Here is a 57,671-nt window from a genome sequence, read left to right on the forward strand (position 1 = left end):
TCGGTGCCGCATGCCGGACAGACGGTTGGGAATACGATCTCCTGACCCGGCTCTTCGTCTATTTTGCCTAGTATTTCAGGGATTACGTCGTTCGAGCGGCGGATGGATACAAGCGTGCCCAAGGCATACTTCAGGTTCTTCCGCTCAATGTCTCCGATATTGTTAAGCGTACAGTTCTGTACCGTTACTCCCGCCAGCTCAACCGCTTCAACCCTTGCTACCGGCGTGATTTTGCCCGTACGGCCGACTTCCCAGGAGACAGACTCCAGCACCGTTGCCGCCTCTTCCGCCTCAAACTTGAAGGCGACCGCCCAGCGAGGGAACTTATCCGTATAGCCAAGCGCCTCCCGAGTACGCATATCCGTGAGCTTCACTACCGCGCCGTCGATCAGGAAATCAAGCTCCAGTCGCTTCTCGGCAATCCGCAGCAATTCTTCCTGCACTTCTTCAATCGTATCGAAATACAAGGCATACGGATTCACCTTGAACAAGTTATCCTTCAAAAACTGCTGCATCTCCCGGTGGTTCGAGAACGAAACGCCTTCCGCAAATCCGACATTATAGAAGAAAGCATTCAGCTTTCGCTCCGCCGTTGTTTTCGGATTCAGGTTGCGCAGAGCGCCTGCAGCTGCATTGCGTGCATTCTTAAGCGGTTCTGCCGCCGTCTGGTTATATCGCTCCAGAACGGACAGGTTCATAATGCCTTCCCCTTGTACTTCGATAATTCCGTCTCTGAAAGGTATAGTCAGCGGCACGGAGCGAATAGTCTTCACCTGTGCCAGAATCCCCTCGCCAACGGTTCCGTTGCCGCGGGTGGATGCCTGAATAAGCTGGCCGTTCTCATAAGTCAGGTTAAGGGTTAACCCGTCGAATTTCAATTCAATGACATAATTGGGCTGCGGAAGAGGCTCCTCCTCCGGATGCTTCGCGTTATAGTCATTGATGGCTTTCAATACCCGCTGATTCCAAGCCAGGAGGTCTTCGGTATCCTGCGCCTTGTCGAGACTCCATAAGCGGGCCCGGTGACGGTGGGGCTCAAAGCCTTTGAGCAGTTCTCCTCCAACGCGCTGCGTAGGGGAATCGGGCAGTACAATGCCGGTAGCGGCTTCCAGCGCTACCAGCTCATCGTATAGCTTGTCGTAATCCGCGTCATTAATAGTGGGCTGGTCAAGCGTGTAATACGAATAATTATGGGCGGAGATTTCCGCCGCCAGCTCTTGCATGCGGGTCAGCTGCTCAGGCGTTGCCGTCTGGTTTTCCATGGGAGGGTCCCATCCTTCCATCCATTTAGACTTTTGTTATTGGTGCAAATCCGGCCAAAAGCCGTTTGACGCCAACCGGCGCAGGGAAAGCGATTTGCAGCTCCATATCGTTGCCCGTCCCTTTGACGGAAACGATGACGCCTTCGCCCCATTTGCCGTGCGCAACCTTGTCGCCGGCAACGAAGTTCCGGTCCGCGGCATTCCCCGCGGCCGATCCGGCGGTAGACGCCGCTTTCGCGGCGGCGTCTAGCGGCGTGCTCACGCGCACTCCCGCCCCCGATGGTCCCGGGGTGCGGGCTCCGGCGCCGGAAGCGCCGAAGGATGGCGCGCGCCCTGCGCCAAAGCTGGCTCCGCCACCGCTGCTGCCGAAGCTTGAGCGGCTTGCGCCGCCGGCAAAGCTGCCGGAGCGGCCGATCGTACCGCCCGGCGAAGCCAGCGTCTTCACGTTGTCCGGCACTTCCTGCAGGAAACGCGAAGGCAGGTTGGCGCTGATGCGGCCGAAGAGAGTCCGGCTGCGCGCGCAAGTCAGGTAAAGCTGCTTCTCCGCGCGGGTAATCCCTACGTAAGCAAGGCGGCGCTCTTCTTCGAGCTCTTCGTTATCGTTTAACGCGCGGCTGTGCGGGAAGATGCTTTCCTCCATCCCGATAATAAAGACAACCGGGAACTCCAGGCCTTTCGCGCTATGCATCGTCATGAGAACAACGGAATTATTGTCCGCCGGTTTCCCGTCATCGTCTTTGTCCATGGAATCAATATCCGCGATAAGGGCCAGATCCGTCAGGAAAGCGACTAACGTTTTGTCTTCGTTACGCTTCTCGAAGTCCATCGTAACGGACAGGAACTCGTCGATGTTTTCGAGCCGGGCAGTCGACTCAAGCGTCTTCTCGCGCTGCAACTCCATGCGGTATTGCGACATTTCCAACACTTTCTCCGTCAGTTCGGTTACGGACAGATAATCGACCATCTGCGTTAGATTATCGATCATATCCCGGAATTCATGCAGCAGGCCTTGTGCCCGGGCGTTCAGATCTATCCCTTGCAGATTGCCAAGCACGTTAAAGATAGACGTGCCTTGACGAACGGCTTCTTCCGCCAGCTTCGCTACCGTCGTATCGCCGATTCCCCGCTTCGGAACATTGATGATCCGCTGCAAGCTGATATCGTCGTCCGGATTGGAGATCAGTCTGAGGTAAGCGAGCAAATCCTTAATCTCTTTGCGGTCATAGAACTTGATGCCGCCGACAATCTGATACGGAATGTCCGACTTGATCAGAATTTCCTCGATTACGCGGGACTGGGCGTTCGTGCGGTACAGAATCGCATGGTCATCGTACCTGCGGCCGCTTTTCACGTTTTTGCTGATCGTGCCGGTTACGAAATACCCTTCATCATGCTCGGAGTCGGCTTGGTACAAGGTGATCATGTCGCCTTCTCCTTGGTCGGTCCACAGCTTCTTCGGCTTGCGGCCCGTGTTCAGCTTGATGACGGCATTGGCCGCTTCCAGAATGTTGGCCGTAGAACGGTAATTCTGCTCGAGCATAATGGTACGGGCTTCCGGATAGTCATCCTCAAAGTTCAGGATGTTCGTAATATCCGCTCCGCGCCAGCGGTAGATCGACTGGTCGCTGTCGCCGACAACGCAAATATTGTGATGCTTGTCAGCCAGCATGCGGCAAAGCATGTATTGCGCGCGGTTCGTATCCTGATACTCGTCCACATGGATATAACGGAATTTGTTTTGGTAGAACTCAAGCACTTCCGGCATTTCCTTGAACAGCTGAATCGTCGTCATGATCAGATCGTCAAAGTCCAGCGAGTTGTTGCTCTTCAGCCGCTTTTGGTACATCTTAAATACTTTCGCCACAATATCGGTAAAATAGTCGCCTATCTTCTGCTCATAACGCTCCGGCGTAATCAGCTCGTTCTTGGCGCCGCTGATTTCAGCCTGAACGGCTTTCGGTTCAAACTTTTTCACGTCGATATTAAGCTCTTTCATGCAATTGCGAATGACCGACAGCTGGTCAGCGGAATCCAGGATCGAGAAATTAGAGGTAAAGCCGATGCGGTCGATATCCCTGCGGAGAATCCGAACGCACATGGAGTGGAAGGTAGAGACCCAAATATCCTGACCGGAAGGGCCAATCAGCGCCGCTACCCTCGCCTGCATCTCTCTGGCCGCTTTATTCGTAAAGGTAATGGCCAGAATGCTCCAAGGGGCAACCCGCTTCTTCTCGATTAAATAGGCAATACGGTGAGTAAGGACGCGGGTCTTGCCGGAGCCCGCTCCCGCCATGATAAGCAATGGTCCATCCGTCGCTTGAACGGCATCCCTCTGAGGAGGGTTCAGCTTCTGTACGGCTTGATCAATATTTATCGGATTAAACATGAATGTACTCCTTATTTATAAGTTCTGTTCGCATTTGTTCGCTTCTTACTGATAGTGTAGACAACGGCCAGTAATGTGTCAATTTGCAAATAAAAAGCTATTCCTAAAGCTTATCATTACGCTCTCGGAATAGCTCTGCGATGCCCTGCATCTCTTGGAAAAGCTTCTGTCACCAGCTTGCTTCGCGCAAGCTTTGTTCATTCATCCCCGTGCTGCGGCGCGTACAGCTTCCACCGTCGACAGCGCCGCTTCCAGATCGGCATAGATGATATTACCTACCACAATCGTATCGGCGACTTGAGCAGCCTGCTCGGCGGTATCGGCATTATGAATGCCTCCGCCGTAGAAGAGCTGCGCCCCTTGAGCCGCATCCTTCGCTGCGCGAACCAAGGACATATCGCCAAAACGCCCGCTATACTCGATATAAATAACCGGAAGATGCATCAGCCTCGCACCCATGCGCACATGGGCCACCAAAGCCGTCTCGTCCAGTTCCGTATCGGCGCCCGTAACAGCAGCGGCCGTCGCTTCGCCGTTGAGGATAATATAGCCCTGCGAAGCGGTCTCTTCCCAAGGTACAAAAGAGCCGTATTCCTTGAGTCCTTCGATCTGCCGGCCAAGGATCCATTCCGACTTGTCCGTATTAAGGACAATCGGGACAAAATAACCGTCAAAGCCGGGAACGGCCCCGTCGAGGGTCGAAACCTCGAGGGCACAGTCCACCTCATAGCGGCGGATGCGCGCCATGAGGTCAACCGTATTTTCAAACGTAACGCCGCTGGAGCCGCCAACTATGATCGCATCGGTCCCGGACATACATACGGCATCTAAAGCCTCATCCGAGATTTCCTTCTCCGGATCTAATTTGAACACATGTCTCCAGCCGCTGTACCATGCTCCACTCATAAAGGCGGTTCTCCTTATTTCACGAGCTGCCCGCGCGTAACGCCGAGCTGATTCGTTGCTTTTAACGTTTTCCATACCTTTGTGCCGCTAATGCGTCCGTCCAGAGCGTCGCGGTACAAGCCAAGCACTTCGCGTACTTTATCCGCAGTCTCTTCCAAGAACTCAACGCGGTAGGAAGGTACGCCTAGCTCCATGAAGTTGCGAATATATTCGGCGCCCGACTGCTCGATTGCGTTGTACACCGTATTGCGGCAGCCTTCGTCTACGCGTACCGGGTGGGACATGCCGATCCGGTCCTGAAGGGATGCGCGGTGATCCTCGCAAGGACGTCCGCAGTTTGTGTAGTCGGTCCCTTCGCTCATGAACGTGCAATAAACGCAATGTTCGGTATGGAACATCGGCAGATGCTGCTGAATCACGACTTCCAGACGCGTTGTATCGGATTGCTCGAGCATATCCACCATCTGCTGAATGTTCAGGTCGTAAGACGGGGTAATCAGATCCAGACCCGCTTCCGCAAAAACTTCAACGGCTTTGTGATTCGCTACGTTAAGCGAAAAATCGCCGATCAGCTTAGGAAACGGCTTGCCCGGGTTCTCCGCGCGCGCACGCAGGTAGTAGTACAAAGCACCCGTATTGCGGATAAGCACGGCATCCGGCTGGAGCTTCAGTATATTCGCATGGTAGCCGTTCTCTCCCGGCATATGAATACGCGGCGTAGCCAGCGCAATCGGCTTGCCTGCGCGTCTTGCCACTTCAATTGCCGCAGGGAACTGCTTAATAAATTCAAAGTCGGCATAAATCATCTCGACATCCATCTGAACAGCCGCTTCCACCTGCTCCAGATTGCGGCATAGAGCCGTCAATTTCGGATCGGATACCTGCTGCTTGGATGGCTTGGCTTTTGCGACCGCGTTCGGCGCATCTTCAAGCGGATCGATCATATGCTTCACGTATACCGGCGGTTTCGGACGTTCGCCCGTCAGCTTCTCAACCGCTTCGCGGCGCATCCGGTTCAGTTCGCGTACGGGTACGATAACATCGCCCTCAAGCGCGACCTCCAGTTGGTCCAGCTGATAGAGCGAGCCGCCAAGGCGGCCAAGCTGGTCTTCAAGCAGCGCAGCGTCCATCGGGCGTTTATTCGCCTGCTCCAGCATCAGCTCGGATTCAACCTCTACCGTGATCCCCTTCTGTACATCCGTCCACCAGGTGCGGAGCGGTTCGCCAACCACACCGGTTACTTTCAGATGCAGAGGGAATACGCGGTATGGCTTCTCGGTCTCGAACGTCGCGCGAAGACGCTTGTCGAGAGCTGGGTCATTCGTCTTCCAGATCTTATCGCCGACATGGACTTTACGCAGGTCAACGTCATTACGTCCGGCAACGAGCTCAAGAAGAGTACCTTCCTGCGCTTCGCCTTCGATCTTCTGGCCATGACGGCGCAGGTCGTAGACGCGTCCGCCCTCTTCCTTCTTCGTTGGATCGCCGGCGTCAAATACGATACCGTCACCGCGCTTCAGCGGAGCTTCCAGGCGGATCGTCACCGCATCACGGAGAATACGCTCCACGCGGCCTAGATAAACGCCGCGGCTTTTCGGGAAGGTTCCGTCTACCAGCTGTTTGTTGTTTGTTCCTTTCAGGAACCCATGGGTGAAGCCGCGGGAGAAGCTTTGCTGCAGCTCGCGGACTTCCTCCTTGGAAGGGCCCGTAAGATCACCGGCAAAATAGCTGTCAATCGCACGGCGATATTTGCTTACTACGTTAGCTACATATTCCGGGCTTTTCAGACGGCCTTCAATTTTAAAAGAAGTTACGCCGGCTTGAATCAGTTCCGGAATCAGGTCGATAGCCGCCAGATCTTTCGGAGATAATAGGTAAGCAACATCGCCCATCGGCTTGTGCTCGCCGTCTACCATCAGATCATAAGGAAGTCGGCAGGCCTGCGCGCATTCCCCGCGGTTCGCGGAGCGGCCGCCCCACATTTCGGAGGTCAAGCATTGGCCCGAGTACGATACGCAAAGCGCGCCATGCACGAATACTTCCATCGGAAGCTTTGCCTGCTCGCCGATTTTTTGAATTTGCTTCAGGTTATTCTCGCGGCCGAGAACGACACGTTCCATGCCAAAAGGCTTTGTGAATTCCACAGCCTCAGGCGATGTAATTGTCATTTGCGTCGAGCCGTGGATCGGGAAGTCCGGAGACAGCTCGCGAATCATTTTCACAAGACCCAAGTCCTGCACGATCACCGCATCTACACCGGCATTAATACACATCTCTATCAATTGCTTCGCATCGCGAAGCTCGTCTTCAAATACGAGAATATTAAAGGTCAGGAAACCTTTTACGCCATAGGTATGAAGAAACGCCATAATCTCCGGCAGCTCTTCGCTCCGGAAATTGTTTGCTCGAGCACGGGCATTAAACTTCTCTACGCCAAAAAAAATGGCATCCGCGCCGTTGGCCACTGCTGCGCGCATGCAATCCCAGTCGCCGGCAGGTGCCAGCAGCTCGATATCCTCTCGTTTTATATCAATCGTCATTCGACATTCATTCCTCCATTTGTAAACCTGCTATTGCTAGTTTATCAAACCGCGGCAGCAGATGCCACCACCCAATACTGGCAGGGAAGAGAAAAGAAGCCGATTCTCTTGGCGAGAACCGGCTTCTTTCAATTAAATGTCTTAATTATTGGAATTTGATCGACTTGACAATGGTGTCAAAACGATCTAAAGCACTGGTTGTTGCATTCGCATTATTAATTCCGAAGAGGAGCATGATTGTATTGCCTTTGTTCTCTACGAAGTAAAATACATCCGTAATCGGAATATTGTCCTCCGTAACGTCTTGAACCGAGAATTTAATGACATTCGCGGTTCCAATCTGGAAGGAAGTGCTGCCGGAGACCGTAACCCCTTCTTTCTGCAAGGATTGCTGAACGGATTGAGCCACGCTTGAAGCACTCATGCCCTCGATATTTTGAAGAATCATGTGCCCAAAACTATCAACATAAGCAACCGCTTCCTTGTTAAAATCGGTGTTCACGCCGAACCAATAAGCAGGAAGAGCAATCGAGTAGCCATATTTGGTACTTGTTTTGACTGTAACTTCAGTACGGTCTAAATCAAACTCGTCTTCCATTTGGCCATAATTTTTTTCAACATAAGCAGTATCGATATCTACCGTTGCCATTGTGGACTTGTATAACGCTTCCCCTTGCGAGCCTGTTTTGGAATCATAGTTGAAGTCAATCGCATAACGGTATTTACCGGCGATCAGCAGAACTTCGTTAGCGGTGTACCACAATTTCTGGTCGTAAGTGAACTCGTAGGTTAAAACAAGCGCATTGCCGTCTTTTAATACAATGGAGGAGGTCTTCTCGTTTTTAATATAGTTCGGCAGAAAATCTTCGTGCAAGAGCTGTTGTCTCCGCGCAAGCCATTGCTGCGGGCTGTCCTGCTCTTTCACGGAAGAAATGCTGAAGGAGAAATAGCCGTCCTCGCTGACGTAAGTCGGATTGCTGCTGTCCTTATCCTTGTACCAGCCTGCCGGAAGCTTGAGAGACAAACCGTATTCTTTATTGTTAATAGCCATTAACCCATTAGAAACCTTAGTGATATCCTTGATTGTTTTATCGTTACTGTCGAAGGACGGAACAAAGCTGTCAAGCAGCGATTGGTAAGGATCCAGAGCGGTTTTGTCCGTGCCGGCTACTCCGCCCATAACATAGTAAAGCGTATCGCCCTTCTGAAGAGCGCGGTATTCGAACAGCAAACCGCGTTCAGTTGTTCTGGTAACCATTTTCTCGAAGTTTAGACCATTGACAGTGATCGTCCGTTTATCAATAACAACCTCATCGTCACCTAACCAGCCGGATACGATCTTGTCTTGGATTTCACTTTTGGTCAGAACATCGGTAACCTTCTCCGTTGAAATAATTACGCTTGTGTCGCTTGTTGCGCTTCCCCAAATTACGAATGAACCATCATCATTTTGATTTAAGAGCTTGAGACCTGGAGGATAGTTCATTGTCCAGCCGTAGTAGCTGTCGCCGAACTTGGTTTTGCCATAGTCAGGGTCAAGGTTAGTCGAACCGCCGCCCGAATTGCTAGTGCCGGATTGAGCAATAGTACCGGTGATTACGATTTCGCCCGTTTTCTTATCTTTACCGATCTTCGCGCCAAAAGTTTCAACGATGACGCGTACCGGCACCATCGTAGTACCTTTGATTACAACTGGAGCAACCGCAACCGTTTGATCTTTACCGTTTACTTTTACGGTTTTGCTGCCAATCGTTACGACTACGGTCTTATTGTTATAAGTCAGCGTAATAATTTTGTTGTCTTGAAGCTTCAGCTTTGCGCCAAAAGCTTTCGTGATGACGCTAAGGGGCACCATGGTTGTTCCCGCTTTTTCAAAAGGAGCCTGTACAGTCGATTGTTTCCCGTTAATCGTAACGGTCGAGCTGTTTGTTTTGAGGCGGATTTCTACGTTACCGCTCGCGGAGTCTGCCGCAAAAGCCGCTGCCGGCACGATCGTTACGACCAGCAGTACCGCTAACAGCATAAACATAAATCGTTTCATCTTCATTCTCTCTACTCTCCCTATTTATAACGGAATAAAAGATTAAGCCGTTGTTAGCGTCAGTTTACGGGTAACCAAATCGCCATCCATCATCATTGTTACTTCAACCTGTTGGCCGGGCAAATACGATTTCAAAAGCTCGTTCACTTCTACAATAGAAGAAATCTGATGGCCAGCAACGGAATACAGCACATCACCGACCTGAATGCCAAGCTTCTTGGCCGAATCCGATTTGACTGAAGTAACGGTTAAACCGTCGTCGGTTGGCAAACCAACGATAGCCGCGTAGCTCTCTTCCAGCCCGATTCCAAGGGAGGAGCGCTTCACGTAGCCGTACTTGAAGAAATGTCCCGTTACGTACGATACGGTATCCACCGGAATCGAGAAGCCCATGTTATCGATGCCCTCATCCACGAATTTCATGGAATTGATGCCGATCACTTCGCCCTTCATATTGACGAGCGGGCCGCCGCTGTTCCCCGGGTTAATCGCGGCATCCGTCTGCAGCAGACGGTAATAGGAAGATACCGAGCGGTTCATGCCGCTTAGTACGCCGGTTGTTGCCGTGTTGCGAAGCGAGAAAGAGACAGGCGTGCCGATTGCAATCACCGTCTCGCCGACTTTTGCTTGCAGCGGCGATGCCGCAAACTTTGCTACCGGCAGCTTGGTCGCGTTGATTTTGACAAGCGCCAGATCGCTTACTTCGTCGACATTGCTTCTTTTCCCGCTGTATTGCTTGCCATCCGCGGTTACAACGGTAATGTTGGTCAAGTCTTTTACAACATGGGCGTTGGTCAAAATCCAGCCGTCGGCTTTCATAATAACGCCTGTCCCATGTGCCAGAACATAACGTTGATCGCCACCGTCCGCCGGCTTGCCGATGATTCCTACAACGGAAGGAGAGACTTTGCTGACGACAGACGGTACATCTGCCGGAGGAGTGTAGGCATAAGTCTTGGTTGATGCATCGTAAGCACCCGTACCTCCCAAAGTACTCGTCAGCGACGATGCCTTGACGTACACCTCTCCGTTAATCTTGGTCGCGCTCATTTTCATTGTTCCGGGACTTGTTGCCGTTCCCGCTGCAAACGCTGATCCGGCTACCAACAGTCCTCCCGTTAGGACGATGGCGCCTGCGCGAAGCATACTACGTTTCACTCTATCACTCTCCCAGATCCAATCAAAAACAAGAATCCATTTATAGGAAACACGTTCTAAATGTATCATGCCAAAGTACTATACAACAAGAAGAATTTGTAAGATAAAAACCTAAATAATAAGTAAATAAATAGGCGAGGCAAACATCTTTTTTCATATTGATTAAATATCCAAAAACACGACAAACGTAAGTCTCTTATTCCATTAAATTTGACGTGATTTTTGACACCTGTCGCAAGCGGAATGCCTTATCTTTCCGGGCGGGAAGATTGCTTTCATTCGAATTGCCTAGTTTGTATGCGATTTTGGTTTTTCTTTCGTAAAAATGAGGTATACGCATCACTAGAATGCTATAATAGGGACAGCCAAACCTTAGGAGGTAATAATAATGAAATTAGGCGTATTTGCCGTACTTTTCTCGCAAAAACCATTTGAAGAAGCACTCGACTACATCGCTGCCAAAGGTCTTGAAGCGGTAGAGCTTGGCACAGGCGGCTACCCTGGCAACGCACATTGCGATCCAGATACATTGCTTGCTGACGCAGGCAAATTGAAAGCGTTTAAACAGGCGGTAGATTCGCGCGGACTGATTATCAGCGCACTTAGCTGCCATGCTAACCCGCTTCACCCGCAAAAAGCGATTTCCAGCGCAGACGACGCTACTATCCGTAAAACAATCGAGCTGGCTAACCGCCTTGAAGTACCGGTTGTAAACACCTTCTCCGGCTGCCCTGGCGACCACGAGGATGCAAAATATCCGAACTGGCCGGTTGCTCCATGGCCGAACGATTTCCAAGAAATCCTTGCTTGGCAATGGGAGAAAAAAGTTATTCCATATTGGTCTGAAATCGGCGGTATCGCTGAGCAAAACGGCGTAAAAATCGGCCTTGAGCTGCATGGTGGCTTCTCCGTTCATACGCCTGCTACGCTGCTTCGCCTTCGTGAAGCTGCAGGCAATGCGATTGGCGCTAACCTTGACCCATCCCATATGTGGTGGCAAGGCATTGACCCTGTTGAAGCGATCAAAATCCTGGGCCGCGAAAACGCGATCCATCACTTCCATGCGAAGGATACTTCCATTGACTTCAACAACGTGAACAAACACGGCGTAACGGACATGCAGTCTTACACACTGATGCTGGACCGCGCTTGGCAGTTCCGCTCCGTTGGCTTTGGCCACGATCTGAAAACGTGGGCAGACATCATCAGCACGCTGCGTCTCGTTGGCTACGACTACGTTGTCAGCATCGAGCATGAAGACGGCCTGATGTCCGTTGAAGAAGGCTTCTCGAAAGCTGTTCAAAACCTGCAGCAAGTTCTGATTAAAGAGCCTGTTGGGGATATGTGGTGGGTATAATTCGATGGGTTGGTTGATGCGGTAAAAGCAATCGCTGCGCAAAAGTATGTTTCTTCCGATCGCTGTTGACCGTGGATTTCTTCGAATTTAACCGCTTAGCGGTTGAAATCCTCGGTCAAAGGCGAACACTCCGTTTCTCCAGAAACATACTTTCGCTCCGCTCATTTACCACAAAGACCAAACAATTGAATTAAAGATAAGAGGAATAAAACAGCCTGCCTGGCTTATGCCGGGCAGGCTGTTTTTTTACATGCGATAAAGATAAAGGCAAAGATAAAGGCTAGGACAACGTCTCCCACTTCGCCCACATCTCCGGTGGATTAAGCTCGTAAATTTCGTTCTCCCGGAACATGAACTGGTGCATGATAAACTCGCGGCGGATCGTCGCGAAATCCGGGTGGAAGCCTTTGATGAATTCGTTGAGTTCCTTCTCCGTGTATTTGCGCCCCTTCTCCAGCTTGGATACCATATACTCGAGTACGATCAGCTTCTTCTTAAGCTGAGCCGGAATAGACTTCAGTTGACCTGTAGCAGCGAAGAAGTTCTTGATCACGGACTGCCTTACGCGCTCAAATTCCTCGTTCATTTGTTCTTCTCCTCCTTTCTGAGTAGTTGTCCGATAAATCAAATTAGCCGCAGCGTTAGAGCCATTCTTAATAAAATAGTCATTGAGCGAGAAGTAAATGGTGTTCTTCTCTCTCCGTTCATTAATCAAGCTTGCTTCACGAAGCTTGGCCGCGTGGTGAGTGACGGTAGCCGGTGTTACGCCAAGCTTCTCCGCCAGCACCTGCCCGTTGAGTTCCCCGTCTGCCAGCAGAATCAAAAGCCGGATACGCGTCGGATCCGCTAATGCTTTATGATAGCTCACTACCTTGTCTAATTGCATGGAAACTTCACTTCCTCCTGCATACTAATTTAACAAACATCTAATTAGATGACTATTAAATAATATAATAAAGGATCACCCAACAAATGTCAATTGGCAAATCAAAAAGCGCCAGCCCATTTTCCTCTCGGATCATGAGCTGGCGCTTATAAATGTACAAGGCCTGCCGGTTCGCCGGCAGGCCTTGTATTTATGCCATCCAAATTTTAAAAATCATAATATAGTCTATGTAAAGAAACAAAAGCAACGCTATCGTAGTGAATCCGATTGCAAATACATTTTTCTTAGGGCGAGCTTTTACTAAACGTACAAAGCCAATCAAGATTAAAATGGTGAACGCAAGCATGAACCAGTCAAATGTATTGATGTTGCTGGTGGATTTAGCTGCTTCCTCTGCTGCCAAAAACATCGAGTGACCCCCTTTTATTCGCACGTAGCCTATATTACCTCTATGTTATCTTCAAGTGGCAAATCATGCAAGTCCGATTCAGATTTCGTAACAAGTTTGTCACGTTTTCCCACATTTGTTCTTTAAAACGTTGTTTTACCAGTATACTCTGCAAGTTAATTTGTCCCATTCTGCCTTTATTTATAACTAAACATACAAAAGAGACTCCCTTTCCATCGGATAAGAAGAGTCTCCTTTGCCTTTAACTTACTCCACGGCCCCTGCCGCTACGCTTTCCTGGACTGCGCGATGCCGGTTCACCGTGCGTTCACGGTCCCGCTCCATAATAGGCTTCAAATACTTGCCTGTATAGGAGCCCGATACTTTAACAACATCCTCGGGTGCACCCGATGCAACAATGGTACCTCCGCCATTGCCGCCTTCCGGTCCAAGATCGATCAGATAATCGGCTGTCTTGATCACATCAAGGTTATGCTCGATAACAAGGACGGATTCTCCGGAATCAACAAGGCGGTGCAGGACCGTAAGCAGACGGTCAATATCATCGACGTGAAGCCCTGTTGTTGGTTCATCCAAAATGTACAGCGTCTTGCCTGTACTGCGACGGTACAGCTCGGAAGCCAGCTTCACGCGCTGCGCTTCGCCGCCCGACAAGGTTGTCGCCGGTTGGCCCAAGGTCATATAGCCGAGACCAACATCAAGCAAAGTTTGCAGCTTCCGGTGGATACGGGGAATGTTCTCGAAGAACTTGGTTGCGTCCTCGATCGTCATCTCCAGCACCTCGGCAATGTTTTTGCCTTTGTATTTCACTTCCAGGGTCTCACGGTTATAACGCTTGCCTTTGCAAATCTCGCAAGGGACATACACATCCGGCAGGAAGTGCATCTCAATCTTGATGATACCGTCGCCTCTGCACGCTTCGCAACGGCCGCCCTTTACGTTAAAGCTGAAACGGCCCTTCTTGTAGCCGCGAACCTTCGCTTCATTCGTTGTGGAGTAGAGATCACGCACATCATCGAATACTCCCGTGTAGGTAGCCGGGTTCGAACGAGGAGTTCGGCCAATCGGAGACTGGTCAATATCGATAACCTTCTCCAAATGCTCAAGACCGCGCAATTCCTTGTATTCGCCTGGACGTACCTTCGCCTTATTCAGGTCGCGAGCCAGCGTCTTGTAGAGGATCTCATTCACGAGTGTAGATTTACCAGAACCGGATACGCCGGTAACGGCCGTGAATATACCCAGCGGAATCTTCACGTTAACGCCGCGCAGGTTATTTTCCTTGGCCCCGCGGATCTCCAGCCACTTCTCTCCGGTTTTACGACGCTCAAGCGGAACCTCGATAAACTTCTTCCCGCTCAAATATTGGCCGGTCAGAGAGTTATCGTCCTTCATAATTTCCTCAGGACTTCCCTCGGCGGTTACCATCCCCCCGTGAATACCTGCGCCAGGGCCAATATCAATAATATAATCGGCGGCAAGCATCGTATCTTCATCATGCTCGACGACAATAAGCGTATTGCCCAGGTTGCGCATATGCTCCAGGGTTTCGATAAGACGGTCATTATCGCGTTGATGCAGACCAATGCTTGGCTCGTCCAGTATATACAGAACGCCCATCAGACTGGAACCAATCTGCGTAGCAAGACGGATCCGCTGTGCCTCTCCGCCGGATAAGGTGCCTGCGGCACGGCTCATCGACAAATATTCCAGGCCAACGTTCACAAGGAAGCCCAGGCGGCTATTGATCTCTTTCAGAATGAGGTGAGCGATCTTCTGCTCTTTCTCGTTTAAGGTAAGGGAATCAAAGAAACGTTGCGCCTCGCCAATCGATAACGAAGTCACAAAGGAAATATTCTGTTCGTTAATCGTAACGGCAAGGCTTTCTTTCTTCAGACGATGGCCTTTGCAAGTACCGCATGGCTTGGCACTCATGTAAGCTTCAATATATTCGCGGATGCCATCGGAAGCCGTCTCCCGGTAGCGGCGCTCCAGATTATGAACAATACCTTCGAAAGGAACGTAAGCTTCCTTCCGGTGGCCAAAGTCATTCTCATACACGAAGCGTACTCGCTCTCCGCCTGTACCGAACATGAGCTTTTTCATCTGATCGGCTGACAAATCCGATACCGGTACATCCTGCGGAATATGATAATGCTGGCACACTGCGCTCAGGAATTGCGGGTAATAATTCGACGTGCTTCCCGCCCATGCTTCGAATGCCCCTTCATTTATGGGTTTGCTCAGATCCGGAACAAGCAGATCCGGGTCAACAATCATCTTCACGCCAAGACCGTCACAATCCGGGCAGGCACCATACGGACTATTGAAAGAGAACATGCGAGGGGCCAGTTCTTCAATGCTAAATCCGCATACCGGACAAGCCAGGTTGGAGCTGAACAGCAGCTCCTCTTGGTCAATAATATCAACAATAACACGGCCGTCAGCCAGCTTCAGCGCGGTTTCCAGGGAATCCGCCAGCCGGCCTTGAATATCCGCTTTCACCACGATCCGGTCGATAACCACTTCAATATTATGCTTCTTGTTCTTCTCGAGCTCGATTTTCTCGCTAAGCTCCCGAAGCTCACCGTTTACCCGGACACGGACATAGCCTTGCTTCTGGATATCGGCAAACAGCTTGGAATGCTCACCCTTGCGGCCGGAAACAAGCGGCGCCAGAATTTGCAGCTTCGTCCTCTCCGGATATTCCATAATACGGTCAACCATCTGCTCAACGGTCTGCGAAGTAATCTCGATGCCATGATCCGGACAATGCGGTCTTCCGACCCGGGCAAAGAGCAAACGCAAATAATCGTAAATTTCTGTTACCGTACCCACCGTCGAACGCGGGTTGCGGCTTGTTGTCTTCTGGTCAATGGAGATAGCCGGAGACAAGCCGTCAATGGAATCAACATCCGGCTTCTCCATCTGCCCGAGAAACTGCCGGGCATAAGCGGACAACGACTCTACGTATCTGCGCTGGCCTTCGGCATAAATCGTATCGAAAGCAAGCGAGGATTTACCGGAGCCGCTCAGTCCCGTCAGGACGACAAATTTGTCGCGGGGTATGGTAACATCGATATTTTTCAAATTGTGGGCTCTAGCCCCTTTGATTACAATCTTGTCACTAGCCACTTCTTACGTTCCTCCCATTCCTTGTCTCTAGCCCATCTCCGCTTTCAATTCCAGCAACGCGTCACGCAGCTCCGCAGCTCTCTCGAACTGCAAATTCTTCGCCGCATCCTTCATCTCGGCTTCCAGCCTTTGCAGCAAAGCTTGGCGTTCCTTCTTCGTCATCTTCTCGGAGCCTACGCCAGTCAAATATTCCGACTTCTCCTCGGCCACTTTCGTTGCCTTTATATCATCATGCACTTTCTTGCGGATCGTCTGAGGCGTAATGCCATGCTCTTCGTTATAAGCAATCTGAATGGTACGGCGGCGCTCCGTCTCCTTAAGCGCCTTATCCATGGAATCGGTAATCTTATCCCCGTACATGATAACCCGGCCATCGCTATTCCGTGCTGCCCGCCCAATCGTCTGAATCAGCGACCGTTCGGAACGAAGGAAGCCTTCTTTGTCCGCATCCAAAATCGCTACCAGGGATACTTCCGGCAAATCGAGCCCCTCCCTCAAGAGGTTAATACCCACAAGCACATGGAATGTACCGAGACGCAGATCGCGAAGGATGGCAATCCTCTCCAGCGTCTTGATATCGGAATGCAGATAACGCACTTTAATGCCAATCTCTTTGAAATAGTCCGTCAGATCCTCGGCCATCTTCTTCGTCAGAGTAGTGACAAGGACGCGTTCATCCTTGGCTATCCGGTCGCGGATCTCGACTAACAGATCATCGATTTGACCTTTTGTCGGACGCACCTCAATAATCGGATCCAGCAGGCCGGTCGGTCGGATAATTTGCTCAACCATCGTTGGGCAATGCTCCAGCTCGTAAGGTCCCGGTGTCGCCGACACGTAAATCTGCTGTTTCGCTTTCTCCTCGAATTCCTCGAAGCGCAGCGGCCGGTTATCCAGTGCGGATGGCAGACGGAAGCCGTGATTAACGAGCATTTCCTTCCGCGCGCGGTCACCGTTGTACATAGCCCTAATCTGCGGCAGGGTAACATGCGATTCGTCAATGACGATCAGCATATCGTCCGGAAAATAATCCATCAGCGTATACGGCGTTGCCCCGCGCTCCCGGAAGGTCAATGGTCCCGAATAGTTCTCGATGCCGGAACAGAAGCCCATCTCCGCCATCATTTCGAGGTCATAGCGCGTACGCTGCTCCAGACGCTGCGCTTCCAGCAGCTTGCCTTCTTCCCGCAGCTCCGCAAGTCGTTCCTCCAGCTCACGCTCGATATTGCCAAGCGCAATCTTCATCGTTTCTTCATGGGTAACGAAGTGAGACGCAGGGAATATGGCAACATGGTCGCGTTCGCTTACGATCTCGCCGGTAAGCACATCGATTTCCGTAATCCGTTCGATCTCATCGCCGAACAGTTCGACCCGAATCGCCCGTTCATTATTGGCTACCGGGAAAATCTCTATAATATCGCCGCGGACGCGGAATGTACCGCGGATAAAGTTAATGTCATTGCGTTGGTACTGAATATCCACAAGCTTATGAAGAATCGTATCCCTGGACTTCTCCATGCCTACCCGCAGCGACAGCACCAGACTGCCGTACTCGGAAGGCGAACCGAGACCGTAGATACAGGAAACGCTCGCTACGATAATAACATCCCTGCGTTCGAACAATGAACTGGTCGCGGAGTGGCGCAGCTTGTCGATCTCATCGTTAATACTGGAATCCTTCTCAATGTAAGTGTCCGTAGACGGGATATAAGCCTCAGGCTGAAAATAATCATAATAGCTGACGAAATAACTTACCGCATTGTCCGGGAAGAACTCCTTAAACTCGCTGCACAGCTGTGCCGCGAGCGTCTTGTTATGGGCAATAACCAGCGTCGGCCGGTTAAGCTGCGCTATCGTATTGGCAATCGTATACGTCTTGCCCGTACCCGTAGCGCCAAGCAAGGTTTGCTTGGCTTCGCCGTTCTTCACGCCATCAACAAGTTTTCTGATGGCTCCCGGCTGATCGCCCTGCGGCGTGTAGTCCGACTTTAATTGAAATAATTGCTCTGAAATCTCATTCACTTGCGTCATCCACCCCGTTTCCCTTACTCATCAATCATTATAGTCAATATATATAAGCGTAAACGGCAGCAGCGTCCTTGAAACTTAGAAGAAGCAGCACCGTCCCGCGGTCGTATCCATACGCGCATAGCCTATCCGAATGTGTGTTCCCCTCTATTATAGACGTCTATAGAGGCTGATGCAAACATAAAATCAAAGGGCTTTCCCTAAGCGGCTGCCCAGGAAAAGCCCCATTTCTATTTAAACATTCAAAGTACCCGAACGGTCTTCCTCTTCCGCGTAAACGCCGCCGCTGCGCTTTGCCGTCCTCGCGCGGCGCAAAAGATCGATCAGCGTGGCCGGCTCTGCCGAAGCGTAATAGGTCGCCCGCTCATCGGGTGATAGAATAACCCCAAGCTGATGATGCTCCCCTTCATACCGGGCCCGCTGTACAAACTTGATCTCGCCCTCTCTGTTCAGCACCTCCAGCTTATACATCGCCGAATTGTTCTGCAGCGCCTCGTGAAGATCCTCTTTCGTGAACACCTTGGCGCCATTGACCTTTGAAATAATCTCGCCGGCCTGCAGCTTCATTCCCTCAGCCGGCGTACCCGGCACGATACCCAGAATACGCAAGCCGCGCTGATCATTCACGTACAGCGGACTTTGCGCGGACTCCACCGCACGGCTGCGCCAGATGATAGCTTCATGCAGCAGCAGCGAACATAAAGCGGCAAGCGGCAGCAGCGCGGGCAGCCACCAGGCGAGAAGCGCCGCAGCGGTCAGCAGCAGGCTGTACCACATAAGCCCTTTTGCCGCATGACGGGCTTTGGCCTCGGGCAGCATCGCGCGCGTCATTTCGCTGAAGCCGATAATCATCGGCAGAGCGACAACCGTCCAGCCTTGCGTCCAATCACCGCCGAATAATGGCGTCCAAGGCAGATCAACAACCGATGTCCCCCCGGCTGCCGGCACAAGCAGCAGCAGCGGAACCGGCCAAAAGCCCTGCAGCATATAGCCGCCTACAAGCTTCCCCCGCTTCCCTTCCAGGAAAAGCGGAGTAGCCAGCTTGTTTCCTTGTCTCCGGACAAGGAAAGCTTCTACCAGATGAAGCAGCGCCACCAATACGAAAATCCCCGGCATATCAAGTCCGGCTAGCGAATTCGCCGCATCTCCGAGCCATCCCTCACTATTTTCGAGCGAAGTAAAACCAACGATCCACTGCACAAGCGCCAGCGCTCCCGCGCCGTAGGCAAAGCATAGATAGCGAATTCGGAACAAGAGCAGCACAACCGCCGAACCCCATAGCCATAAAACGGCGTCGCCGGTTAAGGTTATGCCGATAAAAGCGCCGGCAACGGATGCGAGCACCCCGGCTGCAAGCCCGGCCAGCATCGCTTTGGCCACGAGCCGCGGCCAGATGTGCAGCCTTACGGCGAACATCCGTCTTTCCAAACTGATCTGTCTCGTATATTGAAGGATAATAAATAATACCGCAATATAATAAAAAGGCTGCGCAAGCAAATGTACAATTGCCCGGCCGAACTGGTCTAGTAAAGCATTGGCTGCATCCAATCGCTACACTCCCATCCTCATCCAAAATAAAAGGCTGACTCCGCTTTAGAGCCAACCTTTTATAAATTCGCCGTTTCCTCTTTATTTCCTGCTGACCGCTTGGATTGCCTCCAGCAGTTGTTTATCGTTCTTCTGATCTTTGATCCATTTCACTACGGCCTGCTCCAAGGACGACGCCGTCTTCGTATCGATCTCGCCTGTAACCGGAAGTCCGGAAGCATTCTGGAAATCCTTCACGGCTTGTTCGGTCGAAGCGTTATAGTAGCCATCCTCCCGCTGCGTCGCGTAGCCAAGGCCGGACAGCATAACCTGCGCATTCCGAATCTGCTCGCCCAGCATATCCTTGCGCAAGGTTTCCGTTAAGGTAAGCCTTGCTACCGTATACAGCTTCGGCGGCTGTACCTCCACGGTTGGCTTGATGCCCTTCTGGTGAATCCAATTGCCGTCCGGCGTCAGCCACTTCGCAATCGTCATTTTCACCAGGCTGCCATCCCCAAGTGTCTTGTTATAGCTAACTTGTACCGTTCCTTTGCCGTAAGAGGTTTCCCCGACAAGAGCTGCCCCCGCCCGCTCCTGCAAAGCCCCGGCGAGAATCTCGGAAGCACTCGCGCTGCCTTTGTTCATCAGAACGGCAATCGGATACTTCTTGCCGCCGCCTTGCGAGGTTGTTTTCTCGCGGTGACCGTCGCGGTCTTCGACCTGCACGATCGTTTCACCCTTCGGTATGAACTGTTGAGCAATCTCAACCACAACCGGCAGGATGCCGCCCGGATCGTTGCGCACGTCAATAACAAGACCTTTCATGCCTTGCTTCTCCAGCTTGGCGAGCTCTTCCTTGAAACGGTCCGCCGTGTTAAGGGAGAACTGGCGGATCTCAATCACGCCTACTCCGTCGCTACGCAGATTCGCGTACACCGTCTCCACATCAATGTCGTCGCGGACAAGGATGAGATCAATCGGCTGGGTATTGCCTGCACGCTCGATCCGAAGCTTCGCTTTTGTCCCCCGGGGACCACGGATCTTCGCAACTGCATCATTCAAGGTTAAGCCGTCCAGCTTCTCGCCGTTGACCGATAAGACGATATCCTTGGCGAGCAGCCCGGCGCGTTCCGCCGGCGAGCCTTTGATAGGCGCGACAACCACGACTTTGCCTTTTTCGAGCGTAACCTCGGCACCTATGCCCGAGAACGACCCTTCAATAGACTCGGAAAATTGCTTGGCGACATCCTTTTCCATATAGACGGAGTAAGGGTCGTCAAGCGATTCCATCATCCCTCTGACCGCCCCGTCCACCAGCTCATCCCGGTCGATATCCTTGAAATATTTGGTTTCGATTAACCCCAGAACCGCATTAATCTTCGATTCTTCCTTCTTGCTGAGCCCGCTTCCTTCGCTAGCCGCGGCAGCCGACACGGAAGCCTGCTTCCCGTTAGACGCCCAGAAAACCTGATCGCCTATCGTTAATGTTACGAGCACTGATGCCACCATCGTCATCAGCAGAAGGACAAATACGGTTCTTCCTTTAAAGTACACGTTCGACACCATCCTATCCTTAACGCTAACCTGTTTTGAAGTGAACCTCATTAGTATATGATAAGTTGTCCGTATTTATTTACAACTCTTCCTAATGCAGGAGAAGGCATACTCGTGAATAAACGGAACAATTCCGTTCTCCCGGTATGCCTTCCAAGCAAAAGTTATTTCAAATAGCCCGCCGGATCAACCGCTACTTGGTTTTTCCGGACTTCGAAGTGAAGATGCGGTCCAGTGGAATCTCCGGTATTGCCGGACTCCGCGATTTTCTCGCCCTTCTTCACGCTTTGGCCTTTCTCTACCATAATACCGCCGTTGCGGAGATGGCCGTACAACGTCCATAGACCGTTGCCATGGTCGATAATAATGGTATTGCCGTAACCGCTCCATACTTGGGCAACGATAACGACACCCGATTCAGCGGCGTAAACATCTGTGCCTTGCGGAACCGCAAAGTCAATGCCGGCATGAAGCTTCTTCACATGGGTGATCGGATGGATCCGGTAACCGAAGTTCGAGCTGATCCGGTAGTTGCTGCGAAGCGGCATTCCCAGTTTTCCGCCGGAATACGGCTTTTTGATCGCGTTTTTCTTCTTGTTCAGATCGGATACTTTCTTCGCAAGGGCAAGCAGCTGCTGCTCCTGCTCCTCGCTGATATCCTCGAGCTCTTCCATTTCCTTGTTGTAGCTCGCGATCAGCACTTCTTTTTCTCCCTCTTTTTCATCCAGCTCCCCTTTATACTTCTGGAGCTTAGTATACATCGTCTTGACTTCTCCAAGAGCCGTCTCGACGTTAGCTTTCTTTTCCTCTACCATCGCTTGATCCTTCTTGTGCTGCTCGAGAATCGTGCGGTCCTGGCTCAGAATGGAGTGCAGCGAATCAAACCGGTCAAGAAAATCCGAGAAGCTGGTGGCGCTGAACAATACCTCAAGGTATGAAACCGCGCCGTTCTCATACATCAGCTTCAGGCGGGATTGAAGCAGCTCGTCCCGTTCCTTCACCTGTTCAATGGCCGTGTCCAGCTCTTTGGCAGCGTTCTGAAGCTCTGCTTCCTTCGTATCCACTTGGTCCTGCACGTAGTTGAGGTTGTCCGCAACCTGATCCAACTGCGCATTTAGTTTAAGGATAGCCTGCTGGGCATCTTCCTTCTTCCCGGCAATATCCGCTTTCTTGGCATCGGCATTTTTGGCGATTTTCTGCGCCTCTTCAATCTGTTTCTTTGCCGCGGCAAGATCCTTGTTGATTTTATCTATGGAGGATGCGGCATTTCCGCCAACAGGCTGCAACAAAAATACAGTCAACATCGTTAGGACGATAAACCCTTTTTTCACACTCACCTGCGCGGTCACCTACACTTTCAAATATTTTCGAACGGATAACGTACTTCCCCAGACGCCAATCAAGGTACCGAGGCCCATCAGCAGAACGGTGATTTTCCATCCCAATTCCTCTACCGGTATAAGCTTGATCATCATTAGTCCCAATTCCATCTCATTCATGCTCACCAGCTTCGTGTAAGCCAGCAACACAACGATCGTTGTAATGCCCGAAGCCACAAGCCCGATCAAGGCGCCTTCCACGAAGAACGGCCAGCGGATGAACGAATTCGTCGCCCCTACCAGCTTCATGATGCCAATCTCTCGCCGTCTTGCCAGAATCGTCATTTTGATCGTTGTGGAGATCAGGAACATCGCGGTTACGCCTAGACCGATAACAATGACAAGACCGATGTTACGGATCGCGTTCGTAATCTTGAACAGCTTCTCTACCGTGCCTTGGCCATATTTGACGCTTGTAATCGGCTTCGCTTCATCGCCGTTGTTCAGCGCCGAAATCTCGCTTGCCGCGACAGCTATGTTCTGAGGATCAAACACCTCGACGGTAAAAGAATCCGGCAACGGGTTGCTTTCCTTGTCGTAGCCGTCCAAGAGAGCGTCGCCGTCTTTGCCGAGATTTTTCCGGAGCAGCTCAAGTCCCTCTTCCTTGGACACGAACTCGACTTTGCTGACGTCGGAGAGCTTGCGGATTTTGTTCTCCAGCTCGTTAGTCTTCTGCTGATCGATATCGGTCTGCAGGTAGACGCGGATTTGCACCTGGCTCTCGATATTCGAGGCCATGCTGTTGATGTTCAGCGCGAGCAAGACGAATACGCCAAGCAGAAAGAGCGAGAAAAAGATCGAACTGATCGAAGCGAAGGACATCCACCCGTTGCGGATGATGTTCTTGAAGCCTTCCCGAAAGTGGCGGAGGAGCGTGCTAATTCTCATACCCGTACTCCCCTCTAGCTTCGTCACGGGCAATGTTGCCGTTCTCGATGGCGATAACGCGTTTGCGCATCGTGTTCACGATTTCTTTGTTGTGCGTAGCCATTACGATTGTCGCGCCGCGGAAATTGATCTCCTCGAGCAGGTTCATAATGCCCCATGAGGTCTCCGGATCAAGGTTGCCCGTCGGCTCGTCCGCTACGATCACGGTTGGGTTATTAACGATCGCGCGCGCGATAGCGACGCGCTGCTGTTCGCCGCCGGACAGCTGGGCCGGAAGGCTGGCATGCTTATGTTTAAGTCCGACAAGGTCGAGCACTTCCATCGTCCGCTTCTTGATGAGACGGCGCGGCGCTTCGATAACTTCCATGGCGAAGGCTACGTTTTCGTAGACCGTCAGCTTCGGAAGCAGCCGGAAATCTTGGAATATAACGCCGATATTGCGTCTAACGTACGGGATTTTGCGGGGTTTGAGCTTGCCAATATTGAAACCGTTGACGGAGATTTGGCCTTTCGTAGGCACTTCTTCACGGTAGATCAGCTTCATGAAGGTAGATTTGCCGGCGCCTGACGGGCCGACGAGGTAAACGAATTCATTGCGATCTATTCGAACGGATACGCCGCGCAGGGCGTGAGTACCGTCGGTGTAAGTCTTCCATATGTCTTGCATCTCTATCAACATTATCACATCCTGTTTTTTATCAGTCTTAGTTATTCGACAGGGATATACGAAATCCTTCATTTTGGGTCTTATTTCCTCATTTTTCACAATTCTCATAAACGTTCTCACCGTTGATTTCCCTGGAAATATGCCTGTTTTTCGACAAACAGGGCTTGTCGTCTATTGGCGAATTTGAACAATAACGGGTAAATGACAAGTACCCTTCAACTCCTGCATATACATGAAACATTGCCATTTTTGAACGGAAAGGGTGGTCTTATCATGTGGAAAAAGCTGCACTTGTGGGTCATTATCGTGTTTGCGCTGCTCTTGGTCGCATCCGTCGGCTACGGCGCCCTATCCTATTATTCCGGGCAGGATACCGTACCCGAGAAGGTTACGGCCGGAGGGGTAGATATCGGGGGGCTGTCCATTGACGATGCTCTGAAAAAGCTGGACCAATACGAACAGCAGCTGGATAGCCGTACGGTTACCGTCGAGGGAAATGCCGAAGCCAAAGCGGAAGGCAGTCAAACGTGGAAGGCGGCAGAGATTGGCTATAACGCCGAATTTGTCGGGGTGAAGGAGGAGCTTAAAAAGCTTCGCGCCGGAAATGTATGGACCCGCTCGAAATTCCGCTATCATTTCCCTACTTCCTTTGAGCTGAAGCAAAGCTATGATCCGGCCGTCTTCGACAAGCTTGTCCGCTCGGAATTCGACTGGATTGACTCCAATAAGCCCGTCAATGCCACGCGTAAAATAACGGACAACGATGAGGTCGTCTATACCGCCCATACCGACGCTTACCGGATCGACGTTACTCCACTCGAGGAAAAGGTCGCTTCATGGATCACCGTGCCCGACAGTCAGCTCGGCGGACAGCCGGAGCAGGCGTTGACCGTTCAGCTTGGCGTAAAGACGGTTCATCCGGAGATCACGCTTGAGAAGCTGAAGGATGAGGGCATCGACCGTAAAATCATGGAGTTCACGACGGACTTTGCGACAAGCGCCGAAGGCCGGGCCTATAACGTAACCTCTACAGCCAAGGCGTTAAACGACTGGGTGCTTGAACCCGGCGAAGTATTCTCCTACGGAGATGTTGTAGCCAAGACCGAAAAAGAATTCGGCTATAAGGAAGCGCCCGTTATTTCTAACGGCAAGCTTGTACCGGGTATCGGAGGCGGGATCTGCCAAGTATCCAGCACGCTGTACAATGCAATTATCCGCACGGCGGGGATTGATATCGTTGAACGGCGCAATCACTCCCTTCCGGTCGCTTATTTGCCGAAAGGCCAGGATGCGACCTTCGCGTCCGGCTCCATCGACTTCCGCTTCCGCAACTCGACCGGCAAGCAATTGATCATCCGTACGGTTGTGGAGAACCGCAAGCTGACGGTGAAGCTGTTCGGCACGATGCCGGAGGATATCCGCTACGACATTGACTCTAGCATCGTCAAGACGGTGCAGCCAGCCGTACAAAAGGTAACGGATAAATCGCTTGGCGCCGGTCAAAGCGTGACCGTTCAGAAAGGCTCCATCGGCTATGTCGTGGATACGTACCGCACGATGTACAAGGACGGCAAACAGGTCTCCCGCGAGAGGATCTCGCATGACACGTACAGAGCGCAGCCAATCGTTGTTCACGTCGCCGCAGGCGCCGGCGGTTCGTCCGGCTCGCAAAGCTCCGGCGGCGTGGTTGAGGATGGGATTTGATAAGGTTGGGCAGGGCCAGATGGCCGTGCTTTACTTGCGGTCTTTAGCAGGCCTTCGCCTGACGTTAACCTCTGTCTTTCTTGGCACTAGTCTGGCACTGGCTCTTGTCCTGATGTTGGTCTTCCCTAGCGTTTGCATCTGCACTTTCTTTATCATAGGCTAGTCTTGGCTTTGATCTTGGCATCACACCTTTTACGGGCTACGTTGGAATTCGTACAGTATATAGAGGCGATTTCGTTCGGGATTTACGCTACGCTGGATTGGATACAGTAGAATTTGACTTTTTGAGGCGAAATGGGCTCATTTTGGCTACTTTTACTGTAGAAAATCCAACGTAGCAGTGTCCCACCATCGTTTTCTGCTAATTTTACTGTAGTGAATCCAACGTAAGAGCTCTCATAGAGAGGTGTCTGTTCACATTGGTAATAATATGGTAATCTATTGGCAGACGAAGAACGTCCTTAGCCTTTTGGCTGAGGGCGTTTTTTATGTTTTAAGGAGGGAATAGGATGATTGAATTTGAAGAAGCGCACCAACAGTTTCTCGCAAGGCATTTGGAATTGAGAGGTGGCGAAAGAAAGGGACGCTTGGCGCGTGGACATAACTTTGCGGAGAAGCTGGTTCTGCAAAACATATGGTGGCCGTTGTTCGGCAGCTTTGAGCACTTGCATCCCGAATATGAGGTGTACGATGGAATCGCAAGTCGCAATTCTTGGACTTTGCCTTTCTGCCGCCTTACGGCAAATTTGGCATTGAATGCGACGGTTTTCAAAGCCATGTCAAAGATATGGACCGGGAGAAGTTCAGTTATTCGTTGAATCGGGATACGTTCTTAAAGGGAATGGGCTGGACCATGATCCATTTTTCCTTTGATGATGTTCAGAATCGGCCTGAGATATGCAGAATGCTGCTCCAAGGTATTATTTATTAATCCACGTCTCATACATAGAGCTCCTTCTCCAGATCCGGTTCTATTACTCGAAAAAGAAATATTACGATATGCCTTTCAGCTAAGCAGGCCAATTCGCCCTAAAGATATTACCGACTATCTACAGGTTGATTTTCGGACGGCTCGAAATAAGCTGCAGGCGCTCTCTAGCAAAGGGTTGCTTAAGCCAATCACACGCGGTACGCAAATCAGGCGTTATGAACTAACCGAGAGAGCACTATTGTCTTTGTTGTAGAAGGAGTAATGTTTAAAAGTTACTACGTTGGATTTTGTACAGCGAAATACGGTATTTTAGCTTAAAATTTGAGCTACGTTGGATTCTATACAGTAAAATCTGTTGAATTGGACGATTCGAGTCCATTCAGACAAAATTTACTGTAGCCAATCCAACGTAGCGTGTCCCTCTATTCCTTATCGGTCATTTTTACTGGAGTAAATCCAATGTAGCCACCTCATGAGGGTGCGGGCACTTGGCGGGAACTAAAAAAGCCCCTTACCCTGCCAGGATGGCGGGGCCAGGAGCTTTTTGCTAACTTTATTGCGAATTAACGGCTCTTCTCAGCGAATTCGGTTACCCAAGCCGCGGTTTGCTCCAGTACTTGCTCGGCGCGGGCGATTGCCGCCTCGACTTGTACTTTTGCCGTGCCGCCGTAGACGTTACGAGCATTAACGACTTGCTCCGGCTGAAGAACGTTGTAGATGCGCTCGTCGAACAGCTGCGAGAATTGCTTGAACTCTTCCAAAGTCAGGTCAAGCAGGTATTTGTTCTGCTCGATGCAGTACAATACCGTCTTGCCGATAACCTCATGCGCTTGACGGAACGGAAGGCCTTTGCCAACGAGGAAGTCGGCGATGTCCGTTGCGTTCGAGAAGTCCTGGTTAACGGCTTGGCGCATCTGCTCTTTGTTCACTTTCATGGTAGCGATCATCGGAGCGAACAGTTGAAGCGCGCCCTGCATCGTTTTCACTGTATCAAACATGCCTTCCTTGTCTTCCTGCATATCCTTGTTGTAAGCAAGCGGCAGCGATTTGAGCACCGTCAGGAGACCAACAAGGTTGCCGTAGACGCGGCCCGTTTTGCCGCGGACAAGCTCCGGCACGTCCGGATTCTTCTTCTGCGGCATAATGCTGCTGCCCGTGCAGAATGCGTCATCCAGCTCAACAAAGCGGAACTCCGTGCTCGACCACAGGATCAGCTCTTCGCTCAGACGCGACAGGTGCATCATAATGATGGAAGCGTGGGACAGGAACTCAAGGATGAAGTCGCGGTCGCTTACCGCATCCAGGCTGTTCTCGTATACGCGGTCGAACTTCAGCTGGTTAGCGACGAAATGGCGATCGATCGGGAACGTTGTTCCCGCAAGAGCGCCGGCGCCCAGCGGCAGCATGTTGATGCGCTTGTAGCTGTCCTGCAGACGCTCCAGGTCGCGGCCAAACATCGAAACGTAAGCCATCAGATGATGAGCGAACAGAATCGGCTGCGCACGCTGCAAATGCGTGTAGCCCGGCACGATGGTGTCAATGTTGGCTTTCGCTTGCTCGATCAGCGCCGATTGCAGCTTCTGCAGCATGTCCACGAACTCAACGACGCGTTTGCGCAGGTACAAGTGCATGTCCGTTGCTACTTGGTCGTTACGGCTGCGGCCGGTGTGAAGCTTGCCGCCTACCGGGCCAACATCGTCGATCAGCGTTTTTTCGATATTCATATGAATGTCTTCATCGGAAATGGAGAATTCGATATCATTGCGTTTGATGCGCTGCAGCACGCGGTGCAGGCCGTCCTTGATCGCCTCAACGTCGTCCGCAGGCAAAATGCCTTGCTTGCCAAGCATCGTTACATGCGCCAGGCTGCCTTGGATATCCTCTTCGGCAAGCTCTTTATCGAACATAATGGATGCCGTATATTCCTCTACCAATTGGTCGGTCTTTTTCGTAAACCGTCCGCCCCACAATTTGCTCACTTGGTACACTCCCTCCCGAAATTGCCATAAAGGCCGCTAGATGCATCGCACATAACGGCCTAGATGAATATTCGGTTTATATTATTTCTTGCTTTGTTCTACGCCGGACGATACTTTCAGACGAAGAGCGTTCAGGCGGATAAAGCCTGTAGCATCGCCTTGATCGTACGCTTGGGATGGATCGGCTTCCATTGTCGCGATATCCGGATTGTACAAGCTCACCGGGCTCTTCACGCCGGCGCCGATTACATTGCCTTTGTACAGCTTCAGGCGGACAACGCCCGTTACGTTCTTTTGCGACTCGGTTACAAGCGTTTGAAGCGCAAGACGCTCAGGCGCAAACCAGAAGCCGTTGTACACGAGCTGCGCGTATTTCGAGATCAGGGAGTCGCGAAGGTTCATCACCTCGCGGTCCATGGTCAGGGATTCCATTTTGCGGTGTGCCGTGAACAGGATTGTACCGCCCGGTGTCTCATACACGCCGCGGCTCTTCATGCCAACGAAGCGGTTCTCCACCATGTCCACGCGGCCTACGCCATGCTTGCCGCCCAGTTCGTTCAATTTATCCATCACTTGCAGCGGGCTCAGCTGTTCGCCGTTGATCGCGATACAGTTGCCTGCTTCAAAAGTAAGCTCTACGTATTCCGCTTGATCCGGAGCTCTCTCCGGGGAAACGCTCAGCACGTACATCTCTTCGTTGGACTCTGCGCTTGGATCGAACCAAGGATCCTCGAGCATGCCGGACTCAAAGCTGATGTGCAGCAGGTTGCGGTCCGTCGAGTAAGGCTTGGAAGCCGATGCCGTTACCGGAATGCCATGCTTCTCGGCAAAAGCGATCATTTCCGCGCGGCCAGGGAACTCTTCCCGGAAGCGCTCTTCACGCCAAGGCGCGACTACTTTGATGTCCGGTGCAAGAGCGGCTACGCCAAGCTCGAAACGCACTTGGTCATTGCCTTTGCCTGTTGCGCCATGCGCGATCATTGTAGCGCCTTCCGCGCGTGCGATCTCAACCATACGCTTCGCGATCAGAGGACGGGCAATGGATGTGCCAAGCAGGTATTGGCCTTCGTACAGCGCTGCTGCTTGGAACATCGGGAAAATAAAGTCGCTTGCAAACTCAGCGCGCAGGTCATCGATGTATACCTTCGAGGCGCCGGTTGCCAGAGCTTTTGCCTCAAGGCCGTCGAGCTCTTCTTTTTGACCGATGTCAGCCGTAAAAGCAATGATCTCAGCATCATAAGTTTCTTTCAACCATTTCAAGATGATGGACGTATCCAGACCGCCGGAATAGGCCAGTACAATTTTTTCCTTCGCCATAATTTCTCCTAGCACCCCTTTGAGTTATTAAAAGCTATTTCAATGCTACATGATTGCTGCCATAATCGCTTTTTGCGCGTGCAGACGGTTTTCCGCCTGGTCGAAAATAATCGAGTTCGGTCCGTCGATAACGCCTTCGCTGACTTCTTCGCCGCGGTGTGCAGGCAGGCAGTGCATGAACAGGTAATCCTTTTTCGCGTATTTCGCCAACGCTTCGTTCACTTGGAAGTTGGCAAAAGCAAGCTCGCGCTCCTTCTGCTCCGACTCTTGACCCATGCTAGCCCAAACGTCCGAGTAAACCACGTCCGCATCGGCAATCGCTTCCTTCGGATCGCGGCACAAGTGAATGCGAGCGCCGGTTTCCTTCGCGTTGTCGATCGATTGCTTCAGAAGATCCGCATCAGGCTCGTAGCCTTCCGGCGTCGCGATGGAAATATCAACGCCCAGCTTCGCAGCACCCATCATCAAGGAGTGAACAACATTGTTGCCATCGCCGATGTAAGCCAGCTTCAGCCCTTCAAGACGTCCTTTGTGTTCGAGGATCGTCTGGTAATCTGCCAGCGCCTGACATGGATGGGACAGATCCGTAAGTCCGTTAATAACCGGAATTGTTGCTCCGCGCGCCAGCTCCACCACGTTGCGGTGAGCGAACGTACGGATCATGATGCCGTCCAGGTAACGGGACAACACTTGCGCCGTATCCAGAATCGGCTCGCCGCGGCCGATCTGCAGGTCGTTGCCGCTCAGGAACAGCCCTTGGCCGCCCAGCTGGTAAATGCCAACCTCGAACGATACGCGGGTACGGGTGGACGATTTTTCGAAAATCATGCCAAGCGTCTTGCCCTTCAGCGGTTGATAAATCTCGCCGGCCTTTTGCTTCTTCTTCAAATCAATCGCAAGATCGATCAGGTACCGGATTTCTTCCGGCGTGTAATCCAGAAGCATAAGGAAATCCCGGCCTTTTAGGCTTGCCGCCAAATCTTCCTTTACTGTATCTACCATTGTGTAACCCTCCTAAATCCTCTATTTATATTTCAAGCCTTAGGCTTTAACCGCGTTAGCCAGCAATTGCTTTAGTGTTGCCACAGCCTGATCGATCTCTTCCTTCGTCACCAGAAGGTTAGGCAGAAGGCGCACAACGTTTGGTCCCGCGGAGATGACGAGCAGCCCTTGCTCTTGCGCCGCCGTCAAAACGGAGCCAACCGGCTCCACGCATTCGATTCCCACGATCAGACCTTGGCCGCGAACTTCCTTCACGAACGAATTGCCCGCGAGCGCCTTCTTCAGCTCATCCATCAGATAAGCGCCCATCTCAGCCGCACGTTGCGGCAGGTTCTCGCCTACAATCGTCTCAACCGTTGCTTTCACCGCTGCCGTCGCGATTGGCGTGCCGCCAAAGGTAGAGCCGTGGCTGCCCGGGCCAAAAGCTTCGCGAAGCTTTTCCTTCGCAACCGCCGCGCCTACCGGGAACCCGCTTCCGAGACCTTTTGCCAGCGTGAAAATATCCGGCTCGATGCCGTAATGCTCATAGGCGAACAATTTGCCCGTACGGCCCATACCGGTCTGGATCTCGTCGATGATGACCAGAATTCCGTTCTCTTCGCACAGCTTCACCAGATCATCAACAAATGCCTGATCCGCCGGGAAGATACCGCCTTCCGCTTGGATCAATTCGAGCATAACTGCCGCTGTTTTATCGGAGATCGCCGCTTTTAAAGCTTCGATATCGTTATAAGGGATATATTTGAATCCTTCCGGCAAAGGCGCAAAGCCTTCCTTCACCTTCTCTTGTCCGGTTGCCGTCAGAGTTGCCAGCGTACGGCCGTGGAAGGAGGATTCAAACGTAATAATTTCGTATCTTCCGTTGTTCAGCACTTTCTGCTGGTAACGGCGAGCCAGCTTGATCGCTGCTTCATTCGCTTCCGCACCGGAGTTACAGAAGAAGACGGCATCGCCGCTGCTGTTCGAAGTGATCAGATGCGCTGCCTCTTCCTGATTCGGAATGCGGAACAGGTTGGACACATGCCACAGCTCATCCAGCTGCTTGATCAACGCTTCTTTTACTTTTTGAGGCGCATGGCCAAGGTTGGTTACGGCAATACCGCTCATGAAATCGAGGTATTTGTTGCCTTGATCATCCCACAGCCAGCTTCCTTCGCCCTTCACAAGCGCGATTGGATATCTCGCATACGTTGGCAGCAAGGATTGCTCGGGCGCTGCCGCTACTTTCGTCTCGCTCATCGACTTTAACCGCCTTTCTCTACTCCTGTACGATTCTTGTACCTACGCCGCCTTCGCGCACGGCCCGGCTAAGAACACCCGGCTCTTCGCCGCTGACAATAACAACCTCGCGAACGCGTCCTTGAATGCACTGCACCGCCGCGCGTACCTTCGGAATCATGCCGCCGTAAATCTCTCCGCTTGCAATCATCTCTTCGATCTCGGCTACGGTGACGGAAGGCAATACCTTCTTCTCACCGTCTACCGTACGCATGATGCCCGGAACGTCCGTTACTACGATCATTTGCTCTACGCCAAGATGGGAAGCAACAGCCCCTGCTGCCGTATCCGCATTGATGTTGTAGCGCTGACCGCCTGCATCAATCCCAATCGGAGCGATAACCGGCATATAGCCCATAGCCATAACGCCTTCAATCACTTCCGCATTCACATCCGTTACATCCCCCACAAAACCGATTTCCGCGCTGTTAGCCACCGGCTTTGCCTGGATCAGCAAACCGTCTACACCGGAGAGGCCAAGCGCCTTCGCGCCGTTTGTCTGGATTTTACGGACGATTTCTTTATTGATTCGGCCCGCAAGCACCATCTCGACCACGTCGAGCACAGCATCATTGGTTTTGCGCAGGCCGTTTACGAATTCCGTCTCAATGCCAAGCTTCGTCAGCGTCTCGGAGATCGCCGGACCGCCGCCATGGACGATAACCGGATGAACGCCGGACTCTTGCAGCTCGCGCAGCTCGCCGAAAAAGGAATCGGGAAGCGCAGCCAGCGTGCTGCCACCGCATTTCATTACAAAACGTTGTGCCATAAGTTAATCCGTTCTCCTCTGCCCTAGCGTTACGTACGGTATGCCGCGTTAATGCGGACATAATCGTACGTCAGGTCACAGCCCCAAGCCGTTGCCGTGCCGTTATCCATATGCAGGTCGACGCGGATTACAACCGTATCGCCCTTCAAATATTCCAGTGCCGCATCTTCGTCGAAAGCAACCGGACGGGAGCCTTCCAGCGTCACGATATCGCCGATTCGAACGTCTACCGTATCCGGATTTACCGGCTGGCCTGCGCGGCCTACCGCCGCGATAATCCGGCCCCAGTTCGCGTCAGCACCAAATACCGCGGACTTCACCAGGGAAGAGCCGATAACCGTCTTCGCAATCGCCGTAGCCGCTTCGTCATTCACTGCTCCATGCACTTGCACTTCAACCAGCTTTGTCGCGCCTTCGCCGTCGCGGGCGATTGCTTTTGCCAGCACTTCGCATACATAACGAAGGCCAGCCGAGAAAGCTGTCCAGCCTTCATGCTCCGGCGTCAGCTCGCTGTTGCCGGCAAGGCCGCTTGCCATAGCCACCAGCATATCGTTGGTGCTTGTATCGCCGTCAACCGTAATCATATTAAACGTATAGTTTGTCGCCTCGCGAAGGAGCGTTTGAAGCGCTTCGCTGCCGATTGCCGCATCCGTAGTCACAAAGCCTAGCATAGTGGCCATGTTCGGATGAATCATGCCAGAGCCTTTGGCCGCGCCGGCAATATGTACCGTCTGGCCGTCGATCTCAACCGAGACGCATACCATTTTTTGCACAAGGTCGGTGGTCAGGATTGCTTGACAGAAGCCGTCCGCCGCATCGCGGTCCGCCTCCAGCTTGGCCGGAAGCGCGTCGATCCCCGCACGCACCTTATCCATCTTCAGGTTCTCGCCGATCACGCCCGTCGAAGCGACCGCAACCTGATCCGCGGACACGCCAATAGACTCGGCAAAACGCGAACGCATCTCGTAAGCATCGTCATCGCCCTGCTTGCCCGTTACCGCGTTGGCATTGCCGCTGTTCACGATAACGGCGCGCAGGAAGCCATCCGATTCAATGCTCTCCCGCGTCACCTTGATTGGCGCTGCCTGGAACACGTTTGTGGTGTAGACGCCGGCGGATGCCGCCGGCACTTCGCATACGATTGCGCCAAGATCATGGCGGGTTGTCTTCTTCAGGCCGCAGTGGAGACCACCGGCTCTGAATCCTTTAGGAGTCGTAATCGATCCGTCCGAGACGACCGAATACAGCGCTTTAGCTTGTTGCACCTGTCCCATTTCTCCTCGTTTCTCCTTCACCTTGTACGAATAATTGCTCAATTTAAAACTTTATAAGTATAAAGAAAATTCTTAACGCCATATGTTCAGGATCACGGATATACCGGCAGGAACTGCAGGCCAAGGCCTTCATCCCAGCCCATCATCAGGTTGAGGTTCTGAATCGCTTGTCCCGAAGCGCCTTTAACAAGGTTATCAATGACCGAAATAATCGTAATGCGGCCCGTTCTCTCATCGTAGTTAAAAGCGATATCGCAATAGTTGGAGCCCCATACTTCCTTCGTCTGCGGCAGAACGCCTTCCTTGCGGATGCGGACGAATTGGCGGCCTTCATAGAATTGCTTATAGAGATCAATAAAATCAGCGGCATTATGCTCGCCCTTCACCGTAGCGTACATGGTCGACAGGATTCCTCTTGTCATCGGCACCAAATGCGGCGTGAACGTAGTCACAACCTCCCGGCCCGCTGCTTCAGACAGCACCATCTCGATTTCAGGAACATGCTGATGCTGATTTACTTTGTAAGCTTTGAAGTTCTCGTTCAGCTCGGAGTAATGCGTACCGAGGCTTGCACCGCGGCCTGCGCCGGATACGCCCGATTTCGAGTCGATAATAATCGTCGACGGATCAATCCAGCCTGCCTTCACGGCAGGGACAAGACCAAGCAGCGCGGACGTGACGAAACAGCCCGGGTTCGAAATAAACGAAGCGCCTTCCGCTTTGTCACCGTTAATCTCAGGGAGAGCATAGAGAGCTTGCTTCAGGTATTGCTCATCCGCCGGTGTTTTTTTATACCATTTCTCGTATAAAGCCGTATCCTGCAGACGGAAGTCGCCGGACAGGTCAATGACCTTCAGGCCGGCATCCAGCAGCTGCGGAGCAAGCTTAGCCGCAACTCCGGCCGGCGTTGCCGTAAAGACGACGTCAGCCTTCGCTTTAATCCCTTGCGGATCCACGTCATCAAGTAAAGCCGTCTGAATGTCCGTCAAATGAGGGAACCATTCCGCAATCGGCATTCCCGCGCTGGACGAGGAAATAACCGACGTAATCTCCACCAACGGGTGGCTAGCCAACAAACGAATAAGCTCAATACCGCCATAACCGGTAGAGCCGACGATCGCAACCTTCAATTTCTCGCTCATACACGTTCTCTCCCTTAAAAGAAGTTGAACCCGAAGCATGGATTCAACTTACGTAGATCATCTAAATCTATATTGTACATGAATCAGGTTCACATGGAAATATTACGTTGTTTCGTATTATTATACAGTCGTATTCATATTAATACAATGTAAAAAAGATGTCATTTTCCGTACAATTTATTCCGATTTGAACCCCTGTCCCACAACCTCCGCCGTGTTGCTTATAATGACGAAAGCGCCCGGATCCACCGCTCTTACCAGCTGCTTCAGCTTGGCTACTTCCATCTGCCCGACAACGACCATCAGCACCTGACGCTTCTCGTTCGTGTAGCCGCCATGCGCGTCCAGCCTCGTCACTCCGCGGTCCAGGTCATGCAGGATCGCATTGACAAGAAGATCCGCATGATCGCTGATAATAAAAGCAACCTTCGACAGCGGAATGCCGCTTTGAATAATATCAATCGTCTTGCTGGTAACGAACAGTCCGATCAAGGCATACAAAGCCGCCTCCGGAGAAATAAATATGCCCGACGCCGCGATCACGCATCCGTCAAAGCAAGCTACCGCAAGCCCAAGCGGAATACCGGTATACCGGTGCAAGATCTGAGCAGCCAGATCAAGCCCTCCGGTCGAAGCCCGCCCGCGAAATACGATACCAAGCCCGATCCCTACGCCAATGCCGCCATAGATTGCCGCAAGCAGCATATTATCGGTAGGAGGCGACCAGTCTGCCGTAAGTAGGACAAATAAAGGAAGCACGATTGTGCCAAGCAAGGTTTTTAGCGCAAAACGTTTGCCGAGCAGAAGCAGCCCCGCAAAGAAGAGCGGAATATTAAGCGCCCATTGGGTATAGGCCGGCGTGATGCCAAGCGTTTTATGCACAAGGATCGATATGCCCGATACGCCGCCGGAAGCGATTCCATTCGGTGCAAGGAAAAGATTAAAGCTGAGCGCTACTATAAACGAACCGATAATGACCTGCAAAAAACTCCAGACGACATCAAGCGGCGTCGCCTTCCTGCCTGCCGGACGCCGGTTGCGTTTTGAAATTTTTACTTCGTTATTCTTGCTGTCCATGGATCACCATGCCGCCTCTCTGTTGTTCAACCTCTGTTATGTTATTCATGCCGCGCATGACTTTCCAACGTACATCATTCTCATTACGCACAAAAAAGAAGAGTTCCAACCTTTATAAGTGTTGGAGCTCTTCCCCAAAGCTATGCATATAAACTTGCCGTTTCCTTTAGTCGTGACGAATCTGACTGCGCAAATAGCCGTCGATAAAAGCATCAAGGTCGCCGTCCATTACGGCGCCAACGTTGCCTGTCTCCACCGAAGTCCGGTGATCCTTCACCATGCTGTACGGATGGAAGACGTACGAACGAATCTGGCTGCCCCATGCGATATCCGACTGCTCGCCGCGAATTTCGGCAAGATGCTTTTGCTGCTCTTCGATCTTGCGCTCATAGAGCTTCGAACGAAGCATGTTCATCGCACGCTCGCGGTTCTGAATCTGCGAACGCTCCTGCTGGCAGGCTACGACAATCCCTGTCGGGATATGCGTAATCCGGATCGCCGATTCCGTCTTATTGACGTGCTGGCCGCCGGCGCCGCTCGCGCGGTACGTATCAACCTTCAGATCCTCGGTACGGATCTCGACTTCAATATCCTCCGTAATCTCCGGTACCACGTCGCAGGATACGAAGGACGTATGTCTGCGGCCTGACGAGTCGAACGGCGAGATGCGGACAAGACGGTGAACGCCTTTTTCCGCTTTCAGATAGCCGTAGGCATTGTAGCCTTTGACCGCAATCGTTACGCTTTTAATGCCCGCTTCGTCGCCATCCTGGTAATCGAGCACTTCAACCTTGAAGCCCCGTTTCTCCGCCCAGCGCGTGTACATCCGGTACAGCATCTGACCCCAGTCCTGCGACTCGGTACCGCCCGCACCCGGATGCAGCTCGAGAATGGCATTCAGCTTGTCGTACGGCTGATTCAGCAGCAGCTGCAATTCGAAGCCGTTCACCTTTTCGTTCAGGGAAGCAATGCCTCCAATGACTTCGGCCTCCAGCGAATCATCGCTTTCTTCGTCAGCCAGCTCAATCAATGTCTGTAGATCTTCGCATTCCGTATTCAGCCGTTCGTAATGCTCAACGACCGACTTAATCGCATTCAGCTCCGAGATAATGCCCTGCGCTTTCGTATTGTCGTCCCAGAAATCCGGGGCAGTCATTTTCTCTTCAAAGTTTGCGATATGCTCCAGCTTCAGATCTAAGTCAAAGAGACCCCCTGAGTTCTTGGAGCCGCTTCGCCACTTCACGCAAATCCTGTTTTACGTTTGTTTCTATCATCGCGTAGCTTCACCTCAAAATTAAGTATGCGCGGACTGGCCACGGTAAATCCGTGCAGACCGCATAAAACGCGCCGTTCGCCCGCTTAAGGGCTGACCGGCGCGTTAACCGTGTATGTTACCTTATGCGAATAGCTTAGGTCAGGTGTTACTTACCCATGCCATGGCACATTTTGTATTTCTTGCCGCTGCCGCATGGGCAAAGGTCGTTGCGTCCCGTGCGCTCTTCGCGCTTCGCAGGGCGTTTCTCCGCTTCCGCAGGGCTGTTGGTCGTCGTCTGGCCTTGCGCAACCTCTTGACGCTCCAGGTTGCTCTCCACGCGTGCCTTCATGATGTACTTCGCGACTTCTTCCTGGATGCTGTAGATCATTTCCTTAAACATCTCGAAGCCTTCGAACTGATACTCGCGAAGCGGATCCGTACCGCCGTATGCACGGAGGTGGATACCTTGGCGGAGCTGATCCATCGCATCGATGTGATCCATCCATTTGCTGTCTACCGCACGCAGTACAACAACCTTCTCGAATTCGCGCATCGTTTCGGCGCCAAGCTCAGCCTCGCGCTCATCGTAATAAGCAACAACCTTATCCTTGATAAGCTCGATGATGTCTTCCTTCTCTTTGCCCCACAGATCGTCCTTCGAGAAGGTATCTTCAGGGAGAAGGTTCGAGTTCGCGTAATCCGCGATTTCCTGCAGATCCCACTCTTCCGGAATATCGCCTTCCGTATGGGCTTCAACCACATGCTCGATAACCGGTACGATCATTTCCATAACGATCTCGCGGATGTTCTCCGAGTACAATACGTCACGGCGCTGCTTGTAAATCACTTCACGCTGCTGGTTCATAACATCGTCATATTGCAGGACGACTTTACGGGTATCGAAGTTGCTGCCCTCTACGCGCTTCTGAGCGGACTCAACGGCACGCGTAATGAGGCGGCTCTCGATCGGCTGGTCTTCTTCAAGACCCAGACGGTCCATCATGCCCATAATGTTCTCCGCGCCAAAGCGGCGCATCAGTTCATCCTCAAGGGAGAGATAGAACTGCGAGGAGCCCGGGTCGCCTTGACGGCCGGCACGACCGCGCAGCTGGTTGTCGATACGGCGGCTCTCGTGGCGCTCCGTACCGATAATGTGCAAACCGCCTACGTCATGAACGCCTTCGCCGAGCAAAATGTCCGTACCGCGTCCCGCCATGTTTGTCGCGATCGTAACCGCTCCCGCTTGACCGGCGCGGGAGATGATTTCCGCTTCCTCCGCATGGAACTTCGCGTTCAGTACTTTATGCTGCACGCCGCGCTTTTTCAGCATGTCGGAGAGACGCTCCGAGTTCTCGATGGAGATTGTACCCACGAGTACCGGCTGGTTCTTCTTGTGACGTTCTACGATTTCCTCAACAACGGCTTTAAACTTGCCATTCTCGGATTTGTAGACCACGTCCTGCATATCTTTACGGATCAGAGCGCGGTTTGTCGGAATTTGAATAACCTCGAGACCGTAGATCCGTTTGAACTCTTCTTCCTCCGTCTTCGCCGTACCGGTCATGCCCGACAGCTTGCGGTACATACGGAAGTAGTTCTGGAACGTAATCGTCGCGAGCGTCATGCTCTCGTTCTGAACCTTCAGCTGCTCCTTCGCTTCGATCGCTTGGTGCAGACCGTCGCTGTAACGGCGGCCCGCCATCAGTCGGCCCGTGAATTCGTCAACGATGACGACTTCGTCTTCGTTAACCACGTAATCCACGTCGCGCTTCATGATGACATGCGCTTTAAGCGCTTGTTGCACGTGATGGTTCAGCGTTACGTTCGCATGATCGAATAAGTTCTCGATGCCGAATGCTTTCTCCGCTTTCTCAACGCCGGCTTCCGTCAGCGTTACGTTGCGAAGCTTAATATCAACCGTGTAATCCTCTTCCTCTTTCAAACGGCTGACGAAACGGTCAGCGGCATAATACAGCTCCGTCGATTTTTGTGCTTGTCCGGAGATGATCAGCGGCGTACGCGCCTCGTCGACCAGGATGGAGTCCACTTCGTCTATGATTGCATAATAAAGCGGGCGTTGAACCATTTGCTCTTTGTACAGCACCATGTTATCGCGCAAATAGTCAAAGCCGAACTCATTATTGGTTCCGTAAGTAATATCGCAGGCATAAGCCTCTTGCTTCTCTTCATGCGTCAAGCCGTGCAGGTTACAGCCGACAGTCAGTCCGAGGAAATTATAAAGTTCAGCCATGATCTGGCTGTCGCGAGATGCAAGGTAATCATTGACCGTAATAACGTGTACGCCTTTACCTTGCAATGCATTCAGATAAGTAGGAAGCGTCGCAACGAGCGTTTTACCTTCACCGGTTCTCATCTCTGCGATCTTGCCTTCGTGCAGCACCATACCACCCATCAGCTGTACGTCGAAATGGCGCATGCCAAGCGTACGCTTCGATGCTTCGCGCACAACCGCGAAAGCTTCCGGCAGAATCGAGTCAATATCCTCGCCTTTCTCAAGACGCCCCTTGAACTCTTCCGTTTTATTACGCAGCTCATCGTCTGACAGCGGCGATATCTTGGACTCAAGTCCGTTAATTTCTTCTACCGTACGCGTGAGACGCTTGACCTCGCGCTCGTTCGCATCACCGAATATTTTTTTCACTAGTCCGAGCATGGTCTTCCCCTTTCATAAATACGCCTGTTTGCCTTAAATTGTAACAGTTTGTCGTGACGCCCGCAACGCATCGCGTTCATTTCCAGCAATAAGCAGGTATACATCCATATAAAAGGCCTCTTCCCCGTCGGAGAAAAGGCCGTGATTGGCAATTTAATAAGTAAGAATGGTGAAATAATGGCTGGGTTCAGATTTATACTTGCTCGATTAGGCCGTATTTCCCGTCGCTTCGTTTATAAACAACGTTCACTTCCTTATTATCGATATTGGAGAATACAAAGAAGTTATGTCCAACCATGTTCATTTGCAAAATGGCTTCTTCTACGTCCATCGGCTTCAGCATAAAGCGCTTCGTCCGGACGAGCTCAAGTTCGTCTTCCTCATCCATAACGGATACGGCTGTCTGGCTGATGCCTTCCTTGAACAGAGCCTTGACGCCACTTTCTTGCCTGAACTTACGGTTCATCTTAGTCTTATGTTTGCGAATTTGACGTTCCAGTTTGTCCACCACAACATCAATGGAGGAGTACATATCCTCACTCTTGTCTTCCGCCCTCAGCATGACGCCGACCAGCGGGATGGTTACTTCCACCGCATGTTTGCCTTTGGTAACAGACAACGTGACGGTTGTTTCGGAGGCAGGAGCTTCAAAATACTTTTCCAATCGACTGATCTTCTTCACAGCATACTCTCGTAAAGCTTCTGTCACTTGAATACGATGACCTCGAATGATGTATTTCATGGGGCATTCCTCCTTTACGTATTCTTATTATAACATAGGCTGGAGCCTATTTCAAAATAGTTTTTTATTTATTATGAATTTTCAGATAATATATTCGAAGGATCGGCCTGAATCTGTTTCTTCATTAATATGTGGATAAGCTATGGATCATGACAGTTAAAAAAGGGGCTACAAAAAATGAAAAGCCCCGGTTTCCCGGAGCTTAGAATAGGCACTTGTCAATCGAACCATATAATGTGGCTGAATGAGTCAGCCTAGATGATTACAGTTTGACTACGTTTGCAGCTTGTGGACCGCGAGCGCCTTCTACGATGTCGAATTCAACCGCTTGGCCTTCTTCGAGCGTTTTGAAGCCTTCAGCTTGGATTGCGGAGAAATGAACGAAAACGTCGCCGCCTTGTTCAGTCTCGATAAATCCATAACCTTTCTCTGCGTTAAACCATTTAACTTTACCTTGCATACATAAACAGTCCCTTCATCTTCAAATACTGTGAGGCGTCTTAGTTATGTTATGGCCCACAAGTCGAATATACCACCATTGACACACTATTGTCAATATTTCCTTGTAAGCGAATACATTATTTTTAGACAGCCCCATTTTCTACCTTCTGGCGTCAAAAAAGAGGCTGTCTCCGCCGCCGTAAGCAGAGTCGTATCTAGCCTGGGAACGGCGTCCCTGCTGGATTTTGTCCCATTGCTGCCTCGCTTCGTCACGAAGCGTAACCATCCTCGCCACGATAACGGACTCGATGGAAATTAACCGGTCGGCTTCCAGCCGGAGCACGGCCATTTGCTCCGCCGGGACAACCAGCTGCTCCAGCTCCAGGAACAGTTCTTCTCGCTGCCGCATGTACTCGTCGAACTGTTCCAGATCGGCGCTGTCCAACCGCTCAACCAAATTAGACGACAGTAGAATGAGTCGCTGTAAAAGAGCTTCCATTAGCTTGTCCCGCCATTTGATTGACTTGCTTGGCCGCTTCCACCCACGTTGCCTTCAGGTCGATCAGGTGCCCAAGCACCTCTTCGGCCGGTTCTATGTTCTTTTGAGTGTTCGCTTCTACCAAGCGTTCTTTGAAGTATTCGTAAAGCAGCAGCAAGCTCTCCGATACCGGGTTCGAGCGGTCCAGCGTAATGATGAACTCACTAATAATGTCCTGTGTCTTCATTAGACTCGTATGTGCGTCAGCGTTCCGGTGCTCCTTGATAGCCTCAATGCCCTGACGGCAGAAACGAATCGCCCCGTCATAAAGCATGATAAGCAAAGCAGAGGGATTAGCCGTCTGAACCGAAGTCTGCATGTATGGATTGCGCGGTTGGTATTGCATGGGTTTTAACCTCCTGAGTTGAGCAGTGATGCTATGCTGCTGCTGCGAGCGTTCATTTGACTAATATATTTCTCCATTGCTGTGAATTGGTTGTAGTAGCGGGTCTCCATATCGCTTAGACGGGTCTGGAGAGCAGAGATTTGCTTGTCATATTCCAATGACTCTTTGCCTAATACAAATGTGTTACGGACAGAAGTGCTTGTTCCTGCCCTGTCTACAATCTGACTAAAGATCGCACTTGCCTGATCATACAATCGGGTTGCGATTCCATCGCCTGCAGTAGTTTTATCATTGTTATCATTAGCCATAAATAAGCTAAGAACTTCATCCGGCTTCTCGGCGATCATCTGCTTGAGCTTGTTTTCATCAATATACAGCTTTCCTTTGTCCATATAACTACCGCTTATGGTAGACCCGCTTATTAGTGAGCTAGAGATCCCGATATCCGACAAGCTTTTTAATTGACCAGTCGGCAACCCACTTACGGAAGCGGATAATGCCTGTCTCATTTTGATGAGACTATTTGTAAGAATTGAGTCATTAGCCAGCATCCCACTTTTAGCCTTGGCTTCCCATTGTTCAATCTGGGTTTCGCTCATATCCTTGCGTTGCGCATCTGTCAATGGGGTGAAATCCCGATAGCGTTCTTCAGACAATTCCGAATTAATAGAGCTGATAAGATCGTTATATTTATCTACAAATGATTTGATCTTATTAAACACAGTATCAACGTCTTGCGCAATTGTAATCTTGATAGCATCGGTACTTTTCTCTTTTGCAGTAATATTGATGCCAGCGATAGTAAAGGAATTCGAATCATATTCTCCTTCAACATCGTTAAACAATACCTTGGCATTTAGTCCAACATCAAAAATAGAAGCAACTGTGTTGGTAGTGCTTGAAGCAACATTCAGGCCTAAAGTGCTTAAGACATTCGTCTCATTAGTAGCATCAATTTCAATTGTTTGACTATTGTTCGGATTATCAAAAATTAAATTCCCATCTTTATCTAAAGATGCATTAACACCCGTACTTATCAATGCTTTATTCATAGAATCAACAAAGTCTTTAACAGTTGTATTACCAGTAAAATTAAAGTTAAAGGTCACAGGATCACCCGAACCATTTACTTTTAACGAAAAGGATTTTCCATTCAGTGTTGTTAATTTTTTATCAAGACTCAGTTCCGCAGATCCTGCGTACGTTATCTTCTCCGATGTTGTTGTTGGCAGATTCAATATGCTTCCAACATCCGTTCCTCTAAGATCAATATGCGCGTCTGCCCCAGTCTTCGTTGTCGAGAAAAACATCGTCTTAAGCGTCTTATCATAAGCTACCTTAACACCAGTCATCACAGATTGAGCATTAATTTTATTCGTTAGATCTTGATACGTATCCGTGCTTTTAAGTTCAATACTAACACCATTAAGAGTAAATGTTGTATCCTTACCAATTGTGGATCCAGGCAATATACCCGTTTTAAATGATGCTATTTCCGCTAATTGCTTGACTTGAAGAGTATATTGACCATCAAATGCATTAGCTGAACCGGAGGCTGTAGCTACGTTCGTATTAGCAGAAGTTGCTGTTTTAGCGAGATATCCGGACTCAAGCTTCATATCAAAAGCTGCGTTCTTAAAGTCAAGAATCTTGTTATTCAACGTTCGATAATCATCCTGTATCCATTGGTTAATCTGCTTTTTCTGATTTAATTTATCCAGAGGCTGCCGCTGAGCATCCATCAGCTTTGTAATCATGGATTCATAATCAATGCCGGAAGCTAGGCCCGTTATACGTAACGTGCTCATTTTGTATTATCCCTCCTGATTATTACCTTTTTTCGTCTACCACCAAACCTGCCATTTCCCATAGCTTAGCAATAAAATCTAGTGATTTTTCTGGAGGAATTTCTCTTAAAACTTCCCCCGTTTCTTTATCTTTAACTTTCACTGCTACAAGATGAGTCTGCTTATGAACGTTAAATTCGAGCTCGGTTTGCTTTCCTTGCAGCGCCTTGATAGCTTGCTCGATATTTTTCACAAGCTGCTGCTCTCCAACGCTTAATCTTTCGCCACGTTGTTCAGCAGTCTTTACATCTTCATATCGTGTGAATGAAGGAGTTGTTTGTCCTGGCATAGCCATCACTAACGAACTATCTGTATTAGCCCCATTCCCCATGTCATTTCTTGTTGATTCTGATGAGACGGTTCGTTCTGATGGAAAATTCGATCCCGAAATTGAAATATTGGAATTCATCCGAATTTCCCCCTCAAGGAATATAGTTATCTATTATATCGGCAGTTTTTAAGCTTTTTATTATACAGCAGGGGTACAACTAATAAAAAAAGGACCCTAGATAATCTAAGGTCCTTTCTTGATTGAGATTGATTAAAATTAACGAAGAAGTTGAAGCACGCCTTGTGGCTGTTGGTTCGCTTGAGCAAGCATAGCTTGAGCAGCTTGAGCCAGGATCGAGTTTTTCGTTTGCTCCATCATTTCTTTCGCCATATCAACGTCACGGATACGGGATTCAGCAGCTGTCAGGTTCTCGGAAGAAGTACCCAAGTTGTTGATTGTGTGCTCCAGACGGTTTTGTACGGCACCCAGTTTGGAACGTTCGCCGGACACTTTCTCAATTGCATTGTCGATTACTGTGATTGCGTTAGCTGCACCGGCAGCAGTTGTTACATCCAGCGCTTTTTCAACGTTGTTGTTGTCAGTGCCATCAGTAACGTTAGCAGCAGCAGAGAAGCCAGTACCCGTACCAGTAATACCCAGAGCAGACGCTCTCATATCAGAAACGCCCAGCGACATGGATTGGTTTTGGTTAGCGCCGATTTGGAAAGTAGCGGAATGATCTTCTTTTGTGTCAACAGTTGTCGAAGTCGTGGACAGTTTAATTTGATTCAGATCAAAAGTGTCTGTTGGATCAAAATCAGCATTAAACTCGAAGCTAACTCCAAAAGCGTCAAACTTGCTGCCAGAAGCAATTGCGGATGTTTTTACAGTATTCAATGCGTTACCGCTTGCATCTTTAACTGTAACCGTCAGGTCTGTGCCATCATAGCCAATATCCAATGTTGCTGCTCTTGGATCAAGTTTAGAACCATCAACCGCAAGATTATCAATTACGCTAGCACCGTTAGCAAATGTTGCACCGGACTGGTAATCAGAACTCAATCCAATTGCGCCAGCATTAGATCCTGCCGAAGCGGTTTCTCTTGTGCCCAAATCCATATCAAAACCATCGCCAGTAGCCATAGCTGCTACGTCTTTAGCAGATACCGAGAACGTAATACCATGATTATCGTAAGTATATACTCCATCTTTCAAAGTAGCATACTCATCAGAGAAATCGAGTGTATCGCCATCAGCGTCAGTACCACCAGTGAGGCTAACTTTGATATTACCGTCAGCTGTTTTTTCTACTTTTAAAGTGCCATTGTCAGCGGTATTCCAGTCAAACACTGTACCATCATTGTTAGCAATATCAATTTGGTTGTCTCCCCCAGCACCTTTAAATGTAGGGTTCGAAGTACCGTTAATCGTAACGCCAACTGCATAACTTGGGTTAAAGGTAGTAATATCATTAACTACTTTGGTTGTTACTGAACCAGTAATTTTCTCAGAAGAAAGATCGCCGTTCAGCAATTTCTTTGTATTGAATTCCGTAGTGTTACCGATACGGTTAATCTCGGAAGTGAGCTGGTTCATTTCTTTTTGCAGCTCGCCACGGTCTTTCTCAGTGTTCGTGTCGCTCGCAGATTGAACAGCCAGCTCACGCATACGTTGCAGAATGCTGTGAGTTTCGTTCAAAGCGCCCTCGGCAGTTTGAATCAAAGAGATACCGTCTTGCGCGTTTTTAGCAGCCATGTCCAGACCGCGGATTTGGCCACGCATTTTTTCGGAAATTGCCAAGCCAGCAGCGTCGTCACCAGCACGGTTGATACGAAGACCGGAAGACAGTTTTTCCATCGATTTGCTTTGAGCGCTGGAAGCGTTGTTCAGCTGGCTCAGAGTGTTAAGAGCTGCAATGTTGTGATTAATACGCATTGTTATTTCCTCCCTGAATGTCTGTTAGTTCCGCATCCTTGCGGAAGCTTACGGTGAAAAGGTCGGCCGCCCCTCCCCCGCGCTTATTATTTATATCGACAGCATTCGGGATTTTTTATAGAGGAAAAACAAAATTTTCTATTTTTATTTGTTCTTTTTATTTGTCTGAGCAATTTTGTTTGAGCAGCTGAATAATGTCGTTAATAGCAAGCAGACTGCTTGCCGCTTCCCGGTTAGATGACTGTATATTAACATATAGTTCCTTCCGCAATATTTCAATATCCTTAGGGGCGCGAATACCCAGCTTTACCGTCTCGCCCTCGACTCCAAGCACGACAATCTCAATATTGCCGCCAATCATAATAGACTCATCCGTCTTACGAGATAATACGAGCATAACGCTCCTCCTTAGGCTTGATATAAAGGCGCTCTTGAGCTATAAGCATGGTCGTGGATGATATGCTGCTTGCCGCGTTTCGTCGTCTTGTTCAATACAATCGGCGCCAGCAAATTTATCGTGGATTTATTCGGATCTTTATTGAGAGTCACAACGGACCAGACCTCGACATCCTTCTCGTCATCCAGCTTCAGCTCTTGCACGACTGAATCCGGCAAATCCCATTCGTAATCGTTATAAAAGAAAAAGGGGCTGGCAATAAGTAACGTAATATTCTCATCCTCCACGGATTGCATCAGCCTGACCGGCATTTCCCCTTCAACTTCGGACAACACAAATTGCTGCAGATGTTCAAAGCCCGGTATTCCGTTATCGAACTGGTATGTAGTCAATCGAATCCCCTCTTCGTCTTCAGTATATAAAAAGAAAACTACAGGCCTCGTATAAAGATACGCATAAGGCCTATAGTTATTAAACCTAATTCTATGAACAATGTAAAATCCTATAAAACCGTGTCGATGCTTGGCGGTGTAATCTGCACGGAGGCGTACTGCCTCATGAAGATTTCCGCTTTACCCGGCGTATATTCATGAATGGGGCGGTTAGGCGTGACGTTTAATTCGACACCGCCCTGCTCAACAGAAATCTGCACTTTGCCCGGCGTAAAGGATAGATCCACGTTATCAATGGATGCTGCTCCTGTAATAGGCATTGGTGGCCCTTCGATTCTCCAGTCCTTAGATATGCTTGCTATAGGATTTCTTTTCACATGCGCTATATCGGCGAGTTGTCGCCCTTCTTCCATGCGACGCGCAATACCTTGCAGCGCAATATCCTTGGCTTGCGAATATATTCTGCTCGATACTTCCAAGTTATTCGCCAGCCCAAGTGCATCCCAAGCCCTGTCCTGATTAACCTCCAATACCCCCATAGGCTGCTCGATCGATAGCTGCGCGGGAATCTGACGCATGTCAATCGTAGCCTGAGGCTGTTCGATATGCTGTTCCGCCGGCCTTACCTGAATCCCAATTAAGGCAGGCTGCTGTTGAATTTGAATCTGTCCTATAGCCATTTAACCCACCTTATCTCAGGAAGTCTACAAGACTCGGTTGGATGATCTTAGCTCCTGCAGACAAGGAGGCTTGATATACGTTCTCCAATGTCGTCATATTCGTTATAGCTGCAGCCATATCGACGTCCTCCACCTTTTGCTGCATCTGCTGGAGGTTAATATCCACATCGGAAAGTCTTCCTTGCACGATTTCCACACGGTTTACCCGCGCTCCGATCTGAGCTCTTGCCGTCAGCATTGTGTTCATTCGCGTATCAATCTGACCAAGAAGGCTAGATAGTCCTGCCTGATCACCAGAGCCCAACATATCATAGGCACGATGCATAAGCTGGAACAAGTTATCGCTTGTCGTATCGGAATCATCCGTAACCGGAGCACCAAACACGTCGTTGCCGGTTATATTCACATCCATGGTCATTCCAGGGGACAGCTCGTATTTGATACTGCCCGTATTGGTCTGATTGCTAAAAGCTTTTAATTGAGGAGGATCAGCCAAAGGATCCGTAACCTGATCTAACCCCATTGTAGAATATGGTTTAATACCCGTCTGCTCACCATTAAACATTTGTTTCCCGTTGAATTGTCCATTACCAATCTCCACCATTTGGTTATACAGTTGAGATACCTCTGTTTGAATGGCTGTCATGCTCGTCTGTTCCAACGTACCGTTCGCGCCTTTAACAATTAGCTCACGAAACCGTTGAACGATGTCTGTTGCCTGTCCAATCGTTGTATCCATATATTCCAGAGAAGACAATGCAGAATCTGCATTGCTTGTATATTGGTCATTCGATGAAATCTCACCACGATAGCGAAGAGCGAATGTGATGCCAATGGGGTCATCGGACGGTTTATTAATTGCTTTACCGGTCGAAATCTGATCCTGAAGCTTATTCATATTATTAAGATTATAAGTGATATTGCTAAGCATCTGCGAAGACATCATCGTCTGCGTTACGCGTAATGCCATGTGGCTGCACCTCCGGCTTTATCTAGTCGATTACAGGCCGACGCGGCCCATGCTGTTAATAATGCGATCCAGCGTCTCGTCAATAACGGTCATCACGCGTGCGGATGCGTTATAGGCATGCTGGAACTTCACAAGATCGGACATTTCTTCGTCAAGGGAAACCCCGCTCACCGACATACGGCGGGAATCTACCTGATCTACGATCGTTTGCTGATTCGTTTGCAGCCGCTGCATTTCCTTGGACTGTACGCCTAATTGGCCAACAACGGCGCGGAAGAATCCGTTAATCGTATTTTTGTCCGTAGCATCAAACGCAAACTTCGTGTCCCGGGCCTGCGACATCAGAACGGCCATCGAGTTGTTACCCGATACAACCGTCTCCGTGCCATCGGCGTTGAAGGTCACTTTCATAGAGGTTGCAAGTAGAGTAGGGTCTGCCGCAATCTTTGGATTGAGCTGAATATTTTCCGCGGTTAAATTATCGGTATTGCCATCCGCGTCGGTGAACAGCGGCTCGCCTTGTTCCCCGTTCATCGTATAGCCGAGCTGATGCAAGCCGTTAAGACCTTGAACCGTTACTTTCAGGTCTTCCGTAAGCGTACGGTTTGCTCCTACATACGTAACTCCGTTAAGTACGGTACCTTCCGGAAGAACAGAGCCTTTAGGAATCGTAACTTCAATATCTCCATTGGCAATGGTATTGGCCATTTGGTTCAGCTGGTCAACATAGCCTTGAACATATTTATCGCGCGACTGCATCGTGCCGTAGATGGCTCCGTTATTCAAATCGCCGTTCGCGATGGCAGCCGTCATATCGTCGAGCGTTAATCCTTGCGACCCTTCGGCGGATTTACCCGCAACCAGAGTAACGTTGCCCATTGTAATGGTGTAACCGTCAGATAAATCAGACACCTTCACATTCGCCAAACCGGACAACTCGTCCACAAGCTTGTCACGCTGGTCCCTCAAATCGTTAGCGTCATCGCCAATGCCTTCAATACGCTGAATTTGTCCGTTCAGGTTGGCAATGGTGCTAGAAACCGACTTAAGGTTGTCGAGGTTGATTTGAGCGTTTTCCGTCAAGTCGGATTTCAAATCGTTAAGCTGTTTGTATGTATAGTTAAAAGCGTCCATCATCGCTTTTGTCTGTTCAACCAGTACGGCGCGGCCATCCGCGCTCTCAGGCGTCTTGCTGAGATCCGACCAGCTGTTCCAGAAGTTCGAGATCACGGTCTGTAGGCCCGTGTCGCTTGGCTCATTCACAATGGTCTCCAGCTTCTCGAGTGTGTCTGCCTGAACCGTGTAATTCCCGAGCCACTTATACTCACTGTAAAACTGACTGTCGAGAAACTTGTCTCTTACCCGCGTAATGGAAGCCGCTTCTACGCCGGTTCCCAGTTGGCCAGCTGCTGTAGAATGCGTAAGACCGTAAGCTTCAATTGGACGAGTAGCCGAGAAATTAACCCGCTGACGGGAATAGCCGGCCGTATTCGCATTGGATATATTGTGACCCGTCGTGTTCAGCGCCGTCTGCGTCGTGAAAATACTCCGCTTCGCGGTCTCCAGACCATGAAATGTTGATGTCATCGTATCTTGTCCTCTCTCTTAAGTCTTGAGATTATAGCGACTAGCACGCTGCACATTCATTCCTTGTACGGCGCGGTGATAGGTAACCTCGTCCTCCGGGGCACCAAGCAGCAGGTCCTGCGTAAATTGCAGATAGTCCAGGTTCATCCGGATCAACTGCTGATTAAACGTATTGACGTCCTGAAGCTCCTTGATCGCGGCGGACAGCTCCCGCCAAATCTGCTGAAGCTCCAGCTTCTGCTCCGCATGGTAAACCATTTGAATCAGCTTCTCCATCTTCAGGGAGCGCATATTGCGTAGGCCTTGTTCAACCGTAAACCGTCCAACCTGAAGCAGACGCGTCTGTTCCAGGTCAACGATACGCTGCACGCTTTTTTTCTCGCGGCTCGTAATAAGGGATACCGCTTCCACGTTTTCCGAGCGGATGGCTTCCGTCTTCTCGTTGGCATGCCGGATAAGCTCACGATGCACATCCAGCAGCTCCTGCAGGGTGACTAAAATCTGCCTGATATGTTCGTTCATCTACGGATCATCCCTTCAGGTATGGAAGCAGCTTGTCTGCGATTTTGCCGGCATCTACCTTGTAAGTTCCTGAAGAAATGGATTGTTTCAATTCTTCCAGGCGTTTCTGCCGTTCAGGATTGTTCGTTTGACTGGTAGAGAGCATTTCCTTTGCCTCCGCGGAGATCTCTACGATATCCTTCTGTTTCTTCTTATTTGCACCATCTATCCGCTGTTCCATTTGCTTCTGGTAGGGGTTATATGCGCCGATCCGATTCGTTTCATTTATCTTCATGAATAATCACCTCTTTGGTTCCACAATAGAAAAAACCGATAACCTTTAACAGTATTATCGGTTCAGCTAGTTGGAAAATGAATAGGCCAAGTTATGGGACTAACATTAATTTTGCCTGTTTTTATATTTATCGATACCTTTGTACGATACTCTTTCATCTGCCCGCAACGCCGCATTCCTCGCTTCGTCTTCATACATGTGTTGAGTATCCTTAATGAGACGCGCGCGGCAATTGCCGCAAATGTTGTTCTCGCGGATTAGCGTACCACATACTTCGCAAGGATACATAAGATTAGGGGCGTTCAGAAGCGAAATCCGGCCCTCTTTGATAAACTTCGTTATTTGTTTAATCGAAACGCCGGTCGCTTCGTGCAGTTCCGTTATGACCGCACCTTTTTGTTCACGCAAGTACGTGGAGCACAATTCGTATTCTTTATCAATTTCACGGATACATGCAGGGCAGACATCACGGAAGTTTTTCGCGAAAATCTTACCGCACCGAGGGCAGTTTTCTACATTCATCATCGATTCCCCATTCCAGCAATCAAAAGGTTGTTACGGTTATTTTAACGGATATTGGGATTTTTTTCACTAGTAATCTTGCAAAAGGTCTTTCTGCTGCTAGGATCTGGCCCACGTAAGCGAATAAATGTCGAGCGGGACCTCCGAATGCTGATGCAGCGCTGCAGCGCAGGCACCAATCGTACTGCCGGTTGTGTAGATGTCGTCAACGAGAAGAATTCGTATAGACCGCGATTGAGCGTTCATAGGGGAACTTAGGACATTGTTCTGCAAAAGCGCCATTGCATGCGGGTTGGCATGGAACAAACGCTGCGTATCCTTCATTCGCTCCAGGCGGGTCTTGAAGCTTTGTTTCCCGGTATGCCGTTCCCGGACGAGCAGATCATACAATGGGAGCTGATGCTGATTGGCCAAAATAGAAGCGAATCGCTCGGCTTGGTTAAACCCCCGCTCCTCTGCCCGCTCCGAGCTGACCGGCACGAAAGTAACGGCATCCCAGATCGGGATTGGGGAGAGTTGAGTTAAAAAGCTTTGTTTTTCCGCTTCCTTCGTGACGGCTATAAATGCCGGGAACATCATTTGGGCGAGCAGCGGCTCCAGCCTCTCATTGCCGCGGTATTTATATTGAGCCAGCCACTCTCTCATCTCGCTGCTGTACTGGACGGCGCTTCGGTTCGCGATAAACATGGCGTCCGTTCGGCGGTTGCAGTCGGGGCAAGTGATCCCCCTGCCGCAAACGCGGCATTTGATTGGAGTAAGCCAGGGGATGGCCGCAAGGCAAGAGGAGCAGACGGAACGGGCAAAAGCAGGCGGGAGATACGAGAGATACGTTTTCCTGCTATCGGAATGAGGTGATGACAAGCTTGGCGGAGTCTGCTTTAACCCTTTTCCGCAAAAAGGACATTCTCCCGAACTGGGATTCAGAAAATGAAAAGAGTGACGCAGCTCGGAGGTAGAGCGTTGAAATAGTTGCTTGATGAATTGGCGCATGCATGAGTGGTCTCCTTTGCCGGTGTTGTTTTAGCAATTTGATCAAAGTGCAGCTAGTGGATAGGCGTAAGGCAACGAGCTATGCAGGAGAAAATAAGTGCTTCTGCTTGACGGTCAAAAGAAGGTTAGTTGGAACGCTTGAATAATTTGCTCCACCGCCATGAATTAGCCTGCTCCTCCGGGAGCAGGTATCCGCATTTTCGAGCAATCCGGTTCATTCCGCGAATCTGGCTGACGGCCGCAGCTTGAGCGCCCGTTCGCTCCCTGCCGCAAAAATAGACAAATCCATTCGGATCATCTCCCGAACGGCCGGCCCTCCCCGCCATCTGAACCAGCGAGGCCTCGTCAAACAACCGCCCGTCCGCGTCCAGAATATATACATCGCTTCGCGGAATAGTTACCCCCCGCTCCAGGATGGTTGTGGTGACCAATACTCGAATTCCGCTTTTGCGGAATCGGCTTACTTTGTCAGCCCGGTCCGGATCCTGGGACGAAGTCCCTTCGACGGCGGATTGCTTAAGCAGAACGCTTAGCAGCTTGGCCATCGGCTCAACCTGCGAGATCCGCTGGACGAATATAAAGAGCTGAGCGCCACGGTTTAGGGAATGATTAAGGGCTGTGAGCAGCGCTTTCGGTATTTTTCTCGTCTGAAGGAGCTTTGCGACGGACGGCGTGCGAAGCAGAACCGGAACGGGCAGCGGATGTCGATGGTAGCGAACAGGCACTCTGGCATGGGGCAACTGGCCGGATTTCACCCGCCGCTGCAGCTCGGTTGGAGGTGTGGCCGATAGCAGCAGCTTTGGGGCATGCGGCGCGCGGCTTTTATCCGCCGCGTAATGCAAAATCGGATCGCCGTGGTAGGGATACGCATCAAGCTCATCGATAATGACGAGATCAAAAGCTTGATGGAACCGCATCAACTGATGCGTAGTTGCCAGCGTAATGTCTCCCTCTTCCCAGCGCTGCTCGCTGCCGCCATATAAAGTAACGACCCGTGCCTGCGGAAACGCCCTGCGGATGCGGGGATCCAGCTCAATGACAACATCGCGGCGCGGAGTGGCGATCAGCGCCCGCCCGCCGCGCGAGAGGACCGACTCGACCAGCGGGAATATCATCTCCGTCTTGCCGGCCCCCGTGACGGCCCAGAGGAGGAACTCCTTATCTTGTTGGTGCTGGTATGGCTTAGTTGGCGCTTCGATGAACTGAAGCGCCGATTCCGTGGCGGCAGCTTGTGCGGGGCTTAGCTGCCACTTGTGCAGGTCGGCCGGGATGGAGCCGTCGGCCTCTAATAGAAGCGCCGGCATGCCAAGCACCAGCAGCTCGCATTCGCGGCTGCGCCCCATGGTGAGGCATGCCGAGCAATAGGCGCACATGCGCCCGCACGCTGCGCAAGGCGTGCGGTGCATGTGCGCTTCGCCGCTGCCGCATCGCCTGCAGCGGCACTCGCGCCGCCGCCGGCCGTGCTCGGCGGCGACAGCGCCCGCGAGGCGCAGCCAGCCTAGCATCTGCGCCAATTGCAGTGCGCCGCCCATATCGGCGGCGGCGCCCTCGAGCAGGGCGTGCGCTTCGCTGCGAAGCAGCGCACGGCCCTGCATGGCCGCGGCGGCCTGCTGCGCAGCGGCCGCCAGGGCCTCCCGCGCGCGAGCAGCAGCGCGCGCGGTGCCGGGGCTGGAGCCGCCCGCGTCAGCGGCGGCTCGCGCCCACCGCCGGGACCGCAGGCTGGCATCGCCAGCAGCCTGCGGGCCCGGCCCTTGCATTGGCGCGCCGGCTTCGCGGCGCGCCTGCTCCACGCAGGCCGCGAGCGAAGCCAGCGGCCCGCCGCCACTACCCGCACCGCTGCTGCCCCGCGAAACACCGCTCCCAGCACCGCACTCCCAAAGCTCCACGCATCGAATCGCATCCCCTAATGGCAATGCCTCCTCCCATAGCCAGCCTTCTTCCGCCCGCTCCCCTCTTAATCTCATTTCGACCGCTTCATTCCGCGCTTTATCCTTATTTCTCATCCCGCCATAGCGACTATCTACTAACCTAACAGCTTCCGCTAGCCCCTCCTCCATCCAAAACAACCGGTCCACTTCCGGCGCGATCGTCATCTGAGCAGACCACCCCCCGCCAACATGCACGACATACACAAAAGCTTTCAATCGTTTCCCTCCCCGCGCACGCAAAAAAGCACACCTCAATGATGCCATTGCATCATCGGGGTGTGCTTCACTCCGTGCTTCCAATTAACTTCCATTATAGCTCAAAACGGCATTTTCGACAAATCCGATGGATTTTGCAAATCAACAAGAATAGCCTGGTCCGGCTTGCTTACAATCCCTTCGTTTCTAAGCATCCATATAAGACCTGCCGAATCGTCATCCGATTGTGAGCGCTTTCGATCCTTCAAACCTTCATCCGCAAAAACCGTAATATTCCCGTTCTCCCGCCGAAGACGGTCAACAATCTGAGCGGTCTGGTCAGCCGAATCATTATCCACAACCGTAAGCTGAACATCGGTTCCCATTCTGCGCGAATAGGAAGAAAACTGGCGTAAAAACATTTCCATCTTCATATGCTGATCATGAGCGACAAGAACATAATGCTTGCTTTCGCGGACTTTGCCCCGCCTGAGCCTATAAGCCACATGCACCGATGCGGCGGCCAAAGCATAACAGCCTATCACAAGAAGAAAAATCGCAATCAGGTCGGCCACCTCCTCTTTGTGACAATATATGCCGTTATGAGCCCAGTGGTTACGGACATAAGGACAAGGGGGACAAAATGTGTGATCGACATGCCTCTGCGTCTATTGTAAAATAAATACAAATGAAATCATGCGTGTGAAGCACACCGCTCTTATTCCGTTACCAACGGGAGGGCCGTGTGCTTTTTTTATTTTCCAAAGGAGTGATTATTCTGGTTAAGGTACTTGAAGCCCCATATGAACACTGGTTGCAAGCTCAGCTTCAATCCGGTGGCAGCGAACGTAGACGCAGATTATCCGAAGAGCGTCTTGCGGAGGGTTTATTTCTTAGGCAGGTTTGGTGGCCAGCTATTGGCCAGCTTGATCATTTGCATGCAGAATACGAGGTGGATGACTACAAGGACGGTCAGCGATTTCTCGATTATGCCTTTCTTCGCGAGCCCTACAAAGTTTGCATCGAAATTGACGGATACGGTCCACACTTCCGTGATGCTGACCGCAGACAGTTCGCCGACAACCTGATGCGACAGAACCATCTTATCCTGGACGGCTGGTTAGTGATCCGCTTCTCCTATGACGACATCAAGAGCAAGCCGCGCCAATGCCAGCAATTTCTTCAGCAGCTGTTCGGCAAGCTATACAGTCTTACGCCTGATACGAAACTATCCCTGCAGCAAAAAGAGATCCTTCGCTACATACAACTTGTCGTAAACCAGTGACGCCAAAAGATATAAGCCTATTACTATCAATTAGTTCAAAATATGCCCGCAAACTGTGGTTAGTTTAAATTATTTACAACCTGCAAACGCCACTGTCCATCGAGTCCATACCTACAAGTTGCACACCGCTACTCCTAGAGTCTAACTAGCTCAAGTTCAATCTTCTCTTTGGATAAGACCCTACCAGGGTCTTATCCATCCGCGACTCCACCTTTTCCCTGCTCCCAACCGCCACTTCCCATACGATAAAGCCCTGCCAGGGTCTTATCCCACCTACACTAGCTACTCACTTACCCAATAAGACCCTCACAGGGTCTTATCTGACCGTCACCCAGCCATATTCTCTCTCCCAACCGCCAACTTTCCATTCGATAAAACCCTGCCAGGGTCTTATTCCAACCAAACTAGCTAGTTTCTTACCCAATAAGACCCTCGCAGGGTCTTATCTGCCCACCACCCCGCCATATTCACTCTCCCAACCGCACTTCTCATTCGATAGGACCCTGCCAGGGTCTTATCCCACCCAAACTAGCTACTCTTTTCCCCAATAAGACCCTCGCAGGGTCTTATCGAGTCCTTCGGGCCGATGTCCTGCCACCCATCCCCCAGAAAACACAAAAAATCCCGCGTCTACGACACGGGACTCTATTATGCACCTGTAACCAGACCTGATCTGACTTCGGCCGCCTGATGGCGGGCCGCTTTTCACCGGGTTCCTGCCTCTCGCATGCAGCTTTGGTCTGCCCTCGATCGAGCCCCTCGCCTCCTGCGCGCCGATTAGGCCCAGCGCACTTCGCGTGTGAAAAAAGCTAGCCCGGCTACAGCGTTACCCAGCCATATTTGATGGATTGAATAACCGCTTGCGTGCGGTCGTCAACCTCCATCTTTTGCAAGATGCTGCTTACATGGTTTTTAACGGTTTTCTCGCTAATGAACAAATACTCGCCAATCATCTTATTGCTCTTGCCTTCCGCCATAAGACGCAGCACTTCCGCCTCGCGGCGAGTCAGCGGATTGTCTTCGCCCGCTATAAACTTCACGCCTGGCTCCATGCCAGCCGCAGCGCCCGAAATCACGCCCATCTCATCGAGGTAAGTCATGCGGCGGAGCTGATTGATCAGCTTGCCAGTCACCTTCGGATGAATATAAGCATGTCCGTTCACGACGGAACGGATCGCGTTAATGAGCGACTCCGCTTCCATGTCCTTCAGCAAGTAGCCTGTAGCTCCTTTGCGGAGCGTCTCGAATACATAGCTTTCGTCGTCATGGATAGACAGAATAATG

The 57,671-nt window shown here is 50.9% G+C and carries 47 protein-coding genes and 1 pseudogene (2 of these 48 only partly in view); 4 read left to right on the forward strand and 44 right to left on the reverse strand.

Translation table 11 applies throughout. The annotated features are described in order from the left end of the window. From ligA to ACR9FF_RS27905, 6 genes are all read right to left on the reverse strand, one after another. Window positions 1-1,262: the 5' portion of an NAD-dependent DNA ligase LigA gene (ligA, locus tag ACR9FF_RS27880; RefSeq protein WP_435167046.1), read on the reverse strand. Its footprint begins 772 nt before the window's first position; 1,262 of the gene's 2,034 nt are visible here — the first part of the coding sequence; its start codon is at window positions 1,260-1,262; its stop codon lies beyond the left edge, outside the window. Window positions 1,263-1,287: 25 nt separating this feature from the next. Then, window positions 1,288-3,648 (reverse strand): DNA helicase PcrA, encoded by a 2,361-nt coding sequence (gene pcrA, locus ACR9FF_RS27885; protein ID WP_201002339.1) that lies wholly within the window; start codon window positions 3,646-3,648, stop codon window positions 1,288-1,290. Window positions 3,649-3,849: 201 nt separating this feature from the next. After that, window positions 3,850-4,554 (reverse strand): heptaprenylglyceryl phosphate synthase, encoded by a 705-nt coding sequence (locus tag ACR9FF_RS27890; protein WP_435167049.1) that lies wholly within the window; start codon window positions 4,552-4,554, stop codon window positions 3,850-3,852. Window positions 4,555-4,568: 14 nt separating this feature from the next. Beyond that, a complete protein-coding gene (locus tag ACR9FF_RS27895) occupies window positions 4,569-7,094 on the reverse strand; it encodes a U32 family peptidase (protein ID WP_127498041.1) in 2,526 nt (841 codons plus the stop codon). A gap of 145 nt (window positions 7,095-7,239) precedes the next feature. Beyond that, window positions 7,240-9,141: a copper amine oxidase N-terminal domain-containing protein gene (locus tag ACR9FF_RS27900; RefSeq protein WP_435167053.1), complete on the reverse strand. Its 1,902-nt coding sequence runs from the start codon at window positions 9,139-9,141 to the stop codon at window positions 7,240-7,242. A gap of 36 nt (window positions 9,142-9,177) precedes the next feature. Further along, window positions 9,178-10,293: a trypsin-like peptidase domain-containing protein gene (locus ACR9FF_RS27905; RefSeq protein ID WP_116393573.1), complete on the reverse strand. Its 1,116-nt coding sequence runs from the start codon at window positions 10,291-10,293 to the stop codon at window positions 9,178-9,180. 388 nt (window positions 10,294-10,681) lie between these two features. On the opposite strand from ACR9FF_RS27905, the gene ACR9FF_RS27910 reads away from it, so the two are divergent. Beyond that, on the forward strand, window positions 10,682-11,650 hold the full coding sequence (locus ACR9FF_RS27910; protein WP_317982172.1) for a sugar phosphate isomerase/epimerase family protein: 969 nt from the start codon (window positions 10,682-10,684) through the stop codon (window positions 11,648-11,650). A 280-nt stretch (window positions 11,651-11,930) separates the two neighbouring features. Here ACR9FF_RS27910 and ACR9FF_RS27915 read toward each other — a convergent pair whose 3' ends face one another. The 9 genes from ACR9FF_RS27915 to ftsE all read right to left on the reverse strand — a co-directional run bounded on the left by ACR9FF_RS27915 (window position 11,931) and on the right by ftsE (window position 24,132). Then, window positions 11,931-12,536 (reverse strand): metalloregulator ArsR/SmtB family transcription factor, encoded by a 606-nt coding sequence (locus ACR9FF_RS27915; RefSeq protein WP_435167057.1) that lies wholly within the window; start codon window positions 12,534-12,536, stop codon window positions 11,931-11,933. Between the two features lie 190 nt (window positions 12,537-12,726). Continuing rightward, the gene (locus tag ACR9FF_RS27920) at window positions 12,727-12,945 is read right to left on the reverse strand and encodes a hypothetical protein (protein ID WP_201002353.1); all 219 of its coding nucleotides are present in this window, start codon (window positions 12,943-12,945) and stop codon (window positions 12,727-12,729) included. A 246-nt stretch (window positions 12,946-13,191) separates the two neighbouring features. Further along, a complete protein-coding gene (gene uvrA, locus ACR9FF_RS27925; RefSeq protein ID WP_435167060.1) occupies window positions 13,192-16,080 on the reverse strand; it encodes an excinuclease ABC subunit UvrA in 2,889 nt (962 codons plus the stop codon). Between the two features lie 27 nt (window positions 16,081-16,107). Then, window positions 16,108-18,111 carry an excinuclease ABC subunit UvrB gene (gene uvrB, locus ACR9FF_RS27930; RefSeq protein WP_435167063.1) on the reverse strand — a complete coding sequence of 668 codons (2,004 nt, stop codon included), beginning with the start codon at window positions 18,109-18,111 and terminating at the stop codon, window positions 16,108-16,110. A 231-nt stretch (window positions 18,112-18,342) separates the two neighbouring features. After that, window positions 18,343-19,656 (reverse strand): PDZ domain-containing protein, encoded by a 1,314-nt coding sequence (locus ACR9FF_RS27935; RefSeq protein ID WP_435167066.1) that lies wholly within the window; start codon window positions 19,654-19,656, stop codon window positions 18,343-18,345. 81 nt (window positions 19,657-19,737) lie between these two features. Then, window positions 19,738-21,189 carry a S41 family peptidase gene (locus tag ACR9FF_RS27940; RefSeq protein WP_317982177.1) on the reverse strand — a complete coding sequence of 484 codons (1,452 nt, stop codon included), beginning with the start codon at window positions 21,187-21,189 and terminating at the stop codon, window positions 19,738-19,740. A gap of 164 nt (window positions 21,190-21,353) precedes the next feature. Next, entirely contained in the window at window positions 21,354-22,526 is a 1,173-nt protein-coding gene (locus tag ACR9FF_RS27945; RefSeq protein WP_201002361.1) for a murein hydrolase activator EnvC family protein, read from the reverse strand. A 12-nt stretch (window positions 22,527-22,538) separates the two neighbouring features. Continuing rightward, on the reverse strand, window positions 22,539-23,456 hold the full coding sequence (gene ftsX, locus ACR9FF_RS27950) for a permease-like cell division protein FtsX (RefSeq protein WP_317982179.1): 918 nt from the start codon (window positions 23,454-23,456) through the stop codon (window positions 22,539-22,541). Further along, window positions 23,446-24,132, reverse strand: a complete 687-nt coding sequence (gene ftsE, locus ACR9FF_RS27955; RefSeq protein WP_116393610.1) for a cell division ATP-binding protein FtsE — start codon at window positions 24,130-24,132, stop codon at window positions 23,446-23,448. The genes ftsX and ftsE overlap by 11 nt, the downstream gene beginning before the upstream one ends. 264 nt (window positions 24,133-24,396) lie before the next feature. On the opposite strand from ftsE, the gene ACR9FF_RS27960 reads away from it, so the two are divergent. Together ACR9FF_RS27960 and ACR9FF_RS27965 are read left to right on the forward strand one after the other, a co-directional pair. Next, the gene (locus ACR9FF_RS27960) at window positions 24,397-25,827 is read left to right on the forward strand and encodes a VanW family protein (protein WP_435167071.1); all 1,431 of its coding nucleotides are present in this window, start codon (window positions 24,397-24,399) and stop codon (window positions 25,825-25,827) included. 509 nt (window positions 25,828-26,336) lie between these two features. Then, window positions 26,337-27,011 (forward strand): annotated as a pseudogene (locus ACR9FF_RS27965) (hypothetical protein). A 310-nt stretch (window positions 27,012-27,321) separates the two neighbouring features. Here the strand turns inward: ACR9FF_RS27965 and argH are convergent. The 28 genes from argH to ACR9FF_RS28105 all read right to left on the reverse strand — a co-directional run bounded on the left by argH (window position 27,322) and on the right by ACR9FF_RS28105 (window position 55,677). Continuing rightward, the gene (gene argH / locus ACR9FF_RS27970) at window positions 27,322-28,737 is read right to left on the reverse strand and encodes an argininosuccinate lyase (RefSeq protein WP_435167074.1); all 1,416 of its coding nucleotides are present in this window, start codon (window positions 28,735-28,737) and stop codon (window positions 27,322-27,324) included. An 81-nt stretch (window positions 28,738-28,818) separates the two neighbouring features. Then, on the reverse strand, window positions 28,819-30,054 hold the full coding sequence (locus ACR9FF_RS27975) for an argininosuccinate synthase (protein ID WP_116393584.1): 1,236 nt from the start codon (window positions 30,052-30,054) through the stop codon (window positions 28,819-28,821). Between the two features lie 45 nt (window positions 30,055-30,099). After that, window positions 30,100-31,056, reverse strand: a complete 957-nt coding sequence (argF, locus tag ACR9FF_RS27980; protein WP_435167077.1) for an ornithine carbamoyltransferase — start codon at window positions 31,054-31,056, stop codon at window positions 30,100-30,102. Between the two features lie 39 nt (window positions 31,057-31,095). Continuing rightward, entirely contained in the window at window positions 31,096-32,295 is a 1,200-nt protein-coding gene (locus ACR9FF_RS27985; protein ID WP_435167080.1) for an acetylornithine transaminase, read from the reverse strand. Window positions 32,296-32,314: 19 nt separating this feature from the next. Continuing rightward, a complete protein-coding gene (argB, locus tag ACR9FF_RS27990; RefSeq protein WP_435167083.1) occupies window positions 32,315-33,103 on the reverse strand; it encodes an acetylglutamate kinase in 789 nt (262 codons plus the stop codon). Between the two features lie 29 nt (window positions 33,104-33,132). Continuing rightward, window positions 33,133-34,377, reverse strand: coding sequence for a bifunctional ornithine acetyltransferase/N-acetylglutamate synthase (argJ, locus tag ACR9FF_RS27995; RefSeq protein WP_435167086.1), 1,245 nt, complete (start codon window positions 34,375-34,377; stop codon window positions 33,133-33,135). Window positions 34,378-34,469: 92 nt separating this feature from the next. Continuing rightward, window positions 34,470-35,519, reverse strand: a complete 1,050-nt coding sequence (argC, locus tag ACR9FF_RS28000) for an N-acetyl-gamma-glutamyl-phosphate reductase (RefSeq protein ID WP_435167089.1) — start codon at window positions 35,517-35,519, stop codon at window positions 34,470-34,472. 177 nt (window positions 35,520-35,696) lie between these two features. After that, the gene (locus ACR9FF_RS28005) at window positions 35,697-36,596 is read right to left on the reverse strand and encodes a YitT family protein (RefSeq protein ID WP_435167092.1); all 900 of its coding nucleotides are present in this window, start codon (window positions 36,594-36,596) and stop codon (window positions 35,697-35,699) included. A gap of 166 nt (window positions 36,597-36,762) precedes the next feature. Beyond that, window positions 36,763-37,870 (reverse strand): peptide chain release factor 2 gene (gene prfB / locus ACR9FF_RS28010; RefSeq protein WP_116393591.1). Its coding sequence is split into 2 segments (ribosomal slippage): window positions 36,763-37,797 and window positions 37,799-37,870, totalling 1,107 coding nucleotides; the frame shifts between segments, so codons are not numbered across the junction. Window positions 37,871-38,017: 147 nt separating this feature from the next. Further along, a complete protein-coding gene (gene secA, locus ACR9FF_RS28015; protein WP_127498005.1) occupies window positions 38,018-40,525 on the reverse strand; it encodes a preprotein translocase subunit SecA in 2,508 nt (835 codons plus the stop codon). 193 nt (window positions 40,526-40,718) lie between these two features. Beyond that, window positions 40,719-41,267: a ribosome hibernation-promoting factor, HPF/YfiA family gene (gene hpf, locus ACR9FF_RS28020; RefSeq protein ID WP_116393593.1), complete on the reverse strand. Its 549-nt coding sequence runs from the start codon at window positions 41,265-41,267 to the stop codon at window positions 40,719-40,721. 262 nt (window positions 41,268-41,529) lie between these two features. Further along, complete coding sequence (locus ACR9FF_RS28025; RefSeq protein WP_015847290.1) at window positions 41,530-41,727, reverse strand: cold-shock protein; 198 nt, start codon at window positions 41,725-41,727, stop codon at window positions 41,530-41,532. A gap of 141 nt (window positions 41,728-41,868) precedes the next feature. Continuing rightward, entirely contained in the window at window positions 41,869-42,207 is a 339-nt protein-coding gene (locus ACR9FF_RS28030; protein WP_127498003.1) for a hypothetical protein, read from the reverse strand. Further along, window positions 42,167-42,592 (reverse strand): flagellar export chaperone FliS, encoded by a 426-nt coding sequence (fliS, locus tag ACR9FF_RS28035; protein WP_435167099.1) that lies wholly within the window; start codon window positions 42,590-42,592, stop codon window positions 42,167-42,169. The genes ACR9FF_RS28030 and fliS overlap by 41 nt, the downstream gene beginning before the upstream one ends. Window positions 42,593-42,597: 5 nt before the next feature. Beyond that, window positions 42,598-44,400 (reverse strand): flagellar filament capping protein FliD, encoded by a 1,803-nt coding sequence (fliD, locus tag ACR9FF_RS28040; protein WP_435167102.1) that lies wholly within the window; start codon window positions 44,398-44,400, stop codon window positions 42,598-42,600. A 22-nt stretch (window positions 44,401-44,422) separates the two neighbouring features. Continuing rightward, the gene (locus ACR9FF_RS28045; RefSeq protein WP_435167105.1) at window positions 44,423-44,848 is read right to left on the reverse strand and encodes a flagellar protein FlaG; all 426 of its coding nucleotides are present in this window, start codon (window positions 44,846-44,848) and stop codon (window positions 44,423-44,425) included. A gap of 138 nt (window positions 44,849-44,986) precedes the next feature. Continuing rightward, a complete protein-coding gene (locus ACR9FF_RS28050) occupies window positions 44,987-46,645 on the reverse strand; it encodes a flagellin (protein WP_435167108.1) in 1,659 nt (552 codons plus the stop codon). Between the two features lie 157 nt (window positions 46,646-46,802). Beyond that, window positions 46,803-47,042 carry a carbon storage regulator CsrA gene (csrA, locus tag ACR9FF_RS28055; RefSeq protein WP_435167112.1) on the reverse strand — a complete coding sequence of 80 codons (240 nt, stop codon included), beginning with the start codon at window positions 47,040-47,042 and terminating at the stop codon, window positions 46,803-46,805. An 11-nt stretch (window positions 47,043-47,053) separates the two neighbouring features. After that, the gene (gene fliW / locus ACR9FF_RS28060) at window positions 47,054-47,434 is read right to left on the reverse strand and encodes a flagellar assembly protein FliW (RefSeq protein WP_435167115.1); all 381 of its coding nucleotides are present in this window, start codon (window positions 47,432-47,434) and stop codon (window positions 47,054-47,056) included. Between the two features lie 110 nt (window positions 47,435-47,544). Then, the gene (locus ACR9FF_RS28065) at window positions 47,545-48,114 is read right to left on the reverse strand and encodes a DUF6470 family protein (protein WP_435167118.1); all 570 of its coding nucleotides are present in this window, start codon (window positions 48,112-48,114) and stop codon (window positions 47,545-47,547) included. Window positions 48,115-48,124: 10 nt separating this feature from the next. After that, a complete protein-coding gene (gene flgL / locus ACR9FF_RS28070) occupies window positions 48,125-49,084 on the reverse strand; it encodes a flagellar hook-associated protein FlgL (RefSeq protein WP_435167121.1) in 960 nt (319 codons plus the stop codon). A 30-nt stretch (window positions 49,085-49,114) separates the two neighbouring features. After that, window positions 49,115-50,671, reverse strand: coding sequence for a flagellar hook-associated protein FlgK (gene flgK / locus ACR9FF_RS28075; protein ID WP_435167124.1), 1,557 nt, complete (start codon window positions 50,669-50,671; stop codon window positions 49,115-49,117). A gap of 18 nt (window positions 50,672-50,689) precedes the next feature. After that, window positions 50,690-51,193, reverse strand: coding sequence for a flagellar protein FlgN (locus ACR9FF_RS28080; RefSeq protein WP_435167127.1), 504 nt, complete (start codon window positions 51,191-51,193; stop codon window positions 50,690-50,692). Window positions 51,194-51,200: 7 nt separating this feature from the next. Continuing rightward, entirely contained in the window at window positions 51,201-51,467 is a 267-nt protein-coding gene (gene flgM / locus ACR9FF_RS28085) for a flagellar biosynthesis anti-sigma factor FlgM (RefSeq protein WP_317982198.1), read from the reverse strand. A gap of 105 nt (window positions 51,468-51,572) precedes the next feature. After that, window positions 51,573-51,989: a TIGR03826 family flagellar region protein gene (locus ACR9FF_RS28090; protein WP_435172231.1), complete on the reverse strand. Its 417-nt coding sequence runs from the start codon at window positions 51,987-51,989 to the stop codon at window positions 51,573-51,575. A gap of 99 nt (window positions 51,990-52,088) precedes the next feature. Next, entirely contained in the window at window positions 52,089-52,850 is a 762-nt protein-coding gene (locus tag ACR9FF_RS28095; protein ID WP_435167130.1) for a ComF family protein, read from the reverse strand. 254 nt (window positions 52,851-53,104) lie between these two features. Further along, window positions 53,105-55,036: a DEAD/DEAH box helicase gene (locus ACR9FF_RS28100; RefSeq protein WP_435167133.1), complete on the reverse strand. Its 1,932-nt coding sequence runs from the start codon at window positions 55,034-55,036 to the stop codon at window positions 53,105-53,107. A 188-nt stretch (window positions 55,037-55,224) separates the two neighbouring features. Further along, entirely contained in the window at window positions 55,225-55,677 is a 453-nt protein-coding gene (locus ACR9FF_RS28105; protein ID WP_116393607.1) for a hypothetical protein, read from the reverse strand. Between the two features lie 170 nt (window positions 55,678-55,847). Here ACR9FF_RS28105 and ACR9FF_RS28110 point away from each other — a divergent pair, with 170 nt between their 5' ends. Then, window positions 55,848-56,387, forward strand: a complete 540-nt coding sequence (locus ACR9FF_RS28110) for a DNA-binding response regulator (RefSeq protein ID WP_435167136.1) — start codon at window positions 55,848-55,850, stop codon at window positions 56,385-56,387. A gap of 818 nt (window positions 56,388-57,205) precedes the next feature. Here the strand turns inward: ACR9FF_RS28110 and ACR9FF_RS28115 are convergent. Further along, window positions 57,206-57,671 carry the 3' portion of a response regulator gene (locus tag ACR9FF_RS28115; protein WP_127499480.1) on the reverse strand. The gene runs 263 nt beyond the window's last position, so the window shows 466 of its 729 coding nt (coding positions 264-729); the start codon falls outside the window, past its right edge; its stop codon occupies window positions 57,206-57,208.

Source organism: Paenibacillus glycanilyticus (assembly GCF_051200795.1).
Classification (GTDB): Bacteria; Bacillota; Bacilli; order Paenibacillales; family Paenibacillaceae; genus Pristimantibacillus; species Pristimantibacillus glycanilyticus.

Coding starts and splice junctions, on each gene's coding strand:
- pcrA (WP_201002339.1), bottom strand. CDS start 3,648: ATGTTTAATCCGATAAATATTGATCAAGCCGTACAGAAGCTGAACCCT.
- ACR9FF_RS27890 (WP_435167049.1), bottom strand. CDS start 4,554: ATGAGTGGAGCATGGTACAGCGGCTGGAGACATGTGTTCAAATTAGAT.
- ACR9FF_RS27895 (WP_127498041.1), bottom strand. CDS start 7,094: ATGACGATTGATATAAAACGAGAGGATATCGAGCTGCTGGCACCTGCC.
- ACR9FF_RS27900 (WP_435167053.1), bottom strand. CDS start 9,141: ATGAAGATGAAACGATTTATGTTTATGCTGTTAGCGGTACTGCTGGTC.
- ACR9FF_RS27910 (WP_317982172.1), top strand. CDS start 10,682: ATGAAATTAGGCGTATTTGCCGTACTTTTCTCGCAAAAACCATTTGAA.
- ACR9FF_RS27915 (WP_435167057.1), bottom strand. CDS start 12,536: ATGCAATTAGACAAGGTAGTGAGCTATCATAAAGCATTAGCGGATCCG.
- ACR9FF_RS27920 (WP_201002353.1), bottom strand. CDS start 12,945: ATGTTTTTGGCAGCAGAGGAAGCAGCTAAATCCACCAGCAACATCAAT.
- uvrB (WP_435167063.1), bottom strand. CDS start 18,111: ATGACGCAAGTGAATGAGATTTCAGAGCAATTATTTCAATTAAAGTCG.
- ftsX (WP_317982179.1), bottom strand. CDS start 23,456: ATGAGAATTAGCACGCTCCTCCGCCACTTTCGGGAAGGCTTCAAGAAC.
- ACR9FF_RS27960 (WP_435167071.1), top strand. CDS start 24,397: ATGTGGAAAAAGCTGCACTTGTGGGTCATTATCGTGTTTGCGCTGCTC.
- ACR9FF_RS27975 (WP_116393584.1), bottom strand. CDS start 30,054: ATGGCGAAGGAAAAAATTGTACTGGCCTATTCCGGCGGTCTGGATACG.
- argF (WP_435167077.1), bottom strand. CDS start 31,056: ATGGTAGATACAGTAAAGGAAGATTTGGCGGCAAGCCTAAAAGGCCGG.
- ACR9FF_RS27985 (WP_435167080.1), bottom strand. CDS start 32,295: ATGAGCGAGACGAAAGTAGCGGCAGCGCCCGAGCAATCCTTGCTGCCA.
- argB (WP_435167083.1), bottom strand. CDS start 33,103: ATGGCACAACGTTTTGTAATGAAATGCGGTGGCAGCACGCTGGCTGCG.
- argJ (WP_435167086.1), bottom strand. CDS start 34,377: ATGGGACAGGTGCAACAAGCTAAAGCGCTGTATTCGGTCGTCTCGGAC.
- argC (WP_435167089.1), bottom strand. CDS start 35,519: ATGAGCGAGAAATTGAAGGTTGCGATCGTCGGCTCTACCGGTTATGGC.
- ACR9FF_RS28005 (WP_435167092.1), bottom strand. CDS start 36,596: ATGGACAGCAAGAATAACGAAGTAAAAATTTCAAAACGCAACCGGCGT.
- secA (WP_127498005.1), bottom strand. CDS start 40,525: ATGCTCGGACTAGTGAAAAAAATATTCGGTGATGCGAACGAGCGCGAG.
- hpf (WP_116393593.1), bottom strand. CDS start 41,267: ATGAAATACATCATTCGAGGTCATCGTATTCAAGTGACAGAAGCTTTA.
- ACR9FF_RS28025 (WP_015847290.1), bottom strand. CDS start 41,727: ATGCAAGGTAAAGTTAAATGGTTTAACGCAGAGAAAGGTTATGGATTT.
- ACR9FF_RS28030 (WP_127498003.1), bottom strand. CDS start 42,207: ATGGAAGCTCTTTTACAGCGACTCATTCTACTGTCGTCTAATTTGGTT.
- fliS (WP_435167099.1), bottom strand. CDS start 42,592: ATGCAATACCAACCGCGCAATCCATACATGCAGACTTCGGTTCAGACG.
- fliD (WP_435167102.1), bottom strand. CDS start 44,400: ATGAGCACGTTACGTATAACGGGCCTAGCTTCCGGCATTGATTATGAA.
- ACR9FF_RS28045 (WP_435167105.1), bottom strand. CDS start 44,848: ATGAATTCCAATATTTCAATTTCGGGATCGAATTTTCCATCAGAACGA.
- ACR9FF_RS28050 (WP_435167108.1), bottom strand. CDS start 46,645: ATGCGTATTAATCACAACATTGCAGCTCTTAACACTCTGAGCCAGCTG.
- csrA (WP_435167112.1), bottom strand. CDS start 47,042: ATGCTCGTATTATCTCGTAAGACGGATGAGTCTATTATGATTGGCGGC.
- ACR9FF_RS28065 (WP_435167118.1), bottom strand. CDS start 48,114: ATGGCTATAGGACAGATTCAAATTCAACAGCAGCCTGCCTTAATTGGG.
- flgL (WP_435167121.1), bottom strand. CDS start 49,084: ATGGCATTACGCGTAACGCAGACGATGATGTCTTCGCAGATGCTTAGC.
- flgK (WP_435167124.1), bottom strand. CDS start 50,671: ATGACATCAACATTTCATGGTCTGGAGACCGCGAAGCGGAGTATTTTC.
- ACR9FF_RS28080 (WP_435167127.1), bottom strand. CDS start 51,193: ATGAACGAACATATCAGGCAGATTTTAGTCACCCTGCAGGAGCTGCTG.
- flgM (WP_317982198.1), bottom strand. CDS start 51,467: ATGAAGATAAATGAAACGAATCGGATCGGCGCATATAACCCCTACCAG.
- ACR9FF_RS28090 (WP_435172231.1), bottom strand. CDS start 51,989: ATGAATGTAGAAAACTGCCCTCGGTGCGGTAAGATTTTCGCGAAAAAC.
- ACR9FF_RS28100 (WP_435167133.1), bottom strand. CDS start 55,036: ATGGAGGAGGGGCTAGCGGAAGCTGTTAGGTTAGTAGATAGTCGCTAT.